This window comes from Evansella halocellulosilytica (genome assembly GCF_002335745.1).
In the GTDB taxonomy this organism is placed as follows: Bacteria; Bacillota; Bacilli; order Bacillales; family Salisediminibacteriaceae; genus Bacillus_CA; species Bacillus_CA halocellulosilytica.
The window spans coordinates 4,385,410-4,443,080 of record NZ_NIST01000001.1; the positions used below are offsets into that span (position 1 = coordinate 4,385,410).

Below are 57,671 nucleotides of genomic sequence, written 5' to 3' on the forward strand. Positions count from 1 at the left end.
TCATTCAAAGTACTATGGCCTCTGCTGACTCCTGACTGTTCAGCTATTTATCACTAAATAGGTTACCAAGTGAGCTTGGCGTTACAGCCAGGCCTCCCCAGGTAAGAGTGCAATCTTTCCCTCCACCTATCTGCTTCATTTACTCTGTACCACCTTCGGCAGAACGGACTTTGTTTTGTTTAGCAAACTCATCCAGTGATACCTAGCCTCATATGAAGTTCGTGTTCCTCAGACCGGAGGTCTGCCGCTCGCTTCCTTCAGATTCCACGTCACCATGGACACCCTTGCGTTTGGCTAACCACTACTTCTGCCTTCGTGGTTCGGGACTTTCACCCTATAGATTACACCCATGCTGGGCGCACTAAATGAAAGAAACGAACTAGCTCAACTAGTCCGTTTTCGAAATAAAACTCTGCTTACAGCTTTTTACTAAGTACATTAACCGAATTGAGCCACTTTGTTACGGCCTTGCTGCTTAGCACCTGTATACATCGCTCTATCTGCATTCCGCAGCACAGCCATTGCTGAATCATCAGGCTCAGCTTTACTAGCAACACCAATACTAGCTGTTATTCGAACTGACTTTCGTTCTCGGTTATTCAGATCATCACTAACGTTAAATATATGTGATTCTATCGAACTTCGTATCTCTTCTGCCATCTGTTCACCGTATGTTAAATTCGCATTCTCTAACAAGATGACAAACTCTTCTCCTCCATACCTTGCTACTGTTCCAACGCCACCTACTGTTTTCACTAACACGTCCGCAACCTGTGTGAGTACATCATTTCCACTTTGATGCCCGTACGTATCATTAACTCGTTTGAAGTGATCTAAATCTAGTAAAATAATCGTAAAGTCTTCAGAAGCTTCATTTTGTTCATATTTCTCTAGTAATAGATTTTCAAAGTATCGGAAATTGTAAAGGTTCGTTAAATGACACCGTTCACTTTCACGTTTCTTCTTTTCATAGTTTCGAGCATTCTGTACCGCGACTGCTAAATAACTCGCCATAATCTCAAGAATCATGAGGTGGCTCTTCTCAAACACTCTTTTCTTCTCAGAGACGACTGTAATGACACCTTCTACTTTTTGATTACGAATCGCTGGAGCACACATAATCGATTGGACATTATTTAATATTCCTTCCTCATCAAGATTTTCCCATTCTTTTTTCGATTGGAAAGAAACAGAATTCCCGCTCTGTAATACTTTCCTGCTGATCCCATCTCCATTTTTATAATGGATTTCACTTCTATTACGAGAGTGGGATACTTGAATCGGTTTTAATTCTCCATTGATTCTGTCATACAAAAACGCTTGATCTGCTGGAAAAATAGTTGTGACTGTTTTAATAAACAAATCAATAATTTCTTGTACTGATAAATTTTCGTTCGTTTTATACCCATAGGAACTAACCTTTTTAAGGAGGCTATTCGTCGTTTCACTTTGGTTGTACAACTTTAAAATAAGTGAAAGACTAATAAACGGGATCCCCATTAACAAAATAGCCATATACCCAATTTGATTAAACAAGATTGTCAGTGTCAAGCCGACAGGAATAATAAGAATCGCTGAAATTGACTCCCAAGCGAGCCCCCGATCAAAAAATTTCACTTCTTTCACCTTTGCTAAATATTTTCTTGCAAGGTGTACGAGCCAATTGTTTAAGAAGAAATATGTAAATGCATACGCTAATACCGGTAGGATACTGTCAACTAATGATGATTCCGAAAAATTCCCAGTCGTTCCTCCAAGTAAATAAAACACGGCTCCAGAAACTAACGATACAGTTAAGAAGATTAAGGAGTTTAATGGAAGACGGTACAATTCACTCCTTGAAAGTCTAAGACTGACTAAAGTAGTAATCAGCGCTAGTTGGGTAACCATTACTTCTACGAGTAAACCGAATTGTAAAAATACAGCTAAAGATATGCCGTGCAAAGGCACGATATTTGTATAGTGAATTCGTATAGGGAAACATGCAGCAATAATACTTAGTAATAAAAACACTAAAATTGCTAGACCTTGATCTAGAAAGGTGGAATACGTCTGCTCAATAAATATGAAGATTATGATGGGAAGACTAACAAACCAAATGGCCCATATTCCTTGTTTCATTTCTTTTGGCATCCGCTTCTCCTCCCAGATATCCATAGAATCCCAAGCTGTAGGAATAAAAAAGTGATCATCATTTCTGAATCTAGCATTGCTAAAGTCATTTGAAGTATGTCAATCGTATCACTATTTTCGTACGATCCTTAATTAGCAGCAGTATTGGAGTTGTATTGCGTCACATACAATGATTATGGGGAGTCTTAGACTCGATTGTGAAGAATAATAAATCTGAAATTCATACGAAAATTCAGATTCTTCATAAAAAATACAAGTACTATTTTACTACATTGTCCAAATTTTGTTAATATCTTCTTTATCTTTTTAAAAAAATCCCCTTCATATTTCCCAAAAGTAAACGATATTGCTGAATGACTTAACATTCTCCAAAAAGGAGTATATTCCTGCAACTTTTAAAATGAATTGAGTATTCACTACACCGAACAATGTTTATAAATCAGTCCGATTAATCACTTCACCGATGAAATGATGGGATCCAACGACGAATAAAACTTCGTCAGCTGAAGATTTATTTTTCCATTCAAGCAGAAAGTGACGTAGGTCTTTTACATTATTCAATGGCATATGATCATTGTTTAATGTTTCATATGTATCAAGTTTTTTAGCACGCTCTGAATCGAATGTAGTCACATTCAGTTTTATAGCAGCACGATCTAAAATTGTTAACATTTCTACAACATTTTTATCTTCCATTGCACCAAAAAGGACATGGATAGTATGATTGGGATATTTTTGTATTAATGCTGTTACTGAGACCTTAACAGCAGCAGGATTATGAGCTGTATCTAAAATAATAACGGGAGATTCATTCACTTGTTCAAATCTGCCTCGAATAGCAGCCTGCTTTAAACCTTGTTTAATTTGCTCATCGTCTACGATCACTGCATAAAACTGTTTTAAATAATCGAGTGTCATCAAACAAAGTGCTGCATTTTCTCCTTGATGATCTCCAAACATCCCCAATTCTATATCTTTCATCGTTCGATAAGGTGCTTCATAGTCCAACAGTTGCTTCCCTTCTACAATCCTTGAATCGAGTTTAATTCGTTCATGGAGGGAGTAAACGGTTGATTTTTTATTAGCCGCTTCTCGTTTCAAAATATCAAGAGCTGGACTTTGTGCTGCTGTCATAACGGGAACACCACTTTTAATAATTCCAGCTTTTTCTGCAGCAATGTCTTCAATTGATTCACCTAAGTAAGCTTCGTGATCAAAAGATATATTCGTAATGATTGAAACAAGTGGTGTAATGACATTCGTTGCATCTTTTCTGCCGCCCATTCCTGTTTCAATAATCGCCATATCTACTGGCTTTTGAGTCGAGAAAAAATACAGCGCAAGCGTTGTCATCACTTCAAAAAAACTAAAAGGCTGATTCGCTTTTTCCTCAACTTGTACGACCTTGTCATAAATAGCATTTATCCCATTAAGGAAATCAGTTTCAGACATCGGTTCACCGTTAATGGATATTTGATTTTTTGGATCACCAAACGCTGGCGTCATAAATGTTCCTACGAAAAATGATGATTCCTGAAGCATATTTTGTAAAAATGTGACTGTTGATCCTTTCCCATTCGTACCTGCAACATGAATGGTTTTAACTCGCCTTTCTGGATGACGAAGGTGCTTCATGAGCAGCTTCATCCGCTCAATATCATAAACAATGCCTGCTTCTTTTTTTCCCTCAACATACTTTACTGCATCTTGATACGTTTGAAACATAAAAAACCATCCTTTCTAACTATCTAACTATGTACTCTTTTCATTGATTTTTTTACTTATACGTGCCATTATCAGTATGATTAGAAGTTCACAAAATTGTGCGGGATATAACCCCGCACATTTTTTGACACATATAAGTCTTTATCACTTTAACATATTTATCCGAGTGTCAGAAAGGAGAAGTGTTATGATAGAAAGTTACGGCTGGATTATTTATAACGGAAATTTAAATTCAGAAAAATTTTTAGATTATGTCACATGGTTTCAACAATCTGCCTTACACGAGAACGTAAAGATTGATGCAATAGCAAACAATCACCTAATCGTTACAATTGAGGATGGGATTGGCAAAGTAACAGTCGGAGACGTTGCTGCTGAAAAGATAAGCAAATCGGCAAGCTCTTTTTCTCAAAAGAATTCTCTCATCATGTCTGAATGTGGTAATCCTTTACCAAAACCTGACTTTATTCATTTTGCAGATAAAGACTTGCACTTAGCACGTCAATTAGAAGCGATTGGCTTACGTTTATTTAACAGTGCTGATTCGATTGAACGATGTGATAATAAAGCTTACATGCACGTAGCCTTATCGAATGAGGCCATTCCAGTTCCAAAAACGTTCATCGCACCGAAAATATATGAAGGATTATCAGTAAACGAGACAACTCATGTACAATTAATGATTCAAGCATTAGGTTTCCCGTTTATTTTAAAAGAAGCTTATGGCTCCTTTGGACAGCAAGTATATTGGATAGAGACGAAAGAAGCTTTTATGGAACATGTTCATCGGCTTGGTGGGAAAGAATATATATGTCAGCAACCAATCGACAATAGTTTTGGGAAAGATCTCAGATTGAACGTCGTTGGTGCTGATGTAGTGACAGCGATGATGAGAACATCTCAACATGACTTTAGAGCAAATGTGACAGCAGGAGGAAAAACAGAACCGTATACGCCAACAAACGAAGAAATCGAGTTAGCATTGAAAGCTGCCCGTGCTGTTGGAGCTGATTTTGCAGGGGTAGATCTTCTTATAGGAGAAAAAGGTCCAATTCTTTGTGAAATTAATTCTAACCCTCATTTACGCAGTATTTATGAGTGCACAGGAGTAGATGTTACTTACTCAATGGTGAAGTATATAAAGAAAGAAATCGAACGTGAATCCTAGAGAAGGAAGAGAAACAATGAATAAAAAACATGGCATGCTTATTTATCGAAAAGAGGATATTGCTCGTAACAAAGTATTTATTGATTTACTCATGAAGGCAAGCTATGACGTCGATAGACCGTTAATGCTTATTACATATGAAGAGATGGCTCTTCAAGTTGCAGAGTCTAACCTTTTTCTTGAATCTGAAGAAAGTCTTTTTCCATCCTTTATTATTAACCGCTCTGTTTCTCATTGGATAAACGAAATTGCTGAATCCAAGGAAATCCGCTCATTCAATTCAGCTAAGATTGCACGAATCGCCAACGATAAACGGCTCACTCATAGTACATTAAGTAAAATTGACATTCCGATGTTAACAACGATTCATACGTCAAAAGAAACATTAGTAGAACATCCGCCTCTCGATTTTCCGTTTGTTGTAAAGAATCCTTTTGGAAGAGGTGGGACTGATGTTCATCTCATCGACTCAGCTGATGCCTTAAAAGAGGTGTCCTCATCTCTTCATGACGAATTAATCGTCCAGCCTGTAGGAAGCGCACCTGGCAAAGATGTCAGAGTTTTTGTAATTGGCAACCAAATCATTGGTGCTGTGTTACGAGAATCATTTGATTCTGAACTAAGAGCAAACATCTCTTTAGGAGGCTCTTCAAAAATCTATGAATTAAACGAAGACGAAAAGTCACTAATAAATAAAATAATTGATCACCTTAAGCCTGATTTTGTCGGTCTCGATTTCTTGCTTGATGAAAATGGAAAGCTAACCTTTAATGAGATGGAGGATGCCGTCGGATGCCGTAGTCTATATATGAATAGTGAAATCGATATTGCCGCATTGTTTATGAAATACGTTGCTGAACAAACATAGCTCAATTGTCTTTTTACGAGCAGTATAACCCGTTCATGTACGAATTCATTAAATTAATACTTTCTCTTTTTTTCTAGTTCCGACAACTAATTTCGTAACGTATTATAGTTGAAAACCTTATAAAGGAAGCGTTAGTCATGAGCTTAAACAATGAAAATCTCCATTGCGTCCAAGTTACTAAGGTTTATGATTGGGTTATGCGGCCGCTTGAATTCCAAGTCATGAAACGAATCAAAGACAGAAAAAAACTTGTGTCAGATTATGTATCGGGTCACATCAATATTAGGTGTGGTACACCTGCTTTGTTATGGAGATCCCCTTCAAATTTAGCTGTCTCAGGGTCTGTAACGATCTCTCATCTAACAGGCTGTGACGAGATGGAAGTATTGATAAATGGAGAGAAGGTATTCTCCGTTTTCCACGGACAGTCTCGATCGATTACGTCATTACATTTACAATCAGTAGAAGTTCGCTGTAAGAATGGTTCTGACTTTTGTACCGGCAAGTATTGCTTGAATTTACATTATCGATTAGGTCAAGTTTTTTTCTTTGAAGAAGACTGTCTACTTGTTAGTTACCTTTCAGATCAAGATGGAAATCCTATTGAATCTATTCAATGTAAGGATATCCAACAAAATGGAAACAGAGAGAAGAAAGAGCTTTATCAAAATAATGAAAAGTCATCTATCCGAAAGGTAAATATATTGAAAAAGGGCTTCGTAACAACTAAAGTCATTTGTCGTGGCAAAATCCATTGTTTATGCACTGTACCTTTTCACTTCGTTGAGACTTTCTTCCTTTGTGCTCCTAATGGTACTTCCGTCGAATGTCGTGTCACGAACGTGTCTTCTGAACCTCAACTGTCATGTGAACGAGACACCAAGGAAAAGGATCATAAAATCATGATCACGATGCAGTTTTTCCTGGAGATTCAAGTAGTTGGAAAAGTTAATCTTGAAGTGCAAGCTGTCAGTTGTTTGCCTCGTCATGATATCCAAAACAAATCATGTCTCTTGACTCAATAATATGAGTGCGAACTTCTTTGTCTCCCTTTCAGACAGACTTTCCGCACTCTTTTTTTCAAGAAAAAAAGAGACCGACATTTATAATAATAATACCACCAATTAAACATTCTTTTGGTGGTTATTTACGCATGGAGGTTTGTGTCAGACTCTTTTAGGTACTTCAATTTTACGAGTTTATACGAGATAATGAAGGTCGATTGAATATCTTCCGTGACATGAGGTTTGATTGCCTCCAGGAGGACAAGACACTCTTACTTCAACAATATTGGCATAAGTTCTTGATCGAGTGTTTTGAGAAGGAACCAAAAAAGTATCGGCAATTGCTTCTGAATCGACTACTGTTACAATTAATTCATCTGCACAACCACTTCCGTAATAAATCGATACTGTGCCTGCTGATGTCACGTCTGATGTATTCCAAACGATAACGTCGGTTTGTCCGCAGGTGACAGTGAAGTTTCCGCACACCTCATCACTTGCTAATAAGCTGTACGGATCAGAAAAGTCGATATCCTCCTCCCCCATTTTCCTCCTCCTCATCGTTCTTGACTTACCTTTCGATATTATATGATTCGAACACTAAATGTTCCTAAAAAATGTAGTTGTCACTTATACCTGAATCCGCGATGAATGAATTTATTCTTTATATGAATCTTAAAAATCTTTCAATTTAACTTGGTGGAGCAAGGACTCGAATCCATTACTGGCGGACGCTTTCAGCGGGCGTGGCCAGGCGAGACCACGAAACGGAGTGGAGGTTGAGGAGGCTCACGGTTCGCACGCGGTAAAGAAGACACTGCAAATGCAAACGAAGTGATGCATGAACGGATGTCGCACTTGTGACTGAGGTGCAAGCGAGTAGATGGATGGCATATCAACACCTGTTATCGCGAATTCAGGTTATATTTTGAAACTCCATTGCTTAAGAATGGGGCTTCCCCGTTCGGAAAATCTGTAAGTAGTTTTAGAAAAAAGAGGTGTCCAAAAAGTATTTTAGGACAGCCTCTTAACTAAAGCATTATTCGTTTCCTAACCACTCATCTACCATATCGCGGTTTTCATCAATCCACTGCTGTGCACCTGCTTCTTCATCTTCTAGTTGATTAATAGCTGACATAAGCGCTCCGAGAGAATCATCGTCCATCATCCAATTGTTTAACCATTCGATAACTTCTGGATAATCATCTTCAAAGCCTAAACGAGACATATAGTAAATATCTTCAGGTTCACCATATACGCCTTGAGGATCTTCAAGATACTTAATGTCGTAATCAGAAAATGCCCAGTGTGGATTCCAAAGGGTGACAACGACAGGCTCTTCTTGATTGTATGCACTGTCTAACTCTGTTATCATTGCCGGTTCGGAACTAACTAAAAACTCCAGTTCAAGCTCATAATCTTCGACAGCTTCTTCTGTTAAACGTGTTAAGCTCGCACCTGCATCAATTCCTACGATTCGATCTTCAAATTCGTCTGCACGCTCATTTAACTGTTCAATACTGTCAATGTCAACATATTCAGGAACAACTAACCCTAAACCTGTTCCTTCAAACCAAACTTCGTGCATTTCCAAATTATCGCCATGTTCCTCATAAAATGGCTCATCGGTAGTAGGCAGCCAAACTTCTAAAGATAAGTCGATACTACCACTAGCAATCCCAGTCCAGATCGGGGCTTTTTCAGACATTGTTATTTCAACATCGTAACCTTCTTCTTCAAGAATCAACTTCCACATATTCGTTATCGCAATATTTTCAGCCCAATTGTTGAAACCAATTTCAATTGATCCTTTTTCTTCAACTTCTCCTTCATTACCATTTTCTTCGCTGCCACCACAAGCGGTCAAGACTAACGCTAGTGATAAAATCGCAGACATCGTCAGCTTTTTTCCAAACATAAAAAACTTCCTTTCTGTTCCATATATGTACGTTATGGTAAAACCGATTATGAATTATACGTTGTTTCGTAACGCTTCACAATGTGCAGATTTCGAGATAATGCTCATTAACCTTTCATCGTTACGTATGAGTGTAACTGACACTCAGTATACGGATAATTAAATCAATTCCCTTCGGTTTACGTCCGTTAAAAATACAACGATACGACGAAATGAAAAAGAAAATGAAGAATATGTTAAAAATACCAAAAACGAAGAGCGTATTATAAACAGGACCCTTCGTTCAGTAAGGAACAATATATAAAGCTGACCCATTCACATCTTTATTTCTCGACTAAATCATGCTTGAAAGCATAAATAACAGCTTGTGTACGATCATGAACTTCTAGTTTACTTAAAATGTTACTAACGTGTACTTTAGTCGTTTTTAATGCAATATATAATTCGTCTGCGATATCTTGATTAGACTTTCCTTCAGCCATGAGCTTTAATACTTCCATTTCCCGTTCTGTTAATTGCTCATGTAAAAGCGGCACGTTCGTTTGGCGCATTTTCGTCATAATCTTCCCTGTCACTTCAGGCTCTAGTATTGATTGACCTTGATAAGTCGCTCTTATCGCTTCGGCAATTTCATTAGCTTTCGACGTTTTTAACATATAGCTCGTAGCCCCTGCTTCAAGAGCTGGGTATACTTTTTCATCATCTAAAAAACTCGTCACAATGATGATTTTCGCCTCAGGCCATTGTTCAATAATCTGTCGAGTCGCTTCAATTCCATCCATTTCTTTCATAACGAGATCCATTAAGATCACATCAGGCTTCAGTTCCATCGCTAACTGAATAGCCTCTTTACCATCATCCGCTTCAGCAATCACATTAATATCCTTTTGTGCAGATAAATAGGCCGAAACACCAATACGAACCATTTCATGATCATCTGCAAACAATACGTTAATCACTCTTCCTCACCTCTTCGTAAAACGGGCACCTTTACTTCTAAGCGTGTCCCTTCACTTTTTACACTAACAACTTTAAAGGTTCCGCCTATTTCCTCTGCTCGTTCCCGCATATTTTCTAATCCGTATGAACTGTTCGCTTTTGTTTCTTCTACGTTAAAACCGACGCCGTCATCTGTCACCCTCATAATAACGTAATTGTCCCTTTCTACGAGTAATACATGTAAATGACTTGCTTGAGCATGGCGCAGCGTGTTTGATATAGACTCTTGGAGGACTCTAAACAAATGATCCTCAATCCCTTTTTCTAATGAAAGCTCCTCTATTTTTTTCTCGATCTCAATCGGCACTTTTTGCTGTAATTCAAGCAGTAATTCTTCTATCCCTTCATGAAGCGACTTCCCTTTTAACGCTGCCGGACGGAGGTGCAAAAGCAAGGCACGCATTTCTAATTGTGATTGTTCAATCATTTTCCCAACTAATTGAAGCTGTTTTTTCATTCCTTCATCATTAGGAGGATTCATTTCGTTAATCGTCGACATCATCATTGATGCAGCAAACAGCTGCTGACTGACTGAATCGTGTAGTTCCCTAGCAAGCCGATTACGTTCTTGCAAAACAACTTCCTGCAAGCTTTTTTCCCGTTCGTGTGCCCGTTCACTTGCAAGGCGTTGAGCCATCTTCGTTTGTTCATGTATCTTTTCTTGTAAATTGAAAAATTGCTGCTGGATCTCTACCAAATCTTTCGCTTGGTCATCGTTAACAAGTTGCTCACCGCGTGTTACAGAATCTAATTGTTCTTGTATCCACTTTATTTTTTTCCGAAAAGCAGCTCCAGATATGAGTCCTGTTGCTGCACCACTTAAAATAATGACGAGTAAAAGAAAATACAAATACGGTAAATCGAAGATCCGGTGTTCGAGCAGTAACGCCCAACGTTCGATTGGAAAAACGAAGAACGTCGGTACGAGTAAAAGAAGTGCAAAAAGTATGAAGCTGACGACCCCGTAAACAATTTGTTTTACGATCACATTCATATCCGCTTCACCTCAATATCTCCGGATAGAATGGATGTCACAATTTTCACTCGCGGTTCACCATCTGTATAATTTTCGGTTTGATATGACAATGTTTTATTAAACAATGAATCATGCTTTTCTTGAAAAATCATCGCCCGGCCAAAGACAGCACTATGATCAATTTTCACTTCAACCTCATACGGAACGTAAATCTTAATATTTCCGAATCCATGACGAATTGAAATCACTGCGTCTTCTCGAATTACAGTATTACTTAAGTCAATAACCTTGTCACCAATACCGCCGTGAATATTGATATCACGCCACTGATACGGAGCATGACTCGTTTTTTGCTTACCAAAAAAGCGGTTTTTAAACAGTGGTTCAATGTGAACGACAGACTCTTTAGGCTTTGTCTTCGTTTCATCAAACTGCGGTTTGATCCATTCTGGATTATTTTTCGAACGGTGATAGTGTATGAAAAACATGACAATGATGGCAATAAATAAAAAACGGACCGCCATCAAACTTAAAAACGTCGCAAAGAGGCTAACTATCCCGAACCAAAACAATATCTTCCCAGTTATATTGTGATAATATTTCTTTCCGAAATAAGTAAGTAAAATCATTAAAATAGCTGAAAAGGCAAGTCCTGGGTCAAAAAATAAAAGTTCTAAAACAAAAAGGAAGATGCCGATCATAAATATCCAGTTAAACGTATGTGTTGGCATATGTTGAAACATCGGCAATCTCCTTTCTTGTTCTTAACAATCGTACGTTATGCTCACTTTTAAAAATGATTTTTCCCAGATTCTGAATCATTACTGTTCTTGTGTTACAAAGGTGTACGTTCTAAAAGGACGCGATACCCGCGCCCTTTCTACCTTACATAATTGTTCTCAACGAATTCTATAGATTGATCGTTGAGTCGCTTTTTGAGACGACGCGATTCTCACTCCATTTTTTATAGATGAGATAAAGGGCAAGCGCTGCTACGATTCCAAATAAAGAATAACTGTTCGTGAACGCGATACTGAAGACGATTAAACCAATTGCAATCCAGACAACTTTTCCTGCAGTTGAACGGCTTTTACTGAATTGAATAAAAACAACATATAGTAAAACTAAGCTGATTGCTAGTACGATCAACGGGCCTAAATTCGCAAGTAAAACGATTAGCGCAATGAGTGCGCCGACAAATAATAAGAAATTACTCATGGATTTGCCTCCTTCTATTCATCTTACTTATTATTTTATCGAAGATGTACATTTTTCATCATGTTCTGGAGGAATATTTTCTCTAAGACTAGAGGCTTATTTTAAAACAAAATCAAGATTATCGAGTAAAAAAACGTTGATGCCAACATTTTACCTTTTCTCTATTTAATTTGTCCACAACCGTTCCACACGGCCATGATGTAAGCAATAAACATCAGGATTTGATAAGTTCTTCCATTCAGTAAAGCCGAACTTGCGATCAAACTCCCTGATCATTAACGCTAGTAAATTTCCATGAGTAACGATGACGATATTTTCCTCGCTTCTCTTTTCAATTTCCCTTACGACTGATAGTCCTCTTTCTGCTGCTTCGAGACTGGATTCTCCGCCTTCGAGCTTTAAATGAACATCATTAAAACTATCACGCAACTTTTCAAGCCAGTCGTGCAAGTTTTTATGACTTAACACCCTTTCAGAAAGCCGTTCGTCTACTTCTATTGTGACGCCTAGCTTATGCGATAAAGGAGCAACTGAGCGCTGTGCCCTCTTAAATGGACTAGAGATGATACCATCTATTCTTTTGTCTGCGAAAAAGTCTGCTAACGTTTCAGCTTGTTGAACACCGAGCTTCGTTAATTCTGCTTCAGGAGCCTGTCCTTCCGCTTCACAGTGACGTACAAAATAAATCAAATTCCCTCTCCCCTTCTACACGAAAAAGCACAGAATAGAAGATTTTTTTCTGTGCTTAGTTAGACTATATGAGCTTTTGAAACTCTTCTATTAGCTTCATTGTGATCGGACGATCCGTTGACAGCTCGATTTCATCGATTTTTCGTACGGGCATAATTTCCATACTTGTATTCGTCATAAATACTTCCTCTGCACTGCGAAGCATCTCAAGGTCAAAATGAACTTTTTCAACCGGAATCCTAAGTTTTTCGGCAATTTCAATAACTTTTTGCCTAGTAATTCCGTTTAAGATCCGGTTCGTGGCAGGGTGCGTATAAACAGTTCCAGATTTGACGATAAATACGTTGCTGCTTGATCCTTCCGTTACGATTCCATCACGGTGCAGAATGGCTTCGGCACAACCTTGTTTCATTGCTGCTTGTTTTGCCATGACATTCGGTAATAGATTTAATGACTTTATATAACAATTTAACCAGCGTACATCGTCTAAAACAATAGTATCAATCCCACGTTCTTTCGTAGATTCATCAATTTTTCTAGCATGGCGCACCGTCATCGAAAATACAGCAGGTCCGTCTGGATAATGGTGTTGACGATTATAAATACCACGAGTAATTTGAATATAAATTTCTGCTTCTTTTATTCCGGAACGATCGAGTCCTTCTTGCACGATATTATGTATTTCTTCTTTTGAATATGGGAGATCAAGTTCAATCGCCTCAGCACTCTGTTCGAGCCGGTCTATATGTTCCTCAAACGTAAACAAATTACCATCATAGACTCGAATCACCTCGTAAATACCGTCACCAAATTGATGACCTCGCTCTTGAATCGGTACGACTTTGTCATTAATATCGACAAAACGGTTTTGATAGTAGCCAATTTCTTTCATAATGAACACCTCATAACTGAATGATGAATGTTTTTTTCAAGCATAACATATGATGCTTGTTTCATTCGAAACAAAACATCACTTTTTTTATGTCTTTTTAAAGAAAGTACTGAAGTGGGAAGAAATAATCAATAATTGAACACCCTTTTACACGAAAAGAACCCCCGTAACGATGGACTTCTGTTGTTACGGGGGAGTTCATTAGTTTTTCAGCTCAGCAATACGTGCCTTCACTTTTTCACGCTGCTCGAGATAACCTTTTTCTTTTTCACGTTCAGCTGCTACTACTTTTTCTGGAGCTTTCGCTACAAAGCCTTCGTTGCTTAATTTTTTCTGAACTCGGTTTACTTCATCGTCAAGACGTTTTACTTCTCCTTCAAGTCGAGCAATTTCAGCATCAAGATCAAGAAGGCCAGCTAATGGCAAGTATAATTCGACACCAGATAGAACTGAGCTCATTGATTTTTCCGGAGCTTTCATGCCTGTTTCCATTTTCAGTTCACTTGGGCGGCAGAAACGTTCAATGTATGCCTTTCCTCTTTCTAACTGCTGAAGACGTTCTTCGTCGTAAGCATTAATATAAAGCGTAATTTCCTTACTCATCGGTACATCTAATTCAGCACGAGTATTACGAACAGAACGGATGATCTCTGTTAGCAAATCCATATCTTTCACCGCTTGCTGGTCGATTAAAGACGTTTGTTTTTCTGGCCAGGAGGCAACCGTAATTGATTCCCCTTCGTGCGGTAAGTGCTGCCACACTTCTTCTGTAATAAATGGCATGAACGGATGCAAGAGACGCATCGTTTGATCAAGGACATATGCTAAAACTGATCGTGTCGTCTTTTTCGCTTCTTCGTCTTCCCCATTTAATGGAAGTTTCGCCATTTCGATATACCAGTCACAGAAGTCATCCCAAATGAAGTTATAGAGGGCTCGCCCTACTTCACCAAATTCGTATGCATCGATAAATTTCGTTACGTGGTCAATCGTTTCTTGCAGGCGCGTAAGAATCCACTTATCAGCAATTGACTTTTTCCCGGTTAAGTCAATCTCTTCGTATTTCAATCCATCCATGTTCATTAATGCAAAGCGTGACGCGTTCCAAATTTTATTCCCGAAGTTCCAGTTCGCCTCAACTTTTTCCCAATAAAATCGAAGATCGTTTCCTGGTGAACTTCCTGTTGATAAGAAAAAGCGAAGAGCGTCTGCACCGTATTTATCGATCACATCCATCGGGTCAACACCGTTTCCAAGAGATTTACTCATTTTACGACCTTCTGCGTCACGAACTAGTCCGTGAATAAGTACGTCTTTAAATGGACGATCGTTAGTAAACTGAAGCCCTTGAAAAATCATACGGGCTACCCAGAAATAAATAATGTCGTATCCAGTAACGAGTACATCCGTTGAGTAATAGCGCTTATAGTCGGCAGCTTCTTCATTTGGCCATCCCATAGTCGAAAACGGCCATAATGCAGAACTAAACCATGTATCGAGTACGTCTTCATCTTGTTCCCAGTTCTCGATATCGTCAGGTTCGGTACGTCCAACGTACAGTTCACCTGTCTCTTTATGATACCAAGCTGGAATTCGGTGTCCCCACCATAGTTGACGAGAAATACACCAGTCGCGAATATTTTCAATCCAATGCATATACGTTTTTTCGAATCGGTCTGGAACAAAGTTTACTTTGTTTTCTGTTTTTTGTAATTCAATCGCCTGTTCAGCTAAAGGTCCCATCTTAACGAACCATTGTGTAGAAAGGTATGGCTCAACTACGGCACCACTACGCTCAGAATGACCGACACTGTGAGTATGATCTTCAACTTTAAAGAGAACTCCTTGCTGCTTTAGATCAGCAACGATTTGTTTTCGGCATTCAAAACGGTCCATGCCATCATATTTCCCAGCATTTTCGTTCATTTTACCGCCTTCATCCATTACAAGAACTCGCTCTAATTTGTGTCGGTCCCCAATTTCAAAGTCATTCGGATCATGGGCTGGGGTGATTTTTACTGCACCAGAGCCAAATTCCATATCGACATAATCGTCAGCAACGATGTCAATTTCTCGTCCTACGATTGGCAGCTTCACTTTTTTGCCAATTAAATGCTTGTATCGGTCATCGTCTGGATGAACCGCAACAGCTGTATCTCCGAGCATCGTTTCAGGACGCGTTGTCGCAACTTCAATATGTCCACTGCCATCAGCTAGCGGATATTTCATATGGTAGAACGCACCTTGGACATCTTTGTAAATAACTTCAATGTCTGACAGTGCTGTCTTCGTTTGCGGATCCCAGTTAATAATATATTCGCCGCGATAAATGAGACCTTCTTCATAAAGACGGACAAACACTTCTTTGACCGCATCGGAAAGACCGTCATCAAGGGTAAAACGTTCACGAGAATAGTCAAGCGATAGTCCTAATTTTGCCCATTGGTTACGGATAAAATCTGCATACTCTTCTTTCCACTCCCATGACATTTCAAGGAATTTTTCTCGGCCAAGGTCATAACGCGAGACACCTTCTTCTCGTAATTTACCTTCTACCTTTGCTTGCGTGGCAATTCCCGCATGGTCCATTCCAGGTAGCCAAAGTGCATCATAACCTTGCATTCGCTTTGTCCGAATTAAGATATCTTGAAGTGTTGTATCCCATGCGTGTCCGAGGTGAAGTCTCCCTGTTACGTTCGGTGGTGGAATCACAATTGTATAAGGCTCTTTACTTTCATCACTTGTTGCTTCGAAAAACTTTCCATTTACCCAATATGGGTACCACTTTGCTTCTGTTGCCTTCGGGTCATACTTCGGCGGCATCGTTATTTCTTGGTTTTGTTCAGTCATTTTCGTTCCTCCTTCTATTGTTAAGTAAATGATGCGATTGTGCGTCGCTTTTGGATGTTGGATTCATCAACCAGTTCATTCACTTTTATTGTTGATTTTCATTCACAAAGTTAGCTCAGCATTGTATCGGTGCTAGATCAATCCCGTTAAAAATGTCAATACAATCCCTGAAATTGTCAGGTACCAGGTCTGTGAACTTTTGGCCATCGAACTTTTATGTGAATATAAAAAGCTCCCGTTCGTCAAAGGACGAAGGGAGCTGAATTCCTCGCGGTACCACCTTTTTTCACAGCTACATCATTTATAAAGATCAAATGGCAGCTGTACACTCAAAACCTTAACGGGGCTGAAGCGGCTTTTACTAATAAACGCCTGCAAGTTTATTAGAGGACTTGCCAATTTGAATGTCGTTCATAAAAGCAACTCTAGGGCGACCTTCCATCTTTACATCCAAGAAAACCTTTCAGCATCACCATGGAGTGATAGTTTTCCTCTCTAATGGTTTCGAGATGTACTCTTCCCTTTCTGCGTTGTTTGTTAACATATGCAATTCGCTGGTACATGTGTACGTATTTTTACCAACTTGTATTTTTATATTCGTATTTTACCCTTTCTCTCAGCGAGAATCAATAGGGGAATATCGTTTTGATTAAAATCTTCTTGTTGGAATTAATGAAGCTAGCTATTATTTCATCTTTGGTTTCATAAATATTTATGACTGTATCAGATTATTATTCCCGCAATTCTTTCGATTATACGATTTTGTTTTTGCTTTATTTCATAAAATGAAACTCATTTTTACAAATCTTCCAAGCGAGAAATCCATTATCATAAGTGTGATCTAGGATGAAAATTCACACCAAATAATCGTCTATGCATAAAATAAAACGAAACAATCATTTTTAATTTACTAATTGAATTACGATGTTGAAGGAGGAAAACATAATGAGACGTCGACGACGAAGAATGTTCAAACACTTTAGACCTCCTCGGATTATAAAGAAGATTATTGATATTTTTTATCAAGTTTTATTGCCTTTGATTATTTTTCAGCTCATTCGTACACTGCTTTTACCTACAACGCTTGACGTCATCCTTCTAACTGCCCTCCTCATCATCTACTTATCACACACCTTCAAATGGTTCTAAAAAATTGTGCGGGACCAGGTCCCGCACAATTTTGTGAATTCTATTGACATTATCTTCTTTTTACTATCTATTTATGAGAATGTGTCTGGTCGATGCACATCATCACCAGTATTAAATACACTTAACATAAAACGTCTTACACGATTCATTGTGAGGATTTTCCGTTCAAGCTGAGTAACTGCTTGAAACTCGGTTATACGGTCCTTCTGTCTTGAATACATATCAACGGTTTGATAAACAGATTCTGGGAATGCCAAATAGCTCATAAGTAGATGACGTTCTTCATCGAATAAGGCAAAATGTTTTTCATAAAGCTGGAGCCAATGACGTCCTTCATGTTCATCCCAAGGCCGTGAATGAAAAAAGTGACGGAAAAGTAACGCGACATCTCTTGTCGGTGTATCAAGGACGGCTTTTTCAAAATTAATAAAGTAACAAGACCCGTATTGATCAAAGCATGCATGCTTTCGGTTTGGCCGACCATGGCATAACACGCTACGAAAACTTTTCTTTTCTTTTGATTTTTCAAGCCATGATGACAAATGGACATCAGCTTCATTAGCCATTTGCAATGAACGCTGAAAGTGAGTTAAAAACGTTAATTCAAATGGAGAAAAATACGTTTTTCCTTCAATTTGATCTGCATAACGCTCCATTTCAATTTTCCTTCGTTCCCATCGTCTTTTTAAATTATTATAAGATTTTTGAAGCAGCTCCTCAGAATATTCTTGACTTCTTTCCGTTAAGCCATGAAGTTTCGCTAATTCTTCAACCATCACTTCTTCAGGATGAATTGGATGTCGAAATTGTTTATGATCCTCATACCAAGGCATTAAATAATAAGCATCATCTCCGTAGCGAACGATGTAATCCCCGTATTTCGTAGGTAAAACCGGAACTGAATAGTGGAAGCCAATCCTTTCTAATCGACGCATGACATGAACAAACCAATCAGACTCTTCACGAGTCATCTTTGTTTTTTTTAACCCATAGCTTCCATATGCAGTATCGATTTTCCTTACCTTCCCATAAGTTTCGATCTTATCCGGATATAAATCATATTGAAATAATACTGCTCCGATCGGTTTTTGTTGAATATGAAGGTTCATACGCCCACCTTCTCTCGAGAAAGATCGACCCACTCGCTCACGATGTTCACGAGTTGACACGATGTATTCCATTGTCTTTTCAGCTCTTCATATGCCACTGAAAATGACTGTTCACCAGCTGCGCCGTATTGCTTTAAAAATAATAAAAATTCTCTCGGCAATAAACATTCCGCTAACAAGGCAATTCCATGCTCACCTTCAACTGGAAAATGAGCATTTACTGCTGTTAATAGATTGCGTAATGAGGTTTTACCATAACGTTGGAGCCATTCAACAAGAACAACTTTCATTGAGTGATATCCTTTTTCTGGCGTTAAAGACCGATTTTCCCAATACAACTTTTCAAAGACAAGCTTTCCTTGATTTAACGACTGAATGGGTGAAACGACAGGTGGAATTGGCCACTCATATTTTTTGCTCAAGCGATTTACTGATTCCAATCGACGCTGAGATTCTTTTTGCAGCTGTTTTAAAACAAATCGATGGTCTTCCGGGAAATGATGTTGGCTTGCTAACAGCTTCCAATGCTCAGAACGAGTGTTTAATGTTACATCTGATATTTCAACATCTCTAGTGGACACCTTGTTAGAAAAATATTTTCCGAGAAATTCACCAAATTCTTTTTCCAACCCTTTATAAGAAAACAAGGTGGTTACCTCATCATGAACAGTGATCCACCCTGCATTCGTTAATAAAACTCGATCTCCCATTTTCGTCTGAATCATCCGATTCGAAAGACATTCTGTATTTTTGCAAAGCTCATCTCGCCACAGCATATGCCAACTTAACTTTCGTTCATCCGACCATACGATCACGCGCTTTAAGCCTTTTTCTGTGTTGATGAGCTCCCCTTCAATTTTCCATGTCGCTTCCTTAAACCCGAAGCTTTCCTGAATATCGACTATGTTGAGCATACGATCCCCCCTTTATGAATCTTTGGAGGATGAGGCTCCTGAGGGAATGTATAATATTTGTCCTTCTGAAACACGCTCTTCATTCAAACGGTTCATTCGTAAGAGCTGGCTAGTTGATATCCCATACCTGGATGCAATCTCATCCAATGACTCCCCATCTTGAACGATGCACATCCGCAGCTTCGCGAACCCTCCATTCTCCCCTTGTGTTAACACTTTTGTTAAATAAAGTGCGTTTTCTTCTACTTCCTCGTCCCTATCAGGGGCTTCGCTCTCCTCTGCTTCAACTTCTTCTTCCTCGACCTCTTCATATTCAGAACGAGCTTCATCGTCTTCATTCATCTTATCTGCTACTTCGTCATAACTTTCATCCACTGTTTTTGAATGTCTTGACATATGAACGACTGGCTCTTGCTGTTCTTCTTCTTCGTCTTCATCATATACATTGTAATCCTCAAAATTTTCCTCTGCTTCCTCTACTTCTGGTTCAGCTTCTGCTGAATTGTCTTCCTTCTCAGGCTGTCGTACTTCTTCAAAGTGGAAAGAGCGATCCTCTGTACTGGCAGAAGGTGTTGGTGCAACTTCTTGTTTTTCTGACTGTACCTCATCTGCTTTCATACCAGTGACCGATACGTTAGCATTCAACTCAATGCAACCTTTACCTGGTAAATCGTAGTCAAATTCATCGACTGTCACATAGACATCTTCTAGTTTGTGAATTCGCTCTTTCGGAATCGTTACATCAAGCGGGAAAGAATGACTAATCTGGCCAACACCTTCTTCAGATAATTTCACTTCTTCAACCGAACGAAAAGCAATTTGCTCTGATAAACTGTCGGGCTCTTTCCCATCTTCATAAGATCTGTCTTCTTTTGGAGTATATTCTCCAAATAGTTTTAATGCTCCTTTAACAGTTACGTGGTCTTCGGACTCATGAATAGCAATATCAGGCTCTAGAGCTAACGAGAGCAGTTCGTCAATCTCCTTCCCCCGGTTCAACCAAACTGCTTCTTGAATCGAAAAAGATAAGGACGACGATTGTTCATTACTCAACATCATTTCCCCCTTTATAAAAAACTAAAGTATGTTCATACCATGATGTCCTACATTGTAAGATGGCTTCTATTACAATGCAGGTTGTACTTTTTCTTCACCGTCTACATCCAAAATACACAATTATACGGCGACCCATTACGATACAGATGTATGTATATAACGGGGGAAATATGCTTATAAATTCGTTTCAGCAAAACAACATTTACTGATCATCGTAGTAATCCTCTATTTCGTCACAATAACTCCTCGTTTCGACGCAACTTCTCTCGAGTTTCACGCAACTTCTCTCGGGTTTCACGCAACTTCTCTCGGGTTACACGCAACTTCTCTCGAGTTTCACGCAACTTCTCTCGGGTTTCACGCAACTTCTCTCGGGTTTCACGCAACTTCTCTCGGGTTTCACGCAACTTCTTCCGAATCCCTCTTTCATCGAGTATATTAAAAGCCATCCAGTCATCTGGATGGCTTCCATTCATTTATTTTATTCTTCTCGTATACGTTTGAATGCTCGTTCCGCTGCTGCAATCGTTTTGTCAATGTCTTCTTCTGTATGCTTTGTTGATAGGAACATACCTTCAAATTGAGAAGGTGGAATCGAAATCCCTTCTTCGAGCATATAACGGAAATACTTTTTAAACATGTCAAGATCTGAGGATGCAGCGGTCTCATAATTCATAACTTTATTATTCGTAAAGAAGAAACCAACCATTGATCCTGCCCGATTAATCCAATGAGGAATCTCATATTTTTCTGCAGATTGGCGCAGTCCATCTTCCAGACGCTTTCCAAGTTGTTTAAAATCTTCATAGCTTTCAGGTGTTAATTGACGGAGTGTTTCATAGCCTGCAGTCATAGCAAGTGGGTTACCTGATAACGTCCCTGCTTGATAAATCGGTCCTGCTGGTGCAATTTGTTCCATAATTTCGCGTTTTCCACCGTAAGCTCCGACTGGCATTCCTCCTCCGATGACCTTGCCTAAACAAGTTAAATCAGGAGTTACACCGAGTTCACCTTGGGCACACTCATAACCAACTCGGAAACCAGTCATCACCTCATCAAAAATCATTAACGACCCATGCTCCTCAGTAATATTACGAACATCTTGTAAAAACCCTTCTTCAGGAGGGACGACCCCCATGTTTCCAGCAACAGGTTCTAAAATAACAGCGGCAATATCATCGCCGAATTCTTTAAATGCTAATTGTAAACTTTCAATATCATTGTAAGGAACCGTTAACGTATTTTTTGCAACAGACTCAGGAACACCCGGACTATCTGGCAGCCCTAATGTTGCGACTCCTGATCCCGCTTTAATTAATAAAGAATCGCCATGACCATGATAGCATCCTTCAAACTTTATAATTTTATTTCGCCCAGTGAAGCCACGAGCAAGACGCAAAGCACTCATCGTTGCCTCTGTTCCTGAATTCACCATCCGCACAACCTTAATGGAAGGAACACGATCAATGACGAGTTCAGCTAAAGTTGTTTCAATTTCACTAGGTGCACCGAAGCTCGTCCCTTTTTCCGTCATCTCCTTTAAAGAGCTGACGACATGTTCATCTGCATGTCCTAAAATGAGTGGTCCCCAAGAAAGAACGTAATCAATATATTCGTTTCCATCAATATCCCAAATGTGAGATCCTTCGCCTCGTTCCATATAGACCGGATCCATATTAACCGATTTAAATGCGCGAACCGGGCTATTCACACCGCCAGGCATCACTTTTTTTGCTTGTTCAAACGCTTCCGTTGATCTTTTCCAGTTCATGAGAAATATCCACCTTTCTCCTTAGTTTTCATTTAGCCATTTTACTGCATCTTTTGCAAAATACGTTAAAATAATGTCCGCTCCCGCACGCTTCATGCTGAGTAATTTTTCTAGTACAACTTCTTTTTCATTGATCCAGCCGTTTAATGCTGCCCCTTTAATCATTGAATATTCACCGCTTACATTGTATGCAACGATTGGATAAGGGTGGCGTTCTTTGACGTCTCGAATAATATCTAGGTAAGATAGCGCTGGTTTTACAATTAAAAAGTCAGCCCCTTCTGCTACATCCGACTCAGCTTCACGCAATGCTTCAAGCCGATTGGCAGGATCCATTTGATATGTTTTTCTATCTCCAGATTTAGGTGAACTGTGTGCAGCGTCACGGAATGGACCGTAAAACGCAGAAGCATATTTTACCGCATAACTCATAATCGGTATATTTTCAAAACCTGCTTCGTCTAATCCTTGACGAATCGCTGTAACAAATCCATCCATCATGTTTGAAGGTGCAATAATATCTGCTCCAGCTTCAGCTTGTGATACAGCAGTCTTCGCAAGCAGAGTTAATGAATCATCATTGACAATTTCTCCATCTCGTACGACACCACAATGACCATGATCTGTAAATTGACATAAACACGTATCAGCTATGACTGTCAAATGTGGATATTTCTCCTTTACTTGTCTTGTTGCCTGCTGGACAATGCCATTATGATCATATGCAGACGAACCAACATCATCTTTTTCTGCTGGGACACCAAAAAGAATAATCGACTCAATGCCTAAACTGACGACTTCGTCTACTTCTTCATCTAAACGATCTAATGACCATTGATAAACTCCAGGCATAGATTGAACTTCATTTTTAATATTCATACCATCTTTAACGAAAATCGGATAGATGAAATCCTCTTTATGTAAATGTGTTTCTCGAACAATGTTCCGTATACTTGGTGTCCGACGCAAACGGCGGTGACGTCTAAAATCTGATTTGTTCATAGATAATAACTCCTCCTTTTTCCATTTATACAATAACGTAAATAGAAGCTATATGATTGCAATTTCTCCATCTCTTTCGGGAGGAACATAAACCTTTTAATTGCTATATTTCTTCCTCATCAATCGTAAATGTCCTCTCTTTGTATAAACATGTTCTAATTCATCGTAAAATTCTGCTTTAGTGCTTCCATCATTCCTTCAATCGTATATTCATTTGGAATGATCATCTTTGTGACACCATGCTTTCGAAGTTCATTCGCTGTCACCGTTCCTATCACAGCAAAGGTAACCTCGTCTTGAAATTGTGATTTCACTGATTTTTTTATTAAAGAAAAAAAGGCTCTTACTGTTGAAGGACTTGTAAAAAGGACGACATCGAGTTGATTTTTTATAATGAGTGAATGAAGTCCTTTCTCAGCTTCTTCATTAATACCGGTCTCATAGATGATTACTTCATCGATATCGATACCAGCTTGTGTGAGCTCATAAACAATAACATTTCGTGCTAAATTCCCTCGAGGAAAAAACACTTTTTCTCCATCGCTGAGCTTTTTCTTTAACTCTTGAGCTAAATGTTCAGCATCATATGTGTGAGGAACTAAGTCCGCTTTTAATCCCGCCTCAATTAAGAACTGTTCTGTTTTCTCTCCAACAACAGCGATCTGTTTTTCCATAAGAATATCTCTTTCGATATGATCCTTTGCTAGCGCTTGTAAAAGAAACCGAATGCTGTTCACACTTGTAAATACGACCCAGTCGTACTCAGTGAGTGATCGTAATTTATGACGAACCGGCTCCATGTTTGAAGTCATCTTTATGTGAATGAGTGGTAATTCAACAGATATTCCACCATGGCGTTCAATGACTTTTGTTAACGGATTAGCCTGATGCGCAGCTCTTGGATTTAAGATTCTTAAATCTTGGAGTGATGTCATTGACGGATCAACTCCTTCACTGTGATTGTACAGCAACTGTTAACGTAAAGAATGAACGGTTGCCGTTCACTTTTTATTCATTACTGATCTAACTCTTCCTTAACTTTATCCAACACTTCTTTAGCCCCTTCACTTAACATACTTTGCGCGATTTCTTTTCCAATTGCAACTGGGTCACTTCCGGCAATCATATCTTTGTAAACTTGTTTTCCATCAGGAGAAGCGACGAGAGCAGTTAAAGAAATGTTCCCATCTTGCTGAAGGGTTGCATATCCTGCAACAGGTACTTGACAACCGCCTTCAACGGAGTGTAGAAACGCCCGTTCTGCTGCTACTGTTTTTTCCGTTTCCTCGTGATTAATCTTTGCAAGTAATTCGATGATTTCTTTATCATCCTCGCGACATTCAATACCGAGAGCACCTTGTCCGACTGCCGGTAAACAAATGTCCGGATCTAAAAATTCGGTCACAATGTCTTTTGTCCATCCGACACGCTCAAGCCCTGCAGCAGCTAAAATAATCGCATCGTACTCTTCTTCACGACATTTTTTTAATCGAGTATCAATATTCCCGCGGATCCATTTAATTTCTAAATCAGGTCGTCTAGCTAATACTTGTGCTCCACGGCGCAAACTGCTCGTTCCGACAATAGAACCAGACGGAAGATCCATTAAACGTTGACCACTGTTAGAAATAAATGCGTCTCGAGGGTCGACTCTCTCAGGAACAGCCCCAACAGTTAACCCTTCTGCAATTTCTGATGGGAGATCCTTCATGCTGTGAACGGCCATGTCAATTTCTTTATCGTACATCGCCTGTTCGATTTCTTTAACAAAAAGTCCTTTTCCGCCTACTTTAGAAAGGGTGACATCTAAAATTTTATCCCCTTTTGTAACGATTTCTTTAATTTCGAATTCATAGCCTAAATTCAGAGCTTTTAATTGATCAATGACCCAGCGTGTTTGCGTCATTGCTAAATTACTTCTTCTTGAACCGATTACAATTTTTCTCATATGTCCCTCCACCAATTAAATAATACTAATATATACATATTACTAAATTCATTAAGGCATTGCTAAACTTCATTCGATTGTATGGGCAAACCGCTACCATAGATGAAAATCTGAAAATGCACTTGATAAAAAGTAGTTAATGAGTAAAACGAGGAAAGCACCAATGTTCAGAAGTGCTAAGCTATACCCTCGCTTATGTTTCACCGCACGCTGAAACAAGTAAAAGCCGTACACCGTTAAGACGATAAACGAGCTAATTACTTTTAAGTCTAACCAAGGAACCATCTCAAATTTCACCCATGCCCAAACAATTCCTAAAATAATACCAAGCATCATGAGCGGAAACCCGACCACTGCAAAAATAAATGAAAATCTTTCTAATGTCGATAAGTTTCCGATCCGCCCCATCCGCTGCCCCCATTTTTTTTTCTTCAGCATATGATGCTGTAAAAAATATAAGAAGGAACAAGCAAATGACATCGTAAACGCTCCGTATGATAACAATACTAATGTAACATGAATGACTAAAAGTTCTAAAATTAACAGCTCAGTGAGTCTCGGTGAAACATCACCAGCAGGAGCAAACACACTAATCGTCATGACAGCAAAACCGACTAAATTTACAAAAAAGATAAGAAAGTCCACTCGCTTCATTCGATTGATGACTAATGAAAACGTGACGAGTATCCATGCATATAGAAACATCCCCTCAAAAATGGTCATGAGAGGCAGCCTACCATATTCAATTGTTCTGACGATAAAAAATATGGTTTGAAAAACCCAAACAATAGAAAGCAACCAGAAGGCAATCCGATTGACCTTCTGGTTGTGTTGAATGAAATCAATAAAAAATCCTAGCAAACTTAAGGAGTAAAAAACGATAATTAACATATATAAAATATTTAGTAGCATAATGCAATCCCCTCTCTATACAGAGCGGGCAACAGCCTCATTTTGACAAGCAAGTTTTGCTTTTCGCTTTTCGACATTCCACTTACGTTCAACTTTATCTATATGAATTTCGCATTGTGGGAGCTGTTCTTGCTCTTTTAATTCATCTTCCAATGCAAACACCTTCGTAATGAAGCTTAACAGTTCTTCTGAATTTTCTTCGTCAGGAAGTTCTTTCACCGCTGATATCGGATCACGTAAGAGCTGATTAACAATACTTTTCATATGTTTTCTGATAACCTTTTTTTCGCGTTCTGATAGGTGATCGAGCTTTCTCTCTAAGCTTTCCATCGTTTGTGCCTGCACCGACAGCGCCTTTCCGCGAAGTGCCGTAATAACAGGGACAACACCTAGCGTGTCCAGCCATTGACTGAAATCAACAAGCTCTTCTTCGATCATCAGCTCAATTTTTTCAGCTTCCACTTTTCGTTCTTCAAGGTTTGCGGCGACAATTCCTTGTAAATCATCGATGTCATATAAGTATACGTTCTCTAAATCATCTAGTGCAGGATCTAAATCACGAGGAACTGCAATATCAACTAAAAATAACGGACGCCCATTACGCTTTTTGATAAGCTTCTCAATCGTATTTTTCGTGACGACGTAGTTTTTTGAGCCCGTCGAACTTATTAATATATCTGACTCTAGCAATGTGTCTTCAACAGCCGCCATACTCTCAGCTTTCCCGTGGAACTTAGCAGCAAGTTCTTCTGCTTTTTCAACCGTACGGTTCATGACTGTTATATCGTTTACACCACTTGATGTAAGGTGCTTTGCTGTTAACTCACTCATTTTTCCAGCACCCATAATGAGTACTTTTTTATCTTTAAAATTCCCGAAAATCTTTTTCCCTAGCTCAACCGCTGCATAACTGACTGAAACCGCATTTTCACCAATTGCCGTTTCTGAATGAGCCCGTTTTGCAAGTGTCACAGCTTGTTTAAATAAATGATTAAATATCGTACCCGTTGTGCTTACTTGTTGTGCACAGCTGAACGCCTCACGCACTTGTCCCAAAATTTGCGTCTCACCTAAAACCATACTATCTAAACCGCAGGATACACGGAACAAATGCTCAATGGCATGCTCGTCTTCCCGGATTTGCAAATAAGGTGTAAATTCTTCTTTTGGAATCTCAAACCAATCAGACATAAATGCTTTTGTATAATATCGACCTGTATGAAGCTGATCAGCAACTACATAAACCTCTGTCCGGTTACAAGTCGAAACAATCACACATTCGAGAATGCTCTTTGATTGGCGAAGCTTTGTCAACGCACGATCCAAATCCTCTTGAAACGTAAATTTTTCTCGTATTTCAACTGGAGTTGTTTTATAATTCAAACTGACGACAAGGATGTGCATGCTTTCACCCCCCAGAAATTAAAACCGACTGTATTTTACAACTTTTAATATAAAAAAACAATAAAATTGCTCAAAAATTATTACGTTCTGATAACTCGTTTAATATTATAACATTTCTATGTATAGAAGGCATATGAAAGGTTTGAAGAAACTGTGACAACTTATGGCAGTGCCTTTAGACCGAAAAATAAGAATGCTAAGATTAAGAAAAGTGCAAGGCGCCCGCGTTACTATTTAAATAAAGTTTCCTCTGAATCAACGGTGGATCGTATATTCATTTATTGTGACCAACTAGGGGAATTTTAGTCTGTTATAAAAAAATAAAGATAAATATTTTTGGAATTACAAGGAGTGAATCAAATGCGTCGAAATAGTTTTCTTCCAGGTGTCATTCTAATTGGAATTGGAATTTACTTTTTGTTGCAACAATTTTCAATTAGCTTTCCATATTCCTCTGTCATTTTCTCTTGGCCGACCATCCTAGTATTAATAGGTGTTATTACAGCTTATCAAGGATTCTCTAACCGTGATGACAGTAAGATGTTTACAGGAATTACCTTACTTGGTCTCGGGACCTTGTTTCACGGGGTTCACACATTTGGGCAATGGTCTTATCATTGGGGCTATTTTACACTCATCGTCGGAATTGCCTTTTTAATGAAGTATTCCGTAAATAAACGAGAAGGTTTAATCCCAGCTTTCATACTATTTGCTATCACAGCTTTTGCTTTATTTTCATCTGAAGTCAGCTCATGGATTCGTCAAGTTGCTGGAGGCTTTGAAATGTTTTGGCCGGTTGTACTAATTGGAGCAGGTATGTACTTGTTATTTTTCAGAAAAAAGTAATGACTAAAAAGTCGTAAGCTCATAAGCTTATGACTTTTTTGATTTTAGATCAACATCGATGTTGGGGTTCCGCTTAAACAATTCTTCTATGAATCTTTCCTCATCTTCAGGAGTAATCTTCACACACCCAAATGCTGCATATTTATAATAAACAGAAATCCCTTCAGTCGTCCCCATAATTCGATAGCCAAACCAAGGGTTTGACGTAGAACGAACCTTGGTAATTTGATGATATGGAATTTTACTTCGGATTGGCCCCGCCTTGGCGACTAATCTAGTTTCATCGAATCGATATTCCATGTCGATAAAAATCCAACTCAGACATAAAGTGATTAGGGTAGAAAATAGAATAACCAACCATGACATCACCCATTCAGCTGTGCTTACCGGCCTTACAAGTATAGGAGTGATTGCAGGGGACCCTGTTAATATGATAATGAACACAGCCAAAAGAATCATTTTCAGATCTCTTCTCGTCGAAAACTTCATTCTTCATCCCCCTTCAAATTACTTCATCTATATTAAAATAGGTATCTTGCATTTCCTTAGTCCTACTTGGCATACCTTTTTATAAATATTTAGCTTGATTATGACAATACTCTTTATCTAGTACTTTCTCACTTCTTAAAAATTCCATGTTCACGAAAGACTGAAATATAGTAAAATATGTAATATATACGAAATTTTATAAAAAAATTCTGCAATTAACCAAAATTATCATCAATTATCAATTTATTTACTCGACCGTTTTTAAAATGGTCACGAAGGTATCACAGTTCATTTATGAATCAGTAGTTAATCATGGAGGATCTAATGGGATATCTAATATTTCTCGGACCGCTAGGTACGATCATGTTATTTATTTATATTATATTTGATTTCGTAAAACATCAAAATCGATATTTACTCAATCGAACTATATTATACAGTTTTTTATTTTATATCATCTGGATCGTGCATTATACAATAGGTGGTATTCATATTCCGCCGCTTCATCAAACAGTTGACACATCCGGAAGCATCCAGCTTATTCCATTTTCATTTTTAGCAGAATGGATCAGCCATTATGAAGTTCGCGGCTCGGATTGGCAATTTTGGAATTCGATCAAATTATCTTTTTATAACTTTATTATGTTTGCTCCATTCGGGATTTATTTAGCAAGTTTCTTTCAAATTCAGTCAATGAGAAAAGCTTGCCTCATCTTATTCTTCTCGAGTTTAACAATTGAAACGTATCAACTGATTTTCACGTTTACAGGACTGACAATAACTCGGACATTTAATGTTGACGACTTACTATTAAATACGCTTGGAGGCATGCTAAGTTTCTACGTCATGTCTTTACTAATGAAGAAATATAAAAGAAAGAATAAACAAATAAAATCTGCTTCATAAGCAATTTCTTATTAATTAAAGTTAAGAAAAGAGGGTGTCCCAAAAGCCTAGCTTTTGGTGACACCCTCTTTGTTTTAACTAATTAATTGAAGTAAATGTAATAGGTTCGCTCGAATCGCTCTAGGCGGACGCTTTCACTCCAAAGCACAAGTGCGACATCTACTCATGCAGCACTTCGTTTGCATTCGTAGTGTCTTCTTTGCCGCGGGCAACACTTCAGCCTGATATGAACAAAACTGTCAAGTAGGGTGCGGTATTTCTTTAAAAGATTTGTATTTGGGCACCTTTAATAAAGAAAATGAGTTCTCATTTTCTTATTCGATTAACAACGCTAAAAAAGAGCATAGCGTAGGCTTTATCTGGAGTGCAGGCATGATAGGCTGTTTAGCCGGGCCGAAAGTGTGATGTAGAGCCTGTTTTTGGACAAATAAAATATAACCGAGGCTTTGATCGGTTCCATCTGAGAGGCCTTTCCAAAACTACGCTGGAATGGGGTCTTCTTTGTATTGCCCATAACTTTCTAAAATGGGAAAGACATTCTAAATTCAAAGAACAAAAAGAAAAAAAGAGAGAGCAGAAGGCAGGATAACAGGCCACCCGTCCCCTAAAACAATAAAAAATTAAACGAAATAGAAAAGAGGCCGTCCACTAAAGGTCGCTATTCAGCGACCTTTTGAGACAGTATGTTTTAGTTATAATACTTTACTTAAAAATTCTTTTGTTCTTTCTTTTTGGGGATGATTAAATAAGTCGATAGAAGAACCGTACTCGACGATTTGACCGTCATGCATATATGCTGTGTAATCAGCTACCTCTTTTGCAAACCCCATTTCATGGGTAACGACAATCATCGTCATCCCTTCTTTCGCTAACGTTTTCATCGTTTCAAGCACTTCGCCGACTAGTTCTGGATCGAGGGCTGAAGTTGGTTCATCAAAAAGCATAATTTCAGGTTTCATCGCAAGTGCCCTCGCTATCGCTACACGCTGTTTTTGTCCCCCAGACAGTTTCGATGGATAAACATGATATTTTTCATTTAAACCAACTTTATCTAAAAGCTTTTTGCCTTCTTGTTCTGCTATTTTCCTATCTACTTTTTTTACCATTATCGGGGCCTCGATTACATTTTCTAACACTGTTTTGTGCGGGAACAAATTAAAATGCTGAAATACCATCCCTACTTTTTCGCGCACTTTATTTAAATTGTCTTTCTTCTCATCAATTTCATTTCCGGCAAAAATAACTTTTCCATCATCTTTCATTTCCAAAAAGTTTAAACAGCGCAATAATGTACTTTTACCTGAGCCACTTGCACCAATTAAACAGACTACATCACTTTCATTTACTGTTAAATCAACATCTTTGAGTACGTGTAGATCACTAAAAGATTTATTCAGTTTTTCTACGCGAATCATCTCACTCATCTATAATCCCCCTATTTTTCGCTCTTAGCAAGCCAATCTTCCACTTTATTTACGATTAGTGTAAGAGCCATCACTAATACGAGGTAGTAAATTGCAACAATGATAAACGTCTCCATCGTATTCAACGTTCCAGCAGCAATATTTTGGGCAGTCCGGAATAATTCTGGCATTGCTACAAAAGCTCCTAATGACGAGTCCTTTAATGCAATAATAAATTGATTTCCTAATGGCGGAACGGCTCGTCTGCTTGCCTGTGGCATAATAATTCTCCGCATCGTCAAACTATGAGTCATCCCGAGTGAACGCCCCGCTTCCATCTGCCCTTTATCAATGGATTGGATAGCTCCGCGGAAAATTTCTGCTATATACGCTGAATTATGGATTGCTAAAGCGAGAGATACTGCCCAAAAATCAGAGAGCTGAAGACCTCCTGACAGACCGAAATATAAAACGAAGATTTGAACGATTAACGGTGTTCCACGAATAATTGTAATATAAATATTAGCTAGCCAATTCAAAGGTTGAAAGGTTGATAGTTTTAATAACGCAATGAATAATCCAATAATGGTCCCAATAACGACTGCGGCTATTGTTAAACGAAGGGTGATCCAAGCTGCTTCAAAGAAAAATGGCCAAGTACGAATGAGCTCACTATAAAAAGTTTGAAAATCAAATACTCCTCCAATAATCAATGCTGTCACCTCTTATTAAAGGATCAAAGAGGGCTGACTCAAAAATTAATCGTTTGTTCCTCCTACATAAAGTAGCATTTTCACTTAATCGAAAGCGTGCTCCTTCACATATAGAGAGAACGATGTGCTCATGAGTCAGCCTCTCCTGTCCTCATATTCATGACTGTTATTCTTGCGAAATGTCTTCGTTAAAGTATTTTTCACTGATTTCTAAATATTTTCCGTTATCTTTAATTGCTTGAAGCGCTTCATTTACTGCCTCAAGTAATGTTTCATTCTCTTTTTTCACGGCTATTCCCATATATTCAGTATCAATAAGGTCACCTGTCATTTCTAGTTCTAGATCCTGCTCATTAATATTAATTAACCCTACGAGGCGATCCGTCACGACAGCATCGTGCCGTCCTTGTGCAAGTGACTGCAGCGCAACAACATCGGAATCATAGGTAGATACATCAGACGTATAATCTTGGATCATCTCTTCATAAGTCGTTGCTAGCGCGACAGCTACATTCGTATCTTCATCAACATCATCAATTGACGATATATCACTATCAGGACGAACATATAACTGTGCACCTGAGACATAATATGGGTCAGAAAAATCTACAGATTCTTTTCGCTCATCAGTAATCCCCATACTGCCAATAATCGCATCATATCGATCATCTTGCAGACCTGGAATAATCCCGGAGAAGGAAATTTGATAAGGCTCTCCTTCCACTCCTAGCTCCTCTGCAATCGCCAAACCAATCTCGACGTCAAATCCTGTCAATTCACCATTTTCATCTACAAAACTGAAAGGACGATATTCACCGGAAAGAGCATAAACAAATTTTCCATCCTCTAAAAATAAAGATTCCTCTCCAGCATTTCCTTCACCATCACCAGCTGCATCATCTTCATTATCCCCATTATTACTTTCCCCACAAGCAGTAAGAAGCAATGTTGCTCCTAAAGTGAGTGGAGCAGCTTTTTTCCAAAAATAATTCATATTCATTTTTCCCCCTTTGTTAAGTTAGCTCTTTTCGCAGTACAGGAGCTTTTCTGCAATGTAAATAAAGCATTGACAAGCATTTTCTATTATCCGTATTCATCTCATAAACGAGATATTCACAAAGCAGTATAAGTAATAAAAAACCAGAATATTCCAGGTGCCCAATGGTGTTGCACAATTGTTTTTAAATTCAATATATGTAAATTTTTTCAAGTAACTTTTGTCCTTATGAAGAAAAAAGGGAAACGAGGTAGTGTTTCGACCTTGTTCCCTTTTTTTTACAATTGTCTAAATCATTAAGTTACTTGTGCTTTTTCTTCTTTAATTCTGTTTTATCTAGAGCTACATCCCCAAAATCTGGCTTCACTTTTGGCTTTGGTATGGGCACTTTTTGTCTCCCCTTAGATGTTCTTTTCTTTTTCCGTTTTAAAGCTCTTTTAAATGAGCCAACGGTTTTAAAGAGATAAGTTTGAAGGAGTCTAAAGAATTCCCAAGCAGACTTATTAGAGTTTGTTTGAAGTTTGACGATTAAAGATAATCCATATGCAATTAAAGAGAGAAACATTTGGTTCCAAATACCTTGCGGTTTTGTACTCCAAATTTTGGTTAATCTTAGGTGCTGTTTAATCCACTTGAAAAATAACTCTATCATCCACCGTGCACGATATATATCCATGATTTGTTGATCTGTGAGGTCAAATCTATTCGTTAGAATTCTATATACTCTTTGTTTATCATCGACGAATTCAATGTAGCGTACTGGTGGTTGAGAAACAGTATACGATACCTTAGCGTCTTGAAGCACAGACGGGTGTGTCGGACCATATTCCTCTAAGATGCCTAACCGAAGTGACTTCGTCACTCGCACAACAAATGAGACATCTTTTTCCTGCCACGATTGAAGGTTTTCTCTAGAAGGATAACCGCGATCCATCACGTAAATAGAATTTGATTTTTCTATGATGACACCGGAACTCTCGAAATCGCTTAACTTTGCGGATGACGGAACAATTTTATCTGGATAAACAACATCGGGTGAAGCAACGACTAGCCGAGTATGCATTTTAACTGCAGATTGGTTCTTTGAAATGTATGCCCAATCGCATAAATTTTGTGGCAACCTTATTTCAGTAGAGTCCACAATTCGCAACCAGCCTAAGCCGTTCGGAAGTCCCTTTAGCCCCTGTGTAAGTTTGGCGATTTTTTCCACAACTTTCATAAAGAGCTTTTGTACTAACTCAGTTGGCAAATCATTAATCCTGCGGCTTATCTGAGAACCGCTGATTTCCTTTATACCGATTTCCTCCCGAAGCTTTGGATAAGCTTCTAGTTTTTCTTCCATATGACGATATGAATCCCAATGATCCAATTGAGCGGATACAAGAATTTTTAACAAAGCCTTGGTTGAAAGCTTATAGTTCCTATAATCTAATAAAGGACAATCTAACTCTTCCGAAGGAAGAAGAGATAAGCATTGACAAATGAGCATTTCACGTCCTATAATTTTCTTATTCATTAGGAACTCCTTTTGTAGATGACTTGTTTGTATTAGGGAACAATACAAGGTCAACACATCTACAATAGGAGTTTTTTTATTGAATGTAAATACATATTTTTGAAAAGATGGAATTTATTTAAATTCATGCAACGCCATTGCCAGGTGCCAGGCACCTGGAATATTCTGGTCTGCTTTTCTATTATGAGAATAATAATTTTTCCATCTCTTTCCACGCTTTCTCTTTTCCATGGCCTGTTTCTGAAGAAAAAAGAATGATCGTATCATTTGGATCTAAGTTAAGTTCATCTCTTATAACTTTTTTATGCTTATCCCATTTTCCTTTTGAAATTTTATCAGCTTTCGTGGCTACAACAATAACGGGAACTTCGTGGTGCTTTAACCAGTCGTACATTAACACATCGTCTTCTGATGGTTTATGCCGAACATCAATGAGTTGAACGACTCCTTTCAGCTGTTCTCGTTCTTGAAAGTACTGCTCCATCAGACGGCCCCATGCTTCACGTTCTTTTTTGGACACTTTAGCATAACCATAACCCGGTACATCCACAAAATGGAGCCGGTCATTAATATTGTAGAAATTTAACGTCTGTGTCTTTCCAGGACGTTGAGACGTTCTTGCCAATCCTTTTCGATTAAGAACGGTATTAATAAATGATGATTTTCCAACATTGGAACGACCGGAAAGGGCCACTTCAGGAAATGGCCCTTCCGGAAACTGATAAGCTTTCGCTGCACTAATGACTAACTCTGCTTTCGTTACTTTCATTTCTTTTTCCCCACTAACGCTCTCTTTAATACTTCATCTAAATGCGAAACAGGAATGAAGGTTAAGTCTTTTCGAACACTTTCCGGAATGTCCTCTAAATCTTTTTCATTCTCTTTCGGCATAATAATATGTGTTAATCCAGCACGGTGCGCACTCATCGCTTTTTCTTTTAAACCACCAATTGGCAGCACTCGTCCGCGTAACGTAATTTCACCTGTCATACCGACTTCTTTTCGTACAGACCGTCCTGTTAAGGCAGAAATTAATGCTGTAGCCATCGTAATCCCTGCTGAAGGGCCATCTTTCGGAACAGCACCTTCTGGAACATGTATATGAATATCATTTTTTTCATTAAATTCTGGATCAATTGACAATTCTTCCGACTTTGAACGAATGTAACTGAACGCAGCTTGTGCAGATTCTTTCATCACATCACCGAGCTTTCCGGTTAATGTGAGCTTCCCTTTACCTGGCGAAAGTGACACTTCAATTGTTAATGTGTCTCCTCCTCCAGTTGTGTAAGCCAACCCTGTAGCCGCTCCGATTTGGTCTTCTGCTTCTGCTTTTCCGTAGCGAAATTTCGGTTTACCTAGTAGCGTTTCAATCGTGTTTTCAGTAACAATGACCCGCTTTTTCTCACCCGAAACAATCAGCTTTGCTGCTTTTCGACAAATCGTTGCCATTTGACGTTCAAGATTACGTACACCAGCTTCTCGAGTATAAAAACGGATTACTTTGCGGATCGCTTCTTCTTTTACTTGTAACTTCCCTTTTGTTAAGCCATGATCTTTCACTTGTTTTGGAAGTAAATACTCTTTTGCAATTTCAAGCTTCTCAACTTCCGTGTAACCGGCAATATGAATGACTTCCATTCTGTCCATTAATGGCGCAGGAATTGCAGCAATGTTATTCGCTGTCGTCACAAACATTGTTTTCGATAAATCGTACGGCTCCTCAATAAAATGATCACTAAAGCTGTTGTTTTGCTCAGGGTCAAGTACTTCAAGCATGGCAGCTGAAGGATCCCCTCTAAAATCACTAGCCATTTTATCGATTTCATCTAATAAAAATACCGGGTTTACAGATCCTGCTTTTTTCATCCCTTGAATAATACGTCCAGGCATTGCACCCACGTAAGTGCGGCGGTGACCACGGATTTCAGCTTCGTCCCTGACGCCACCTAGAGACATTCGAACAAAATTTCTCCCTAACGAACGTGAAATGGAACGTGCTAAGGATGTTTTCCCAACCCCTGGGGGACCCGCTAAGCAGAGAATCGGACCTTTTAGTTCATTCGTCAGTTGCTGAACGGCTAAATATTCTAAAACACGCTCTTTTACTTTTTCTAAACCGTAATGATCTTCATCCAAAATTTGTTGAGAGCGGTGAATATCCAGGAGGTCTTCTGTTTCATTTTTCCAAGGAATTTGGACGAGCCATTCTATATAATTCCGAATGACGGAGCTTTCAGCAGAACTCGAAGGAATTTTATCATAACGCTTTAATTCTTTATAAGCTTTTTCTTCTATTGCATCGGGCATATCTGCTGCTTCAATTTTTTCACGCAGTTCTGCAATTTCACCCTCTTTTCCTTCTTTTTCCCCTAATTCTTTTTGAATAGCTTTCATTTGTTCACGCAAATAATACTCTTTCTGCGTTTTTTCCATTGATTTTTTCACACGCTGTCCTATTTTCTTCTCTAGCCCAAGGACTTCTTTCTCGTTGCTTAATACACGCAAGATCTTTTGCAGTCGTTCTTGCAAGTCAAAAGTTTCTAACACATCTTGCTTTTGCGCAACCTTCAATGGCAAATGAGAAGCGATAATATCTGCCAGTCTACCTGGTTCGATAATATCAGTGACAGATGCTAACGTCTCTTGAGAAATCTTTTTTGACATTTGAATATACTGTTCGAACTGATCAAGCACATTTCGCATAAGAGCTTGCTCTTCCACTGTTGCTTCCTGACGCTCATCAAGCAATTCCACATTCACTTCGAAAAATTTATCTTGATCAATAAATTCGTTTATTTTTCCACGCTGTATTCCTTCCACAAGAACACGAATCGTTCCGTTCGGTAGCTTCAACATTTGATTGACTTTAGCTAACGTACCGACCTTATACACATCACTTTGATCAGGTTCATCGATTGAAATTTCCTTCTGCGTTGCCAAGAAAATCTCATGTTCATCTACCATTGCATGTTCTAATGCTTGAACGGATTTATCCCGTCCTACATCCAAATGAAGTACCATTGTCGGATAAACGAGCAAACCTCGTAATGGCAACATCGGGAGTTTTCTTTGAGTATTTTCACTCATATGTAGTACACCTCCACATTCACTGTTACAATCCTACACTTTTAGTTTATATAGACTCATTTATTAAGGCTGTTTTACTTAAGTATATGGTTAAAAAGGACAAAAAGAGTCGGAAAAAAAGGATGTCACTATATCCTCCGAAGCTTTATAAACATCCCCGTATACTTATTGTTTGGAAAAGAAATGAAATCATGCTTCATTCATCCACGATTTTATTGAAAACGCCGAAAAAATGAAAATGGACGCTCCCTCAATCAAGATCACGTCATGAAGATTTTGTTCAAACTATGATGATTCAATTTTTGAAAAAGTGAACAACCTCTTTTATTGTTCAATTTTATCCTATTGTACCTACTTTGTCTAACGTTGTGGAATGTTTCCAATTAAGGAAGATTTTTTTGCTTACTGTGTATTATTCATGATATCCTTCAGTGCTTTAAAAACATAGAAAAGGAAGGAAGGAGCCCGGTCGAAGGCTCCTCCAATGCCGGTATTATGTTAATCCTCCTGACTGGTTCAATGCAAATGATGCAGCTGGAGGAAGCATTTGATTTTCCTCGAGATCTTCCACATCTACTTTCTTCAATAATGCCAGCTTAAACACTTCCTCTAACGTTTCTACAGGGTAAATTTCCATTCCTTCGAAATCTTTTAAAATTGACTGGAAATTCCCTTTTGGTATGATTACTTTTGTTGCCCCAGCTAACTTTGCCGCTTCTACTTTAGCGACTACACCGCCGACTGGTTTAACATGACCGTGAATCCCCAGTTCCCCTGTCATCGCCACTTCGTGAAAAACAGGGAGGTTGTAAATGGCTGAATAGATTGCTGTTGCCATCGAAATCCCCGCAGAAGGTCCATCAACTGGAACACCACCAGGAAAGTTTACATGTATATCGTAATTAAACGTTTCGATTCCCATATTACGCAAAACAGTTAAGACATTTTCAACTGAGCCTTTTGCCATGCTTTTACGTTTAACTTGCCGATTATGAGTTCCTGTGCTTTCTTCTTCGGCAATTCCTGTAATGTTGATAGTCCCTTTTCCTGGATTTTCCATAACGGTAACTTCGATATCCAACACAGCACCCATATTCGGTCCGAACACACCTAATCCGTTTACGAAACCGACTTTATTTTCCGGATGAATTCTTTTTTCTGGTCTAGGCGGACGCTGACTCGAATGAATGACCCACTCTACATCTTTAACTGTAATATTGTTTCGATCTTCGCTTGTCGCCATTCCTGCAGCAATTTGAATGATGTTGACAGCTTCTCTCCCGTTCGTAGCATATCTTGATACAAGCTCTAACACACCATTTTCAATCGTTGCACCAATCTTCTTTACAGCTTTTTCTGCCACAATCGAAATTTCCGGCGGTGTTAACTGACGAAAATACACTTCCATACAACGAGACCTGATTGCTGGAGGGATTTCTTCTGGTGTCCGTGTCGTAGCACCTATTAACCGAAAGTCTGCTGGAAGACCATTCTTAAAAATATCGTGAATGTGATCAGGTATTTGATTATTCTCTTCACTATAATATGCACTTTCAAGAAAAACACGACGATCTTCTAATACTTTTAATAATTTATTCATTTGGATCGAGTGAAGTTCACCAATTTCATCTATAAAAAGCATTCCACCATGAGCCTTCGTAACAGCTCCTTGTTTAGGCTGTGGAATTCCAGCTTGTCCCATCGCACCAGCACCTTGATATATCGGATCGTGTACTGAACCGATTAGCGGATCTGCAATCCCTCTTTCATCGAATCTTGCTGTAGCCCCATCTAATTCTACAAAAACAGAGCTTCGTTTAAATGGCGAGTGCTCATTATTTTTTGCTTCTTCTAAAACGAGCCGTGCAGCAGCTGTTTTCCCTACACCTGGCGGACCATATATTAAGACATGCTGCGGGTTAGGACCGCATAATGCTGCCTTCAACGAACGTATACCGTCTCGCTGACCGATTATATCATCGAACGTTTTTGGGCGTATTTTTTCAGAAAGTGGTTCACTTAACCGTACTGCTCTCATCCTCCTAAGCTGTTCCATCTCCTTACGTGATTCTTTATCAACAGACACACGCTGGGTCCGCTGGTTTTTTAAAAGGTTCCAAAAGTATAGACCAATTATCACACCGAAAAATAGCTGGATAAAAAAAGCCAATCCAGTAATACCCATATTAAATCCTCCTCACTAAATGTTTGCTAGTGGTGTTTAGTATTTCCTGATCACCCATGGATAATCTTGATTTAAAAAGGAGGCAATAATTGGTCATAATAAATAGGGAATTCATCCACCTCTTACCACGCAAGGGAATTTTTCACTTTCTATTTCAAATAAGTATCCGCCCGTAAAACGGGCGGTTTTCATTTCGCCCTATAAGGGCACTTTACCACCAGAGTCCCTTAAGGGACCTTATTTAATTTGGTCCGTGCCAAAAGAATTTTGAGGACATCCCTTTTCTAATCAAATAGAATTCGAAATCGCTATAAGGCGGACGCTTTCACTCCAAAGCACAAGTGCGACATCTACTCGTGCTGCACTTCGTTTGCATTCGTAGTGTCTTCTTTGCAGCGGGCAATGCCTCAACTTCCTAGGTGCCACACTGTATGCACCTAGGGGATTTTCGTCGATTGCTTTTCCCGCCTGAGTCACCGCCTAGGCGCTCTTTCGAGTACATGATAATAGTTAAATGACATACTAATACCAGAAAAAACGTTGTGGGAAGTTGTATCTCAGCTCATTTTTATCTCACTTAAATGGGAATGGGCTTTTGTTATCAAAGATATTTATGTTCATTTCGTATCCATCATTTAAGATAATAAATGACATGACGCAAATAAAGTTTTCATCCAAAGGTGGAAGGTACTGCGCGACTGTCTCTTCCTCTACTAGTATAGCTCTGTCGTTTATCCGTCGAGACAAATCGCTGTATTTCGAAGAAGCAATGCTCTTTCCTACGTAAAACGGACGAGTTGAGATCCCTTCGAGCTTGGTCGAAGTAGCTCAACCGTTCGTCCGTGGAAAGCAAGCAGTATACCTTCCAACTATTCGTTACTTTTAAAGAAATCTCACGAATACAATCCTTAAAGGTTTATTTTCACACTGGCAGAGCCTGTGGTTTAAAAAGACTATAATAAAAAACCCCGACATAATCGGGGTTTTGAATTCATTCATTCCACAAATAGTTAAGCACTTTCTTTTGGCTCTTCAATAATTTCACCATCGGACGATTCAAGTGTCGGACGTTTATTATCACGGACCGATTCATCTGTAATAACACATTTAGCGATATCTTCACGTGATGGCAGTTCATACATGACATCAAGCATAATACCTTCAATGATGGATCGAAGACCACGAGCACCTGTTTTCCGTTCAATTGCTTGTTTAGCAACTTCTCGTAATGCTTCGTCTGTAAATTCAAGTTCCACATCGTCAAGTTCAAGCAATTTTTTATATTGCTTTACAAGGGCATTTTTAGGTTTCGTTAAAATCTCTACAAGCGCATCTTCATCTAAAGGCTGTAAGCTTGAGATTACCGGTAAACGCCCGATAAATTCAGGGATTAAACCATAGCGAAGTAAATCCTCTGGTAAGATTTTTGCTAAAAATTCACCGTCTTTTAAATCTTCTTCAGTTGTCTCTGATCCAAAGCCGATCACTTTCTTACCTAAGCGACGCTTAATAATTTGTTCGATTCCATCGAAAGCACCACCGCAAACAAAGAGAACGTTTGTCGTATCAATTTGAATGAACTCTTGATGAGGATGTTTACGTCCGCCTTGTGGAGGTACGCTAGCGGTAGTTCCTTCAAGAATTTTTAGCAACGCTTGCTGTACCCCTTCACCAGATACGTCTCGAGTAATAGATGGGTTTTCAGATTTACGTGCAACCTTATCAATTTCGTCAATATAGATAATTCCACGCTCTGCTTTTTCAACGTCATAATCCGCAGCTTGGATTAGTTTAAGTAAAATGTTTTCAACGTCTTCACCGACATAACCTGCTTCAGTCAAAGAAGTTGCATCAGCAATTGCAAACGGCACATTCAATATACGTGCTAACGTTTGAGCAAGTAGCGTTTTCCCGCTCCCTGTCGGCCCGATTAAACAAATATTACTTTTAGCAAGCTCAACTTCATCATTTTTACTTGAAGAATTCACACGTTTGTAATGATTATAAACAGCTACAGATAAGGTCTTTTTCGCTTGATCTTGACCAATGACATAATCGTTCAATATATCACGGATCTCTTGTGGTTTTGGAATGTCTTCCATTTCCACCTCTTCTTCACTGCCCAATTCTTCTTCAACGATCTCAGTGCACAATTCAATACACTCATCACATATATATACGCCAGGACCAGCGACTAGTTTACGTACTTGGTCTTGTGTTTTCCCACAAAAAGAACATTTTAACTGTCCTTTTTCTTCATTAAATTTAAACATTCAATTCACCCCTAACAGTAATGTTAAACGAAGCTCTGTCTTTTTCGCTTATAAAATGAGGATTGCCCTTCCTCGCCAACAACAATTGATACGTTGCTTGAACAGCGCAACATTTGACGACGATATACATTCGGCTCATCACTCAAAAATATGTTGTTTACCGGTTTTTAGCCCCTATTTTATCGAGTTGGACAACTCTTAAGTGATTCACTTTATACGTATGTTTACATTGTACGTTTCCGTTCCAAATTTTAAACGGACGACTGTCCAAAATAAACGAATGGAAGGTTGGGGATATTTTGCCAAACAACCACTTATAAAATTGTAACACATATGATGCAGTGAATCGAAAGTCAAGCCTTCTTCGATATTGTGTGCGAAAAAACATTTAATTGTTTCATCAGAATAAATCACCGTTTCTAATCTGTCAAACAATTTGAGGTTATCCGGACGTCCATTATTTTCCGCCTATAGCGGATCGCTTAATTATGTATTGATTGACTATCTCAATTTATGAAGAAAGGTCTCCTTCTATAATCTACCAATAAAAACATTTCTTCTTGAAATGAGCTTTTTAATACAATACCACATTAAAAAACAGATTACCTTGTTTTATGTCCAAAGAAATTTCTCCATCTTTCGAAAGTCTTTGTAAAAAAAGCTCAAATTATGATGGAAGATTATACTGAATCTCATGTAATGATTCGTTTTTAAATGAAATAGTATTTATAGTATGTATAAAGCAAGGCACGATCTAGTCGCGCCTTGCCAAACGGTCGTATTATTATTTTGCAGTTTTACTATTCTCGACTAAGAAATCAATCGCTTTGCGAACTTTTAAGTCACCTTTTAATGTATCAACGCCACCTTGCATAGCAAGAATTTGTTTAATCTCATCAGCAGAGCGTTGGTACGTTTCAGCCATTTGATCGATCTCTTTATCGACGTCCTCATCAGATACTTCTAAGTTTTCAGCTTCAGCAATTGCTTCAAGTGTTAAGTTCATGCGAACACGCTTTCCAGCATCGTCCTGGAACTGAGCTTTCATACCTTCTTCGTCTGTTTGAGCAAATTGGTAATACATGTCAAGTGACATACCTTGAGCTTGCAGACGCTGACCAAATTCTTGGAGCATGCGGTCTACTTCTGTATCAATCATCGCTTGTGGAATGTCGATCTCAGAGTTCTCTGCAGCTTGTTCTACAAGTGAATCACGCTTTGCTGCATCTGCTTCCTGCTCTTTACCTTTTTCAAGTTTTTCCCGGATATCTTTTTTAAGTTCATCAAGTGTTTCGACATCTTCATTTGCATCTTTCGCAAATTCGTCATCTAGTTCAGGAAGTTCTTTACGTTTTACATCATGAACTTTCACTTTAAATAATGCAGGCTTTCCAGCTAATTCTTCAGAATGATAGTCTTCTGGAAATTCAACATTTACTTCTGTTTCTTCACCAGCTTTTGCCCCGACTAGCTGCTCTTCAAAGCCCGGAATAAACTGACTAGACCCGATTTCTAAAGAGTAGTTTTCTGCCTTTCCACCTTCGAAGGCTTCTCCGTCAACGAACCCTTCAAAGTCCATCACAACTGTATCGCCTTCTGCTACTTCACCATCTTCGATCGCTACTAAGTCAGCGTGACGCTCTTGTAGTTGTTTAACTTCCTCTTCAACATCTTCATCTGCTACAGTAACGTCTTGTTCTTCAACTTCAAGACCTTTGTATTCGCCTAATTGAACTTCTGGTTTCACTGTTACTGTCGCTTTAAAGATAAGTGATTGACCTTTTTCGATTTGATCGATATCAATCTCTGGACGATCAACAGGTTCAATTCCTGCTTCTTCTACAGCTTCTGAGTAGGCTTGCGGAAGTAGAATATCTAAAGCATCTTGATAAAGTGACTCGACGCCAAAACGTTGTTCGAAAAGTCCTCGAGGTACCTTCCCTTTACGGAAGCCAGGTACATTTACTTTCTTCACTACTTTTTTAAATGCTTCATCTAACGCTTGATCCACACGTCCACTGTCAACTTCTACAGTAAGTACGCCGGAGTTACCTTCTTGTTTTTCCCATTTTGCAGTCATGAATACTTTCCCTCCAACAATCAAAAAATAAATAATATGCACTTTCTTCACTATTTGCAACCATCTTATTATAACACACGAAAATAGGTTTTCAATAATTTCTCTTTGTCGCTTGACAGCTTGCCATAAGAAGCAGCGTTCTTGAGAGCGAAGTCTTTCATTATGTATGATTTTCGTTCAAAGTTAATAACAGCGACTCAATTTCTTTCATATGAACGACCGCTGATTCGACTTCTTTTTCATCGACGTCATATTGATCGATAATCTCTTCTGCTGTTTCTTCCCCTTCAACTAAAGCGGATCCTAAAATATGTAATGCAGCTGCCCATGTTTCCGTATGTAATGGGACCGGTGATTTCGGATATAATGCAAACAAATAGTGCCACCATACTTGTTGAACCATCTCATATAATGATGGACTTTTTTGTGCCAATGTCTCATTCAACCGATTTAGTACATTCGCTCCAAATTTTTCATGAAAAATGTCTTCTAATTGATTAATATTGACTTCAAACGTCTCGCCAAATTTATGTACTTCAAATGTATCTGTACTATGTAATTCCTTTAAAATTTGAATGAGATAACTTTTTAGAACTGGATTATTTTCTTTTCCTTTTAAAAAACTTTGATAAGCATCTTGAACTCTCGGTGAATTAATTTGGCTTAGTCGTTGAATGGCTCCCCACTGCTGATCCGGGTCACCTCCTTCAAGTTTTTGAATTAACTCTTCCGTATTTGTTATGTTATCTACACTATCATCATAGTCTTCCTCAATTCCTGCTTGATCAGACGCCATTTGCCTCGAAAAATCAAGAAGCTGATAAAAAGATTCTGCCATATTCGGTGGTAGTCTATCTTCAGCAATAACCGTTTCCAAGAGGTGAACAACTTCTTTATAGTCGCCTAACTGTACAAGAAGAGAGACATACACTTGAAGGACATCATAATATTGTCCAATCCCTTCATGTAACATAGACTCACAATGATTCCGGGCTTCCTCAAGACGGTTTAATTCGATATTCGTAATGACAAGTCCATAACGAGCCTGGGGATGACTTGCTTCCAGTTCAGTCGATTCCTGAAAATAACGAAGTGCATCGTAATACTTTTTTTCCTTTAAGGATGACATGCCTTTTTCCACTAGCTTTGCAACAAGCCCCGGAAATAAAATAACATTATCCTCATGTCCATTCTCTTGCTTCCCCATGATTGTGTGACCACCTTTGAAAACGAATATTCTTCCTTTTAGTTTATCAATACAAATTTTGAAAAACAAATAGTATAAGAGTAAATTGTTTACTTTTCAGAAAATTCCTGATATTCCTGTTTTAAATTAAAGTATATATGATAACTTGTTTTTATTGTATACAAAACAGTCGTAAAAATGATAAAAAACGTAGTAGTGAACAATATAATTATGCAAATAAAATAGATTTAAGTGTTAAAAGGGGGAATATGCTAGTTCCTGAAGCGAGTCAACACAACAATTATCATAGTAATAACTGTAAAAACGCAGAGTAGTCATCATATCACATAAAACACTCTTCACGCTGTATCAGCATATATTTAGTTTCATAAAAAAAAACTCTGAGAATGATCTCAGAGGCTTAAATATGTAATGTAATGGCGTCCCAGGAGAGATTCGAACTCCCGACCGACGGCTTAGAAGGCCGTTGCTCTATCCAGCTGAGCTACTGGGACAAAGTATAATTCTTATCAAGTTTTATCCTGTTTCTTCCTCTCCCAGTCATCTCAATGATGGCAATGCGTCGTAACAACTCGCAGCATCTTCTTTGATGTATCGCTCGTAGCTGAGCTACTGGGACAAAGTATAATTCTTATCAAGGTTTATCCTGTTTCTTCCTCTCCCAGTCATCTCAATGATGGCAATGCGTCGTAACAACTCGCGCAGCATCTTCTTTGATGTATCGCTCGTAGCTGAGCTACTGGGACAAAGTATAATTCTTATCAAGTTTTATCCTGTTTCTTCCTCTCCCAGCTATCTCAATGATGGCAATGCGTCGTAACAACTCGCAGCATCTTCTTTGATGTATCGCTCGTAGCTGAGCTACTGGGACAAAGTATAATTCTTATCAAGGTTTATCCTGTTTCTTCCTCTCCCAGTCATCTCAATGATGACAATGCGTCGTAACAACTCGCAGCATCTTCTTTGATGTATCGCTCGTAGCTGAGCTACTGGGACAAAATTTTATTAATATCATATTAATCGGAAACTTTGTAATTATGGAGCGGGTGAAGGGAATCGAACCCTCGTCATCAGCTTGGAAGGCTGAGGTTTTACCATTAAACTACACCCGCATAATATTTAGATCTCTTTTCATGCTTGCTTATACTTTCATGTCTCTTCCTCTGCCAGTAACGCTTCGCAGTAATATCCGTCGAGACAACTCGTCGATTACTCGTGAAGCCTCGCTCGTGGCTGAGGTTTTACCATTAAACTACACACGCATAATATTTAGATCTCTTTTCATGCTTGCTTATACTTTCATGTCTCTTCCTCTGCCAGTAACGCTTCGCAGTAATATCCGTCGAGACAACTCGCAGATTACTCGTGAAGCTTCGCTCGTGGCTGAGGTTTTACCATTAAACTACACCCGCATAATATTTAGATCTCTTTTCATGCTTGCTTATACTTTCATGTCTCTTCCTCTGCCAGTATCGCTTCGCAGTTATATCCGTCGAGACAACTCGCAGATTACTCGTGAAGCTTAGCTCGTGGCTGAGGTTTTACCATTAAACTACACACGCTTTAAACGCGTTAGTTTTAAAACAAAGTTATGTAGTACATTATACTAGAAAAACAATTTTTTTCAAGGGTTAATTTGAAAAAAGAAGGATTGTTTGTTAACAGCGACATAGATTAATATATACAATCCTTCCTTTATTGTCAACTATTTCTTGAAAAACTTTTACTAAGTTCCTCAACTTTTGTTCCAGCTACATCATAAAAATCAACAACAACTTCATTTTCATCTACTGTGACAATTACATAAGTTCCGACATGAAAACGACGCGGAAGTCGCATGCTTCCAGGGTTAATAATAACCTTGCCTTTTTCTTGAACAGCTACTGGAACATGTGTGTGACCGTAACAAATCACATCTGCCCCTGATTCTTCACCCCTCAATAATATATTCATTTCTGTCATTTTTACATTTAATAAATGACCGTGCGCAATAAAAAATTTGACTCCTTCGATCTCTTTTATTTCTTCTTCTTTAAAGTCATTGCCAAAATCACAATTCCCTCTAACAGTGATGACATTTTTTAAAGGCTCTGCATGTCCGTTCAGCTCGGAATCACCACAATGAAACATCGCATCGACTTCATGTTGATGGCGATCAACGACTTGTTGAACTTGCTCGTCCCAACCATGACTGTCACTCATTATTAATGCTTTCATGATCTTCGCCCCTTGTTACAGTGTCTTCTTTGTATGTTTAGATTGACTTATGAATGTACCCATTCATCCCAATGTTTCGCTAAAATGTTTAAGGCATTTGCTCGATGACTAATTGTATTTTTTTCATGCTTTTCTAGTTCAGCCATCGTTTTATTATGTTGAGGTAAGTAAAAAATTGGGTCATACCCAAATCCATGATCACCTGAACGTTCTGTTGCAATTAATCCCTCACAAGTACCGCGAACCGTTTTTGTCTTTTCTCCAGGGATAAAGACTGCGAGTACACAGACAAACCGGGCCTGTCTCTCCTCTTCAGGTATACCTACCAGTTCCTTTAACAGTTTCTCATTGTTTGCATCGTCATTTTTCTCTATTCCCGCAAATCGTGCAGAATAAATCCCTGGTTTCCCACCTAAGGCGTCAACTTCTAATCCTGAATCATCTGAAATGACAACTTGATTTATCTGTTTTCCAATTGTTTCAGCTTTTTTTATTGCATTTTCTTCAAAGATTGTCCCATCTTCTATAACATCAACATCTTTCTCAAGGTCTAACAAAGACTTAACTTTCACACCTTTTTTCTCAAAAAATGCTGCAAATTCATTTATTTTCCCTTTGTTTTTCGTAGCAATGAAGACTTGATCAATATTCAAGGTTAAGCCTCCTCATTTTCATTTAATAGAGAAAGATCGCCAATGTTTTGTGCAAATTCACCTATTGCGTCTTTTTGCATTTGAAATAATTCATGTATGCCTTTCTCTGCAAGTTCTAACATCTCATTTAATTGAGTGCGTGAAAACGTTGCTTCTTCACCTGTTCCTTGAATTTCAACGAATTCACCATTACCGGTCATCACGACATTCATGTCAACATCAGCTTCTGAATCCTCTATATAATTTAAATCTAAAATCGCTCCATTTTTTTCATCAACACCGACTGAAATTGCTGCTAAATAATCTTTCACTGGATTTTTTTGTACAGCTTTATCATTCATGAGTTTTTCAAATGCTAAGGCCATTGCAATAAACGCACCTGTAATTGATGCTGTTCTCGTCCCGCCGTCAGCCTGAATAACATCACAATCAATCCAAATTGTCCGTTCTCCTATGACATCTAAGTCAACGACCGAACGCAAAGCTCTACCAATAAGACGCTGAATTTCCATCGTCCGTCCAGAAAGCTTTCCTTTTGAAGATTCACGAATGTTTCGCTGTTCAGTAGCACGTGGAAGCATGGAATATTCAGCAGTAATCCACCCTTTCCCTTGTCCTCGTAAAAATGGTGGGACACGGTCTTCGATGCTGGCAGAACATATCACTTTCGTATCACCGAATGAAATAAGGACAGACCCTTCTGGATGTTTAATATAATTAGGTATGATTTCTACCTTTCGTAATTCATTTGTTTCACGTTCGTCTGGACGCATCGTATCACTACTCCTTCATTATGTACATTATGTATGGATCATGTTTCAACGGAATTCATGAATAACCGTTGGTATACTTCAATGTCTCGACAAAGCATGGCGCTTTCTTGTTTAAAATCGAGACAAGAACAACGAGATAAACTATCTTCATAGTTAGAAAAAGAGGCAGCCACCGGCTACCTCCTTAATCATAATTGTTTATATCATGAATTTCAAATCTGATTAAACGACTTAATATTCACCTGTATTCACCATATCAGGTCTCGCGACTGGTTCAGTCAGTGTTTCACCTGTGCTTACAAGAACAGCGCTTTCTGATTCAACTTGGACAGCTACATTTTCGACTTCATCTTGTTCAGTCATAGACAAGACGATCATATTTAGAACAGTTTCTGACATTGCAGTGCCTTCCATTTGGCTAAGGACCGCTTCATTAAAGTTTAATGTTAGCGTCCCACCCTGCAGTGTCGGCTCTTCAACAAGTTCAACTTCTTGTCTAAAATCAGTTAGAAGATTTGACATCATATTCGGCCCTTTTAGCAATTCAGCCATAACTGCTTCGTATTCATCTGTATTTTGGTCAACTCGTCTAGTGACTGGGACATAATAAGTTTGCTCACTGTCTTGTGCAAGGAAATAAACGACAAGAGATTTCGTTGACGCAATATCTGCGTGATCGCTTTCTTCTAAATTAATGCCATGAGATCTCGTATAACCTTGGGCTACTGGAGTGCCTCGTTGTGGCATCGTATCAATATTTTCACCGTCTACTTGTAATTTCACACGGTCAACACCTTCTATTTGAGTAACCGTCCAAGTTAATGATTGAAGAACTTGTAATTCATCTTCAGGTCTGTAATCAGTAAATTCTTCATTAAAGTTGATTGTGGCAACACCTTGATCTACCGTTGCATCAATCACTTCTGTTCCAGGAGGCAAGCTCGCTTGGAAACCATTTGGAAGCATTTCTGAAATCGGTCCACCTTGAATTAAGTAAGACACTGTTTGTTGAACATCATTTTCTGAATCTGGCAGATTAAATGTTTGAGGAGCTACCAACCCATTACGGTCTACTAAGTAAAGCTCTGTCATCGCCGTTTCTTCTGCAGCTTCTTCTGCGACTCCTCCCTTTTCCTCAGCCTCATCAGCTTCACCTACTTCTCCAATTTCTTCTACATCTTCTGTCGTAACACCTTCTCCAATGACTCCGTCCTCATCTTCTTCCATTACTTCAAGATCAAGTTCTTCATCCTCTTCGAGAAAGTCTATTTGCGGTGGATCCATCTCTTCTAACGTTTCATCAACTGGATCAGCACCACACGCAGTAAGTGTGACCGCAGCAGCTAGCAGCAACCACGTTGATTTTGTTGTAAGGCGACGCATTTTTTTCCCTCCTTGACAGTTTGTACTACCATATATACGAGCCTTTTTATAAATTAGACCAACAGATTTGGACGAACATTAGAATGAACTCTTGTATTTCCTTAACTAAAACATCCAAAGACAGTAAAACCCGACCTGGTACCCTTACTTTCTTTTTATATTTTAATTAAATTCGAAATCACTATCACCGGACGCTTTCACCCCAGGGCACAAGTGCGAAACCTACTCATGCTGCACTACATGCATTCGGGTGTCTTATTTGCTGCGGGAAGTGCCTCAACTTCCTAGGTACTACACTTCGTGTACTTAGGGGATTTTCGTCTTCTACTCGATTCGTCCTTCTTCTTTAAGCTCTAAATAATAATTAGCAAATGCTTCTGCTACTACTTCAACGGATTTATAAGATTCATCTAGCGTATTATCGACTCCACCAATCTCTAATAGAAACGAATATTCAGATAGGTCTTGATTGTATACACCATTCCCTTGGGTTCTGTCTCTCGAAAACAAACCTCTACTAAGCCCAGGTGAAAGATCTTCTATATGATCATGAAATTCATTCGCCACCTGCTCATTTTTTTCATATTCAGCATGCGATTCACCGATCACAAAGAAAGTACGTGCTAACGTTTGACCGTCTGTCTCTACAGTCGTTACATCCCTTCTAACGGAATCACGATGTAAATCAAAGAAAAAGTCAATGTCTGGATCCTCCTCTAGCGTACTATCTACTATTTCTCTAGACAGTTCATATGATTGATGAGTCTCCCACTCTCGTTCATGAAGTTTGTTCGTCATATTCGTCGTATCGACGATAACGTTAAACCCTCTTTTCTCCAATTCCTTTCCGAATTCTTCTCCAACCATCGTAATATTCACTTCATTATGAGTTGCTAGATTCGGATCATCGTTTCCTACATTTAAATGAGGCAAGTACGATTCCCAGCTATGTGTATGATATACGAGTACGGAAGGCTTATCATCTCCAATATGCGTATAATCCCTTTCTTGGTCTGAGCTTTCTGATTCAGTACTACCTTCTTCACTTTCATCTGCTGACTCTTCATAAGAAGCTTCTCTTTCTTCCATTAATACTTCTAATGGAGGGGAAGATTCATACGGTAAAGTTGTAAAGTCGGTACCTTCACCTGCTACAACGATTCTCGTATTAAATGTAGCTAGACCTGGAATTTCTCGGCCTAGCAAGCTCCGAACATCACCAGGATCCAAGCTTGTCGCCAATTGAAATGTCAAACGCGCAGGGGATGGTTTCTCAAACGTTTCAGGCAACGCTTGTTCAAAATACCGGTTTTCAAAACTCATCACATACAATAAATGTTCTTCAGTAATATTTGCTACCCATTGCTTTACATTTGCTGAAGAAACATTTGTTTCAGTTAAGACACTTACAATGATGAACAATGTAACAATACTAATGAATGTAATAATAATTGAATCTTTTGCCTGGATTATGATTGACTTTCTTTTCATGAAAAACACCTTTCTCTATTAAACGCTTTAGTTTCATTCTATGAAATGAAAAGATTAATAGAACGGACGATAATAGAGAGAGCTCGTTTTGATCTATTAGTACTAGAGTCTCAAAAATATATGTTCACCTTAAAATTATAATTTGTAATAGTTGAATTACTACTATTACAAAGATACAAATCTCGCTTTTTGGCGAGTCCAATGGCGAAAGCCTTAGTTGCAGTTATACTTTCATCCTAAATGAATAAATTCTATTAGCAAAAAGAAGCCCTATTGCGTCATAGGACTCCCCTCATTTAAAAAATCTAACGTATTTTAAAAACTTTAATCATTTCATTCAGTTTTTCACTGGATCCATTTAACACTTCTGCAGAATGAGAAATTGTCGAGATTGCTTTAATTTGTTCATCTGTAGAAGCTGTAATTTGCTCTGTTGAGGCTGCTGACTCCTCTGCAACAGCTGAAATGTTCTGGAAAGTAGCAATAACATCATCTTTAGAATGATTCATTCCCGTGATTCCCTGATTTATTGAGTCAATTGATTGAATGATCTGTCTAATATCACGATCTATAGAATTAAAAACCTGCTCAGTATCATGAACAACCTTTAATTGTTCCTCTGAAATGATATTCGTCTGGTCCATTGCTTCTGTTGCATTTTTATTTTCTTCTTGAATTCCTAAAATTGTTTGCCTTACTTGCTCGGTTGCTTCGGATGATTGTTCGGCAAGCTTTCGAACTTCATCAGCAACAACAGCAAAGCCTCGCCCATGCTCACCAGCTCTCGCCGCCTCGATTGACGCATTTAAAGCTAATAAGTTCGTTTGTTCAGAAATTTCATTGATTGTACCAATAACACCATCGACTTCTTTAATTTTAATAACGAGGTTCGAAAGTACATGATTCACTGATTGAATGACTTTCGTTGATTCGTTCGTTTTCTTTTTAAGTGTCGAAATTTGTGAAACTCCTTGGTCACTTGATTGTTTTGCACCAGCTGATAAAGCATTCATTTGCTCATTTTGTTCACTGACATTCTCAATTTGTGCTGATAACGTCATTGACATTTGATTTGCTGACTCAATTTGAGACGCTTGTTCATTTGCTCCATCAGCAATTTCAGAGATGGCTTTTCCTACTTCCTCGCTAGAAGCCGTCGTTTCTTCGGACAACGCACTTAAGCTTTCTGACGCTTGCGATACTTCAGATACTGATTCTTCAACCGAAGAAATAAGATTTTTCATACTATCAACCATCGCATTAAAATGATTCGACAATACACCGATTTCATCTTTCGACTTTGATTTTACCTGAACGGTTAAATCTCCCTTCGCCACTTTATTTACTTGCTCTTTTAAAGCACTTATTGGTTTTGTAATACTTTGTGACAAAATGTATGTGATACCGACAGCTAAAAGAATCCCAATAACAGAAACGATCGCAATAACAACTAATAATTGGTTCGATTCACTAAGTAGTCTCTCCTCTAAATAAACCGTTCCGACTTTCCACCCTGTATGTTCAATCGTTCCAAATGATAATATTCGCTCATCATTATTATGCGTGTATTGAAAATGACCTGAATCATCCAGACCAAACATTTCCTGTATGAAATCTAATTCTGATAGATCGTTTCCTCTTTCATCTGGGTGTACCATTGCAATCCCATTTTCATCAAATAAAAAGGAATACCCATCATATCCTACAATCGTTTCACTAATAATGTTATCCAAAGAATCTAAGGACAAGTCATTTGCTACAACACCTAGAATACGATTCGTCTCGGGGTCGGTTATAGACTTCGCAATCGTTAATACGTAATCACCATTACTGTTGTCCACATATGGTTCTGTAAAAATTACTTCCCCTGGATTGTCGACAGCTTTTTCATACCATGGTTGTAATGTCGGATCAAAATCATCCGGCAAGTCGATCTCAGGAACCGTATATACTTCATCTAAATGCGGAGAACCAATATAAGATAACGTTATATTAGGATATGATTCTAAATATTTTTCAAAATCTCGTTTCATACCTTCCGATGAATCTCCTGATTCACGCAAAAACTCGATAACGAGATCACTGCTGCTGTACCTATCAATGCTTTTACTGTACTGATCCAAATATAATTCCGTTACCATTTTCATTTCTTGGACACTCGAATTTGCTTGGACCATCGCATTTTCTTCAATCGAGTTTTTACTAATTAAAAACGTAACTGCTGATACTGATGTTAAAATCAAAACAATTAAAATAGTAAATGAAACGATCATTTTCGTATTAATTTTATTAAACAAAACGATTACCTCCATCATAGATGCTATGTACTAACTAGTTAACAATCGTATCTTAGCACAGGAGGTACTCAAAGTAGTTTTATTTTAAAAGTTTCGCTATTTTCTGAATCTACGTAAAAAACGTAAGCCTAATAAAAAAAGACTCGTTACAATTGATTTTTATCGTGGATCAGCAATCACCCAGGCAAAAATAATATGAAAAAGAACTACTTTACCGCAGTTCTTTTTTACAGCCTATATCCCTTGAAATCTAAGTAATCTTAACCGACCTTTTTACTGTCCTTTAGGTCTTAACAATAAGGACCTTTCGATAGCTTCGCTCACATCTAATGACGGGCGTACTTTTCTGACCAACTCAAATACTTCTTGTACGATCACTTCTAACTCTCTTAAACCCCTTTTTGGGTGATTCAATAATATTGACTCAAATCGATTATATGCATCGCGAGGTTTTATCTTCATCTCTAATAGAGAATGCTTTTGCCACTTAAAACCAGGGTGATGCACGTACATTTTATTTAAGCTAAAGAGGATCGCCATCAAATGCTCTTGAACAGACACGATTACTTTATAAAGTAACAGCCAATCTTCCCTTTCTAACAAAGCTTCACGGTTCCCCCACCTAGTTCCTAGGTCGCTATATTCCTTTATCATTGCATCTGTTAATCGATCTGGATAACCACGCACCATGGTCTGTATTGCCTTTTGTGTCGAGCGTTCTTCCAGCAATACCCCATTTCGAATCGCAGCAACTAAACATTGTTTATCCAAGTCGGTATGAAAATGATGAGTTACATCATGAACGACTTTTTCTATCGTTTTTGTTAAAAAGTGACTCATTTCCAATTTAATTCCTTGTGAAACATACGATTCAGACCATTCTTCTTCTTCATAAGGATAAAAATCAATGAGGCGTCCATTTACTTGATAAATCACTTTCATACGCTCCTCATCTGTAGGGCTTTCTTTCCACAATAGGAATAGTTCTATATCTGAATACTCATCTTCCCAATTTCGAGAAACAGAACCAGTAAGAATGACTGCATCTACTTTTTGATTTTGTATATATTCTTTCGAAATGTGTTTAGCGATAACGTTTAATTTCACGAATCAATGCCTCTCTCTCTGTCACTTTAAATGCCGTTTTCATTTGACCTTGATTATTCTTTGCTATTTTTTCATCCGACCGGACTAGTTCATCTTTTAAATGTGTTTCATCAAAGAGATGCTTTGCCATTTCACTTATTTGAAACAAAACCATTGCTCTAAATTTTTTATAACCTCTTCGCTCTTTTAGCGATTGCCCCAAGAAAATCACCTCTATTAATATTTTCATTCGATATTTTTAGATGAAAGGTTTAAAAGAGCGATAAACTACTATATGAAGTCAACTAATTGACTTATCTATTAATCTTATAAATATGATGATGGTCCATAGTAGAACCTACACCAATTCCAAATCCCTTCATATCCATATTTAAGGCTAATTCTAAGTCGACATTAGAATCACCCATCACAAAAGATTGTTCAAGGTCAATGTCTGGATATTTTTTAACAGCTTGCTTAATCATACCGTCATTCGGCTTCATGCAATCACACCCCTCACCCCTTGCATGAGGACAGTAAAAGATATCCAAAACATTTATATCATGAACGCGTAACATATCAATCATTTTTGTCGTTAGCTCCTCACATTGACTCCGATTAATAAACCTTTCGTTAATTAAGTATTGATTCGTTATGATTATGATTTCATAGCCTCTTTTTCGGATGTGCTGAGCAGTTTACCCGGAAAGTGGATTTCTCCTTCCCTTAACCCTTCTGCATAAACATCTCTAACACGAATGATATGAGAAAATAATTTTCTTAGTGTTCCTAATTCTGTTGATAAACGGAGATCCCATTTTTCGTCAGGGATTTCTGTTGCGAGTTCATTCGTCATATTTGCAGCATAAATAAAACCTTTTGTATCCATAAACGATAGTCCCCTCAATATTTCAGAATTTTTCGTTTCATTAAAACTGAAGGTAAAATGGGTGTTCGTGATGATCTAAAATTTTTTTAAGTTCTATTTGAAATTGTTCATTTTTATTAATTTTAATGCTTTTTCTGTTTGAAAAAAGCCTACATTCAAGCTTTCACGATTCGTCTTCAAACTTCCATATACCGGCTTCCCCAACCACCACATATGCTCTATATGATTATCAACCTCATCGGATATCCCGCAAAACTTGAGGATTTCAATATGAATTCCCATTTCCTCTTCTACTTCTCGTATTGCGGCATCCTTCATTGATTCATAAGGTTCTACTACTCCTCCAGGAAGCTCCCAGCCTCTAACTGGATCTTCTTTTAACAAAATTTCACGTTTCTCATTCATTACGAGAACACCAGACGTAATTTTGTAATAGTTATCCAAAGATCTTCCCCCTTAAAGCTTGTTAACTTGTAAATACATTCATACTTGCAAGATGTACATTCCCGTTTCTGCTGGAATATCATTTTTCGATAAGCTCTTGCCAGTTATATATTCTTTGTATGATGTGATTGTCCTATCGTGCGTTACAATATAATTTCATTCCCATCTATCACCAAGTTTTATCTAAGTTTTCCGAATAAAATGTTAAAGCTCTACTATATTTATTTATCCATTGATCAGACGACGTTTCAATTAATTCACTAAGTAATGTTTCTACTGCTAGCTTATGATCATTCACATTATAGAAAGTCATCGCAAGAAACACGTGTAATGCACGATTTTCTGGAAACTCTTTTAACCCAGCTTTCAAAATATTCATCGCTTCATCGTATTGACCTATACATCTAAGACTGCTGCCTAATTGGATAAAAGCACGCTCTCGTTCTTCTCCTAAAATTCCTAAAGCAAGTGCTTTTTCATAATGAGTGATCGCTTCTCGCTCTAGCCCTAATCCGTCATGTACTTCTGCACAATGAAAATGTACTTGTTTATCATTTGGATATTCTTTGGTTAAATCTAGCAACAGCTGTTTGGCTTCTTCATTTTTGTTTTCTTCTATTAAACGCCTCGCTTTATGAAGCATCATTAGCCCCCCTTTTAGTTTTCAATGTTTTTAATAAACGTTCTTACTAGTCCGTTCAACTCATCTTGCTTTTTCATCCAAATATAATGCTCAGCTCCGTCAATTTTTACAAAGCTAGCATGTTTCATAAGCTCCGATAATTGTTCTACCGGCCAAGAAGGACGAATATCGTCTTCTCCAAAAATAAATAGAGCAGGTACATCAATCGTTGAAATTTCTTTAAGTAATGTCGAACGTTTAATCCATTTTCTCCACGAGTCTAGTAACGAACGATGAACGACTTTATTTACTTCAGAAAAAAATTCAGGTGTTTCTTCACCCTTTTCGGCTTTATTTTTTTTATAACTTTCTTTCCAATCTCGGTCATTTTGAATGCCCGTTCCA

50 protein-coding genes, 2 tRNA genes, 1 pseudogene and 1 other annotated feature (1 of these 54 running past the window's edge) are annotated in these 57,671 nt (G+C 38.4%); of the genes and pseudogenes, 6 read left to right on the top strand and 47 right to left on the bottom strand.

Features of this window, described 5'->3' with window-relative positions; all coding sequences use genetic code 11:
* Positions 1 to 438: 438 nt before the first annotated feature.
* Together CD001_RS20865 and CD001_RS20870 are read right to left on the bottom strand one after the other, a co-directional pair.
* Entirely contained in the window at positions 439 to 2,133 is a 1,695-nt protein-coding gene (locus CD001_RS20865; RefSeq protein WP_179298842.1) for a sensor domain-containing diguanylate cyclase, read from the bottom strand.
* Positions 2,134 to 2,565: 432 nt separating this feature from the next.
* Complete coding sequence (locus CD001_RS20870) at positions 2,566 to 3,858, bottom strand: bifunctional folylpolyglutamate synthase/dihydrofolate synthase (protein WP_096189555.1); 1,293 nt, start codon at positions 3,856 to 3,858, stop codon at positions 2,566 to 2,568.
* A gap of 187 nt (positions 3,859 to 4,045) precedes the next feature.
* Here CD001_RS20870 and CD001_RS20875 point away from each other — a divergent pair, with 187 nt between their 5' ends.
* From CD001_RS20875 to CD001_RS20885, 3 genes are all read left to right on the top strand, one after another.
* Positions 4,046 to 5,026, top strand: a complete 981-nt coding sequence (locus tag CD001_RS20875; protein WP_096189556.1) for an ATP-grasp domain-containing protein — start codon at positions 4,046 to 4,048, stop codon at positions 5,024 to 5,026.
* A 16-nt stretch (positions 5,027 to 5,042) separates the two neighbouring features.
* The gene (locus CD001_RS20880; protein WP_096189558.1) at positions 5,043 to 5,894 is read left to right on the top strand and encodes an ATP-grasp domain-containing protein; all 852 of its coding nucleotides are present in this window, start codon (positions 5,043 to 5,045) and stop codon (positions 5,892 to 5,894) included.
* Positions 5,895 to 6,031: 137 nt separating this feature from the next.
* Positions 6,032 to 6,919, top strand: coding sequence for a BMQ_0737 family morphogenetic spore coat protein (locus CD001_RS20885; protein ID WP_096189559.1), 888 nt, complete (start codon positions 6,032 to 6,034; stop codon positions 6,917 to 6,919).
* Between the two features lie 174 nt (positions 6,920 to 7,093).
* On the opposite strand, the gene CD001_RS20890 is transcribed toward CD001_RS20885, so the two are convergent.
* The 19 genes from CD001_RS20890 to hemA form a co-directional block, all read right to left on the bottom strand.
* The gene (locus tag CD001_RS20890; protein WP_179298843.1) at positions 7,094 to 7,444 is read right to left on the bottom strand and encodes an S-Ena type endospore appendage; all 351 of its coding nucleotides are present in this window, start codon (positions 7,442 to 7,444) and stop codon (positions 7,094 to 7,096) included.
* 493 nt (positions 7,445 to 7,937) lie between these two features.
* Positions 7,938 to 8,816 (bottom strand): glycine betaine ABC transporter substrate-binding protein, encoded by an 879-nt coding sequence (locus tag CD001_RS20895; RefSeq protein WP_096189563.1) that lies wholly within the window; start codon positions 8,814 to 8,816, stop codon positions 7,938 to 7,940.
* 323 nt (positions 8,817 to 9,139) lie between these two features.
* A complete protein-coding gene (locus CD001_RS20900) occupies positions 9,140 to 9,775 on the bottom strand; it encodes a response regulator transcription factor (protein WP_096189564.1) in 636 nt (211 codons plus the stop codon).
* Positions 9,772 to 10,809, bottom strand: coding sequence for a sensor histidine kinase (locus CD001_RS20905; RefSeq protein WP_096189566.1), 1,038 nt, complete (start codon positions 10,807 to 10,809; stop codon positions 9,772 to 9,774). The genes CD001_RS20900 and CD001_RS20905 overlap by 4 nt, the downstream gene beginning before the upstream one ends.
* On the bottom strand, positions 10,806 to 11,534 hold the full coding sequence (gene liaF / locus CD001_RS20910) for a cell wall-active antibiotics response protein LiaF (RefSeq protein ID WP_096189567.1): 729 nt from the start codon (positions 11,532 to 11,534) through the stop codon (positions 10,806 to 10,808). The genes CD001_RS20905 and liaF overlap by 4 nt, the downstream gene beginning before the upstream one ends.
* A 166-nt stretch (positions 11,535 to 11,700) precedes the next feature.
* Positions 11,701 to 12,009: a lmo0954 family membrane protein gene (locus CD001_RS20915; protein WP_096189569.1), complete on the bottom strand. Its 309-nt coding sequence runs from the start codon at positions 12,007 to 12,009 to the stop codon at positions 11,701 to 11,703.
* 165 nt (positions 12,010 to 12,174) lie between these two features.
* Entirely contained in the window at positions 12,175 to 12,699 is a 525-nt protein-coding gene (locus CD001_RS20920) for a histidine phosphatase family protein (RefSeq protein ID WP_096189571.1), read from the bottom strand.
* A 64-nt stretch (positions 12,700 to 12,763) separates the two neighbouring features.
* Positions 12,764 to 13,591 carry a D-amino-acid transaminase gene (dat, locus tag CD001_RS20925; protein WP_096189572.1) on the bottom strand — a complete coding sequence of 276 codons (828 nt, stop codon included), beginning with the start codon at positions 13,589 to 13,591 and terminating at the stop codon, positions 12,764 to 12,766.
* A 201-nt stretch (positions 13,592 to 13,792) separates the two neighbouring features.
* Positions 13,793 to 16,441 (bottom strand): valine--tRNA ligase, encoded by a 2,649-nt coding sequence (locus tag CD001_RS20930; RefSeq protein WP_096189574.1) that lies wholly within the window; start codon positions 16,439 to 16,441, stop codon positions 13,793 to 13,795.
* A 242-nt stretch (positions 16,442 to 16,683) separates the two neighbouring features.
* Positions 16,684 to 16,978: a binding site (T-box leader), on the bottom strand.
* 683 nt (positions 16,979 to 17,661) lie between these two features.
* A complete protein-coding gene (gene ysxE, locus CD001_RS20940) occupies positions 17,662 to 18,699 on the bottom strand; it encodes a spore coat protein YsxE (RefSeq protein ID WP_179298844.1) in 1,038 nt (345 codons plus the stop codon).
* A complete protein-coding gene (locus tag CD001_RS20945) occupies positions 18,696 to 19,613 on the bottom strand; it encodes a hypothetical protein (RefSeq protein WP_096189576.1) in 918 nt (305 codons plus the stop codon). Before CD001_RS20945 ends, ysxE begins: the two co-directional genes overlap by 4 nt.
* A gap of 12 nt (positions 19,614 to 19,625) precedes the next feature.
* Complete coding sequence (gene spoVID, locus CD001_RS20950) at positions 19,626 to 20,666, bottom strand: stage VI sporulation protein D (protein WP_179298845.1); 1,041 nt, start codon at positions 20,664 to 20,666, stop codon at positions 19,626 to 19,628.
* A gap of 236 nt (positions 20,667 to 20,902) precedes the next feature.
* Positions 20,903 to 21,145 (bottom strand): coiled-coil domain-containing protein, encoded by a 243-nt coding sequence (locus CD001_RS20955; RefSeq protein WP_096189578.1) that lies wholly within the window; start codon positions 21,143 to 21,145, stop codon positions 20,903 to 20,905.
* 5 nt (positions 21,146 to 21,150) lie between these two features.
* Entirely contained in the window at positions 21,151 to 22,440 is a 1,290-nt protein-coding gene (gene hemL / locus CD001_RS20960; RefSeq protein ID WP_096189579.1) for a glutamate-1-semialdehyde 2,1-aminomutase, read from the bottom strand.
* 21 nt (positions 22,441 to 22,461) lie between these two features.
* The gene (gene hemB / locus CD001_RS20965) at positions 22,462 to 23,442 is read right to left on the bottom strand and encodes a porphobilinogen synthase (protein ID WP_096189580.1); all 981 of its coding nucleotides are present in this window, start codon (positions 23,440 to 23,442) and stop codon (positions 22,462 to 22,464) included.
* A gap of 155 nt (positions 23,443 to 23,597) precedes the next feature.
* A complete protein-coding gene (locus CD001_RS20970) occupies positions 23,598 to 24,377 on the bottom strand; it encodes a uroporphyrinogen-III synthase (protein ID WP_096189581.1) in 780 nt (259 codons plus the stop codon).
* A gap of 80 nt (positions 24,378 to 24,457) precedes the next feature.
* The gene (hemC, locus tag CD001_RS20975) at positions 24,458 to 25,390 is read right to left on the bottom strand and encodes a hydroxymethylbilane synthase (protein WP_096189582.1); all 933 of its coding nucleotides are present in this window, start codon (positions 25,388 to 25,390) and stop codon (positions 24,458 to 24,460) included.
* A 93-nt stretch (positions 25,391 to 25,483) separates the two neighbouring features.
* A complete protein-coding gene (locus CD001_RS20980; protein WP_096189583.1) occupies positions 25,484 to 26,302 on the bottom strand; it encodes a cytochrome C assembly family protein in 819 nt (272 codons plus the stop codon).
* 15 nt (positions 26,303 to 26,317) lie between these two features.
* On the bottom strand, positions 26,318 to 27,706 hold the full coding sequence (gene hemA / locus CD001_RS20985) for a glutamyl-tRNA reductase (protein WP_096189584.1): 1,389 nt from the start codon (positions 27,704 to 27,706) through the stop codon (positions 26,318 to 26,320).
* Between the two features lie 360 nt (positions 27,707 to 28,066).
* Between hemA and CD001_RS20990 the strand changes: the two genes are divergently transcribed.
* Complete coding sequence (locus CD001_RS20990) at positions 28,067 to 28,552, top strand: LiaI-LiaF-like domain-containing protein (protein WP_096189585.1); 486 nt, start codon at positions 28,067 to 28,069, stop codon at positions 28,550 to 28,552.
* Between the two features lie 27 nt (positions 28,553 to 28,579).
* On the opposite strand, the gene CD001_RS20995 is transcribed toward CD001_RS20990, so the two are convergent.
* On the bottom strand, positions 28,580 to 29,041 hold the full coding sequence (locus CD001_RS20995; protein ID WP_096189586.1) for a PH domain-containing protein: 462 nt from the start codon (positions 29,039 to 29,041) through the stop codon (positions 28,580 to 28,582).
* A gap of 324 nt (positions 29,042 to 29,365) precedes the next feature.
* On the opposite strand from CD001_RS20995, the gene CD001_RS21000 reads away from it, so the two are divergent.
* The gene (locus CD001_RS21000) at positions 29,366 to 29,947 is read left to right on the top strand and encodes a VanZ family protein (RefSeq protein WP_179298846.1); all 582 of its coding nucleotides are present in this window, start codon (positions 29,366 to 29,368) and stop codon (positions 29,945 to 29,947) included.
* Positions 29,948 to 30,341: 394 nt separating this feature from the next.
* Positions 30,342 to 30,536: pseudogene (locus CD001_RS21005) on the top strand (transposase); the annotation flags it as partial.
* A 103-nt stretch (positions 30,537 to 30,639) separates the two neighbouring features.
* Here the strand turns inward: CD001_RS21005 and CD001_RS21010 are convergent.
* The 25 genes from CD001_RS21010 to CD001_RS21130 form a co-directional block, all read right to left on the bottom strand.
* The gene (locus tag CD001_RS21010; protein WP_096189588.1) at positions 30,640 to 31,371 is read right to left on the bottom strand and encodes an amino acid ABC transporter ATP-binding protein; all 732 of its coding nucleotides are present in this window, start codon (positions 31,369 to 31,371) and stop codon (positions 30,640 to 30,642) included.
* A gap of 11 nt (positions 31,372 to 31,382) precedes the next feature.
* A complete protein-coding gene (locus CD001_RS21015; RefSeq protein WP_257010001.1) occupies positions 31,383 to 32,057 on the bottom strand; it encodes an amino acid ABC transporter permease in 675 nt (224 codons plus the stop codon).
* A 172-nt stretch (positions 32,058 to 32,229) separates the two neighbouring features.
* Positions 32,230 to 33,057: a transporter substrate-binding domain-containing protein gene (locus CD001_RS21020; protein ID WP_096189589.1), complete on the bottom strand. Its 828-nt coding sequence runs from the start codon at positions 33,055 to 33,057 to the stop codon at positions 32,230 to 32,232.
* A 304-nt stretch (positions 33,058 to 33,361) separates the two neighbouring features.
* Positions 33,362 to 34,576, bottom strand: coding sequence for an IS4 family transposase (locus tag CD001_RS21025; protein ID WP_096189590.1), 1,215 nt, complete (start codon positions 34,574 to 34,576; stop codon positions 33,362 to 33,364).
* Positions 34,577 to 34,757: 181 nt separating this feature from the next.
* On the bottom strand, positions 34,758 to 35,345 hold the full coding sequence (gene yihA / locus CD001_RS21030; RefSeq protein ID WP_096189591.1) for a ribosome biogenesis GTP-binding protein YihA/YsxC: 588 nt from the start codon (positions 35,343 to 35,345) through the stop codon (positions 34,758 to 34,760).
* Positions 35,342 to 37,666, bottom strand: a complete 2,325-nt coding sequence (gene lon / locus CD001_RS21035; protein WP_096189592.1) for an endopeptidase La — start codon at positions 37,664 to 37,666, stop codon at positions 35,342 to 35,344. The genes yihA and lon overlap by 4 nt, the downstream gene beginning before the upstream one ends.
* 493 nt (positions 37,667 to 38,159) lie before the next feature.
* Positions 38,160 to 39,851, bottom strand: a complete 1,692-nt coding sequence (lonB, locus tag CD001_RS21040) for an ATP-dependent protease LonB (RefSeq protein WP_096189593.1) — start codon at positions 39,849 to 39,851, stop codon at positions 38,160 to 38,162.
* 1,010 nt (positions 39,852 to 40,861) lie between these two features.
* A complete protein-coding gene (gene clpX / locus CD001_RS21045; protein WP_096189594.1) occupies positions 40,862 to 42,124 on the bottom strand; it encodes an ATP-dependent protease ATP-binding subunit ClpX in 1,263 nt (420 codons plus the stop codon).
* Positions 42,125 to 42,908: 784 nt separating this feature from the next.
* Complete coding sequence (gene tig / locus CD001_RS21050) at positions 42,909 to 44,204, bottom strand: trigger factor (protein WP_096189595.1); 1,296 nt, start codon at positions 44,202 to 44,204, stop codon at positions 42,909 to 42,911.
* A 160-nt stretch (positions 44,205 to 44,364) separates the two neighbouring features.
* Positions 44,365 to 45,411: a DUF3196 family protein gene (locus CD001_RS21055; protein WP_096189596.1), complete on the bottom strand. Its 1,047-nt coding sequence runs from the start codon at positions 45,409 to 45,411 to the stop codon at positions 44,365 to 44,367.
* Between the two features lie 417 nt (positions 45,412 to 45,828).
* A tRNA-Arg gene (locus CD001_RS21060) sits at positions 45,829 to 45,905 on the bottom strand.
* Between the two features lie 544 nt (positions 45,906 to 46,449).
* A tRNA-Gly gene (locus CD001_RS21065) sits at positions 46,450 to 46,523 on the bottom strand.
* A gap of 589 nt (positions 46,524 to 47,112) precedes the next feature.
* Complete coding sequence (locus tag CD001_RS21070) at positions 47,113 to 47,628, bottom strand: metallophosphoesterase family protein (protein ID WP_096189597.1); 516 nt, start codon at positions 47,626 to 47,628, stop codon at positions 47,113 to 47,115.
* Positions 47,629 to 47,675: 47 nt separating this feature from the next.
* Positions 47,676 to 48,275, bottom strand: coding sequence for an XTP/dITP diphosphatase (locus tag CD001_RS21075; RefSeq protein ID WP_096190708.1), 600 nt, complete (start codon positions 48,273 to 48,275; stop codon positions 47,676 to 47,678).
* An 8-nt stretch (positions 48,276 to 48,283) separates the two neighbouring features.
* Positions 48,284 to 49,054: a ribonuclease PH gene (gene rph, locus CD001_RS21080; protein WP_096189598.1), complete on the bottom strand. Its 771-nt coding sequence runs from the start codon at positions 49,052 to 49,054 to the stop codon at positions 48,284 to 48,286.
* 231 nt (positions 49,055 to 49,285) lie between these two features.
* The gene (locus CD001_RS21085; protein ID WP_096189599.1) at positions 49,286 to 50,437 is read right to left on the bottom strand and encodes a GerMN domain-containing protein; all 1,152 of its coding nucleotides are present in this window, start codon (positions 50,435 to 50,437) and stop codon (positions 49,286 to 49,288) included.
* A gap of 324 nt (positions 50,438 to 50,761) precedes the next feature.
* Positions 50,762 to 51,928, bottom strand: a complete 1,167-nt coding sequence (gene spoIIP, locus CD001_RS21090) for a stage II sporulation protein P (protein WP_096189600.1) — start codon at positions 51,926 to 51,928, stop codon at positions 50,762 to 50,764.
* A 305-nt stretch (positions 51,929 to 52,233) separates the two neighbouring features.
* Complete coding sequence (locus CD001_RS21095; RefSeq protein ID WP_179298847.1) at positions 52,234 to 54,225, bottom strand: methyl-accepting chemotaxis protein; 1,992 nt, start codon at positions 54,223 to 54,225, stop codon at positions 52,234 to 52,236.
* Positions 54,226 to 54,498: 273 nt separating this feature from the next.
* Positions 54,499 to 55,332 carry a DUF4037 domain-containing protein gene (locus tag CD001_RS21100; RefSeq protein ID WP_096189602.1) on the bottom strand — a complete coding sequence of 278 codons (834 nt, stop codon included), beginning with the start codon at positions 55,330 to 55,332 and terminating at the stop codon, positions 54,499 to 54,501.
* Positions 55,310 to 55,534, bottom strand: coding sequence for a hypothetical protein (locus CD001_RS21105; RefSeq protein WP_096189603.1), 225 nt, complete (start codon positions 55,532 to 55,534; stop codon positions 55,310 to 55,312). The genes CD001_RS21100 and CD001_RS21105 overlap by 23 nt, the downstream gene beginning before the upstream one ends.
* A 91-nt stretch (positions 55,535 to 55,625) precedes the next feature.
* The gene (locus CD001_RS21110) at positions 55,626 to 55,997 is read right to left on the bottom strand and encodes an HAD-IIIA family hydrolase (protein ID WP_096189604.1); all 372 of its coding nucleotides are present in this window, start codon (positions 55,995 to 55,997) and stop codon (positions 55,626 to 55,628) included.
* Positions 55,970 to 56,200, bottom strand: coding sequence for a hypothetical protein (locus CD001_RS21115; protein WP_179298848.1), 231 nt, complete (start codon positions 56,198 to 56,200; stop codon positions 55,970 to 55,972). Before CD001_RS21115 ends, CD001_RS21110 begins: the two co-directional genes overlap by 28 nt.
* A gap of 93 nt (positions 56,201 to 56,293) precedes the next feature.
* The gene (locus CD001_RS21120) at positions 56,294 to 56,644 is read right to left on the bottom strand and encodes an NUDIX hydrolase (RefSeq protein ID WP_257009887.1); all 351 of its coding nucleotides are present in this window, start codon (positions 56,642 to 56,644) and stop codon (positions 56,294 to 56,296) included.
* A 169-nt stretch (positions 56,645 to 56,813) separates the two neighbouring features.
* Positions 56,814 to 57,290 (bottom strand): tetratricopeptide repeat protein, encoded by a 477-nt coding sequence (locus CD001_RS21125; protein WP_257009888.1) that lies wholly within the window; start codon positions 57,288 to 57,290, stop codon positions 56,814 to 56,816.
* 11 nt (positions 57,291 to 57,301) lie between these two features.
* Positions 57,302 to 57,671 carry the 3' portion of an alpha/beta fold hydrolase gene (locus CD001_RS21130; protein ID WP_257009889.1) on the bottom strand. The gene runs 356 nt beyond the window's last position, so only the last 370 of its 726 coding nucleotides appear in the window; its start codon lies off the right edge, out of view — the gene reads right to left on this strand; it ends in the stop codon at positions 57,302 to 57,304.

Coding starts and splice junctions, on each gene's coding strand:
- CD001_RS20865 (WP_179298842.1), bottom strand. CDS start 2,133: ATGCCAAAAGAAATGAAACAAGGAATATGGGCCATTTGGTTTGTTAGT.
- CD001_RS20870 (WP_096189555.1), bottom strand. CDS start 3,858: ATGTTTCAAACGTATCAAGATGCAGTAAAGTATGTTGAGGGAAAAAAA.
- CD001_RS20875 (WP_096189556.1), top strand. CDS start 4,046: ATGATAGAAAGTTACGGCTGGATTATTTATAACGGAAATTTAAATTCA.
- CD001_RS20880 (WP_096189558.1), top strand. CDS start 5,043: ATGAATAAAAAACATGGCATGCTTATTTATCGAAAAGAGGATATTGCT.
- CD001_RS20885 (WP_096189559.1), top strand. CDS start 6,032: ATGAGCTTAAACAATGAAAATCTCCATTGCGTCCAAGTTACTAAGGTT.
- CD001_RS20890 (WP_179298843.1), bottom strand. CDS start 7,444: ATGGGGGAGGAGGATATCGACTTTTCTGATCCGTACAGCTTATTAGCA.
- CD001_RS20895 (WP_096189563.1), bottom strand. CDS start 8,816: ATGTTTGGAAAAAAGCTGACGATGTCTGCGATTTTATCACTAGCGTTA.
- CD001_RS20905 (WP_096189566.1), bottom strand. CDS start 10,809: ATGAATGTGATCGTAAAACAAATTGTTTACGGGGTCGTCAGCTTCATA.
- liaF (WP_096189567.1), bottom strand. CDS start 11,534: ATGTTTCAACATATGCCAACACATACGTTTAACTGGATATTTATGATC.
- CD001_RS20915 (WP_096189569.1), bottom strand. CDS start 12,009: ATGAGTAATTTCTTATTATTTGTCGGCGCACTCATTGCGCTAATCGTT.
- dat (WP_096189572.1), bottom strand. CDS start 13,591: ATGAAAGAAATTGGCTACTATCAAAACCGTTTTGTCGATATTAATGAC.
- CD001_RS20930 (WP_096189574.1), bottom strand. CDS start 16,441: ATGACTGAACAAAACCAAGAAATAACGATGCCGCCGAAGTATGACCCG.
- ysxE (WP_179298844.1), bottom strand. CDS start 18,699: ATGAACCTTCATATTCAACAAAAACCGATCGGAGCAGTATTATTTCAA.
- CD001_RS20945 (WP_096189576.1), bottom strand. CDS start 19,613: ATGCTCAACATAGTCGATATTCAGGAAAGCTTCGGGTTTAAGGAAGCG.
- CD001_RS20955 (WP_096189578.1), bottom strand. CDS start 21,145: ATGAATGGAAGCCATCCAGATGACTGGATGGCTTTTAATATACTCGAT.
- hemL (WP_096189579.1), bottom strand. CDS start 22,440: ATGAACTGGAAAAGATCAACGGAAGCGTTTGAACAAGCAAAAAAAGTG.
- hemB (WP_096189580.1), bottom strand. CDS start 23,442: ATGAACAAATCAGATTTTAGACGTCACCGCCGTTTGCGTCGGACACCA.
- CD001_RS20970 (WP_096189581.1), bottom strand. CDS start 24,377: ATGACATCACTCCAAGATTTAAGAATCTTAAATCCAAGAGCTGCGCAT.
- hemC (WP_096189582.1), bottom strand. CDS start 25,390: ATGAGAAAAATTGTAATCGGTTCAAGAAGAAGTAATTTAGCAATGACG.
- CD001_RS20980 (WP_096189583.1), bottom strand. CDS start 26,302: ATGCTACTAAATATTTTATATATGTTAATTATCGTTTTTTACTCCTTA.
- hemA (WP_096189584.1), bottom strand. CDS start 27,706: ATGCACATCCTTGTCGTCAGTTTGAATTATAAAACAACTCCAGTTGAA.
- CD001_RS20990 (WP_096189585.1), top strand. CDS start 28,067: ATGCGTCGAAATAGTTTTCTTCCAGGTGTCATTCTAATTGGAATTGGA.
- CD001_RS20995 (WP_096189586.1), bottom strand. CDS start 29,041: ATGAAGTTTTCGACGAGAAGAGATCTGAAAATGATTCTTTTGGCTGTG.
- CD001_RS21000 (WP_179298846.1), top strand. CDS start 29,366: ATGGGATATCTAATATTTCTCGGACCGCTAGGTACGATCATGTTATTT.
- CD001_RS21010 (WP_096189588.1), bottom strand. CDS start 31,371: ATGAGTGAGATGATTCGCGTAGAAAAACTGAATAAATCTTTTAGTGAT.
- CD001_RS21020 (WP_096189589.1), bottom strand. CDS start 33,057: ATGAATTATTTTTGGAAAAAAGCTGCTCCACTCACTTTAGGAGCAACA.
- CD001_RS21025 (WP_096189590.1), bottom strand. CDS start 34,576: ATGAATAAGAAAATTATAGGACGTGAAATGCTCATTTGTCAATGCTTA.
- yihA (WP_096189591.1), bottom strand. CDS start 35,345: ATGAAAGTAACGAAAGCAGAGTTAGTCATTAGTGCAGCGAAAGCTTAT.
- lon (WP_096189592.1), bottom strand. CDS start 37,666: ATGAGTGAAAATACTCAAAGAAAACTCCCGATGTTGCCATTACGAGGT.
- lonB (WP_096189593.1), bottom strand. CDS start 39,851: ATGGGTATTACTGGATTGGCTTTTTTTATCCAGCTATTTTTCGGTGTG.
- clpX (WP_096189594.1), bottom strand. CDS start 42,124: ATGTTTAAATTTAATGAAGAAAAAGGACAGTTAAAATGTTCTTTTTGT.
- tig (WP_096189595.1), bottom strand. CDS start 44,204: ATGACTGCAAAATGGGAAAAACAAGAAGGTAACTCCGGCGTACTTACT.
- CD001_RS21055 (WP_096189596.1), bottom strand. CDS start 45,411: ATGGGGAAGCAAGAGAATGGACATGAGGATAATGTTATTTTATTTCCG.
- CD001_RS21070 (WP_096189597.1), bottom strand. CDS start 47,628: ATGAAAGCATTAATAATGAGTGACAGTCATGGTTGGGACGAGCAAGTT.
- rph (WP_096189598.1), bottom strand. CDS start 49,054: ATGCGTCCAGACGAACGTGAAACAAATGAATTACGAAAGGTAGAAATC.
- CD001_RS21085 (WP_096189599.1), bottom strand. CDS start 50,437: ATGCGTCGCCTTACAACAAAATCAACGTGGTTGCTGCTAGCTGCTGCG.
- spoIIP (WP_096189600.1), bottom strand. CDS start 51,928: ATGAAAAGAAAGTCAATCATAATCCAGGCAAAAGATTCAATTATTATT.
- CD001_RS21115 (WP_179298848.1), bottom strand. CDS start 56,200: ATGGATACAAAAGGTTTTATTTATGCTGCAAATATGACGAATGAACTC.
- CD001_RS21125 (WP_257009888.1), bottom strand. CDS start 57,290: ATGATGCTTCATAAAGCGAGGCGTTTAATAGAAGAAAACAAAAATGAA.